Source organism: Pseudomonas sp. USTB-Z (genome assembly GCF_019691255.1).
GTDB lineage: Bacteria > Pseudomonadota > Gammaproteobacteria > Pseudomonadales > Pseudomonadaceae > Aquipseudomonas > Aquipseudomonas alloputida.
The window spans coordinates 1-57,671 of record NZ_JAECZP010000018.1 but is presented as its reverse complement, the minus strand read 5'-3'; the positions used below and the strand labels follow the sequence as shown (position 1 = coordinate 57,671).

The 57,671-nt window shown below is 61.4% G+C and carries 51 protein-coding genes and 2 tRNA genes (1 of these 53 running past the window's edge); 35 read left to right on the top strand and 18 right to left on the bottom strand.

Features of this window, described 5'->3' with window-relative positions:
• The 3 genes in view from carB to I8746_RS19745 are tightly spaced (at most 2 nt apart) and all read left to right on the top strand, a layout consistent with a single transcriptional unit that may run on beyond the window.
• On the top strand, nt 1-1,812 hold the 3' portion of the coding sequence (gene carB, locus I8746_RS19755; protein WP_003249937.1) for a carbamoyl-phosphate synthase large subunit. Its footprint begins 1,410 nt before the window's first position; 1,812 of the gene's 3,222 nt are visible here — the last part of the coding sequence; its start codon lies off the left edge, out of view; the stop codon is at nt 1,810-1,812.
• Nucleotides 1,813-1,814: 2 nt separating this feature from the next.
• On the top strand, nt 1,815-2,291 hold the full coding sequence (greA, locus tag I8746_RS19750) for a transcription elongation factor GreA (RefSeq protein ID WP_024717413.1): 477 nt from the start codon (nt 1,815-1,817) through the stop codon (nt 2,289-2,291).
• Nucleotides 2,269-2,718, top strand: coding sequence for an MFS transporter (locus I8746_RS19745; protein WP_161775297.1), 450 nt, complete (start codon nt 2,269-2,271; stop codon nt 2,716-2,718). Before greA ends, I8746_RS19745 begins: the two co-directional genes overlap by 23 nt.
• 12 nt (nt 2,719-2,730) lie before the next feature.
• Here the strand turns inward: I8746_RS19745 and yhbY are convergent, their stop codons facing one another.
• Nucleotides 2,731-3,039 (bottom strand): ribosome assembly RNA-binding protein YhbY, encoded by a 309-nt coding sequence (yhbY, locus tag I8746_RS19740; protein ID WP_003249945.1) that lies wholly within the window; start codon nt 3,037-3,039, stop codon nt 2,731-2,733.
• A gap of 102 nt (nt 3,040-3,141) precedes the next feature.
• Between yhbY and rlmE the strand changes: the two genes are divergently transcribed.
• From rlmE to I8746_RS19660, 16 genes are all read left to right on the top strand, one after another.
• Nucleotides 3,142-3,765: a 23S rRNA (uridine(2552)-2'-O)-methyltransferase RlmE gene (gene rlmE / locus I8746_RS19735; RefSeq protein WP_003249947.1), complete on the top strand. Its 624-nt coding sequence runs from the start codon at nt 3,142-3,144 to the stop codon at nt 3,763-3,765.
• A gap of 206 nt (nt 3,766-3,971) precedes the next feature.
• The gene (gene ftsH / locus I8746_RS19730; RefSeq protein WP_012053749.1) at nt 3,972-5,876 is read left to right on the top strand and encodes an ATP-dependent zinc metalloprotease FtsH; all 1,905 of its coding nucleotides are present in this window, start codon (nt 3,972-3,974) and stop codon (nt 5,874-5,876) included.
• 8 nt (nt 5,877-5,884) lie between these two features.
• Nucleotides 5,885-6,736, top strand: a complete 852-nt coding sequence (gene folP, locus I8746_RS19725; protein ID WP_003249952.1) for a dihydropteroate synthase — start codon at nt 5,885-5,887, stop codon at nt 6,734-6,736.
• Nucleotides 6,737-6,752: 16 nt separating this feature from the next.
• Complete coding sequence (gene glmM / locus I8746_RS19720; RefSeq protein ID WP_003249955.1) at nt 6,753-8,093, top strand: phosphoglucosamine mutase; 1,341 nt, start codon at nt 6,753-6,755, stop codon at nt 8,091-8,093.
• A gap of 65 nt (nt 8,094-8,158) precedes the next feature.
• Entirely contained in the window at nt 8,159-8,914 is a 756-nt protein-coding gene (gene tpiA / locus I8746_RS19715; RefSeq protein WP_003249956.1) for a triose-phosphate isomerase, read from the top strand.
• 4 nt (nt 8,915-8,918) lie between these two features.
• Nucleotides 8,919-9,317, top strand: a complete 399-nt coding sequence (gene secG / locus I8746_RS19710; RefSeq protein WP_003249958.1) for a preprotein translocase subunit SecG — start codon at nt 8,919-8,921, stop codon at nt 9,315-9,317.
• 21 nt (nt 9,318-9,338) lie between these two features.
• Nucleotides 9,339-9,424 (top strand) — tRNA-Leu (locus I8746_RS19705).
• Nucleotides 9,425-9,524: 100 nt separating this feature from the next.
• Nucleotides 9,525-9,601, top strand: a tRNA-Met gene (locus tag I8746_RS19700).
• Between the two features lie 129 nt (nt 9,602-9,730).
• A complete protein-coding gene (rimP, locus tag I8746_RS19695; RefSeq protein ID WP_003249960.1) occupies nt 9,731-10,189 on the top strand; it encodes a ribosome maturation factor RimP in 459 nt (152 codons plus the stop codon).
• A 59-nt stretch (nt 10,190-10,248) separates the two neighbouring features.
• Nucleotides 10,249-11,730, top strand: coding sequence for a transcription termination factor NusA (gene nusA / locus I8746_RS19690; protein WP_003249963.1), 1,482 nt, complete (start codon nt 10,249-10,251; stop codon nt 11,728-11,730).
• Between the two features lie 27 nt (nt 11,731-11,757).
• Entirely contained in the window at nt 11,758-14,298 is a 2,541-nt protein-coding gene (gene infB, locus I8746_RS19685; protein WP_004575779.1) for a translation initiation factor IF-2, read from the top strand.
• A 116-nt stretch (nt 14,299-14,414) separates the two neighbouring features.
• Nucleotides 14,415-14,813: a 30S ribosome-binding factor RbfA gene (gene rbfA, locus I8746_RS19680; RefSeq protein WP_003249967.1), complete on the top strand. Its 399-nt coding sequence runs from the start codon at nt 14,415-14,417 to the stop codon at nt 14,811-14,813.
• A 3-nt stretch (nt 14,814-14,816) separates the two neighbouring features.
• Nucleotides 14,817-15,734: a tRNA pseudouridine(55) synthase TruB gene (gene truB, locus I8746_RS19675; protein ID WP_003249968.1), complete on the top strand. Its 918-nt coding sequence runs from the start codon at nt 14,817-14,819 to the stop codon at nt 15,732-15,734.
• Nucleotides 15,735-15,881: 147 nt separating this feature from the next.
• On the top strand, nt 15,882-16,151 hold the full coding sequence (rpsO, locus tag I8746_RS19670; protein ID WP_003249971.1) for a 30S ribosomal protein S15: 270 nt from the start codon (nt 15,882-15,884) through the stop codon (nt 16,149-16,151).
• A 250-nt stretch (nt 16,152-16,401) separates the two neighbouring features.
• Complete coding sequence (pnp, locus tag I8746_RS19665; protein WP_004575780.1) at nt 16,402-18,507, top strand: polyribonucleotide nucleotidyltransferase; 2,106 nt, start codon at nt 16,402-16,404, stop codon at nt 18,505-18,507.
• A gap of 261 nt (nt 18,508-18,768) precedes the next feature.
• Nucleotides 18,769-19,119 (top strand): BON domain-containing protein, encoded by a 351-nt coding sequence (locus tag I8746_RS19660; protein ID WP_003249976.1) that lies wholly within the window; start codon nt 18,769-18,771, stop codon nt 19,117-19,119.
• A 76-nt stretch (nt 19,120-19,195) separates the two neighbouring features.
• On the opposite strand, the gene I8746_RS19655 is transcribed toward I8746_RS19660, so the two are convergent.
• Nucleotides 19,196-19,498, bottom strand: a complete 303-nt coding sequence (locus I8746_RS19655; RefSeq protein WP_088513241.1) for a putative quinol monooxygenase — start codon at nt 19,496-19,498, stop codon at nt 19,196-19,198.
• Nucleotides 19,499-19,558: 60 nt separating this feature from the next.
• Here I8746_RS19655 and I8746_RS19650 point away from each other — a divergent pair, with 60 nt between their 5' ends.
• Nucleotides 19,559-19,972 carry a VOC family protein gene (locus I8746_RS19650; RefSeq protein WP_003249980.1) on the top strand — a complete coding sequence of 138 codons (414 nt, stop codon included), beginning with the start codon at nt 19,559-19,561 and terminating at the stop codon, nt 19,970-19,972.
• A 102-nt stretch (nt 19,973-20,074) separates the two neighbouring features.
• On the opposite strand, the gene I8746_RS19645 is transcribed toward I8746_RS19650, so the two are convergent.
• The 13 genes from I8746_RS19645 to dksA all read right to left on the bottom strand — a co-directional run bounded on the left by I8746_RS19645 (nt 20,075) and on the right by dksA (nt 38,963).
• Complete coding sequence (locus I8746_RS19645; RefSeq protein ID WP_012053744.1) at nt 20,075-23,011, bottom strand: DUF748 domain-containing protein; 2,937 nt, start codon at nt 23,009-23,011, stop codon at nt 20,075-20,077.
• A 78-nt stretch (nt 23,012-23,089) separates the two neighbouring features.
• A complete protein-coding gene (locus I8746_RS19640) occupies nt 23,090-23,959 on the bottom strand; it encodes an oxygenase MpaB family protein (protein ID WP_012053743.1) in 870 nt (289 codons plus the stop codon).
• A 41-nt stretch (nt 23,960-24,000) separates the two neighbouring features.
• Nucleotides 24,001-25,935, bottom strand: coding sequence for an acetate--CoA ligase (gene acs / locus I8746_RS19635; RefSeq protein ID WP_012053742.1), 1,935 nt, complete (start codon nt 25,933-25,935; stop codon nt 24,001-24,003).
• Nucleotides 25,936-26,115: 180 nt separating this feature from the next.
• Nucleotides 26,116-27,780: a glucose-6-phosphate isomerase gene (gene pgi / locus I8746_RS19630; RefSeq protein ID WP_012053741.1), complete on the bottom strand. Its 1,665-nt coding sequence runs from the start codon at nt 27,778-27,780 to the stop codon at nt 26,116-26,118.
• A 208-nt stretch (nt 27,781-27,988) separates the two neighbouring features.
• Entirely contained in the window at nt 27,989-28,852 is an 864-nt protein-coding gene (gene panC / locus I8746_RS19625; protein ID WP_012053740.1) for a pantoate--beta-alanine ligase, read from the bottom strand.
• Nucleotides 28,849-29,649 (bottom strand): 3-methyl-2-oxobutanoate hydroxymethyltransferase, encoded by an 801-nt coding sequence (gene panB / locus I8746_RS19620; protein ID WP_003249992.1) that lies wholly within the window; start codon nt 29,647-29,649, stop codon nt 28,849-28,851. The genes panC and panB overlap by 4 nt, the downstream gene beginning before the upstream one ends.
• Nucleotides 29,650-29,911: 262 nt before the next feature.
• Nucleotides 29,912-30,391, bottom strand: coding sequence for a 2-amino-4-hydroxy-6-hydroxymethyldihydropteridine diphosphokinase (gene folK / locus I8746_RS19615; RefSeq protein WP_010955348.1), 480 nt, complete (start codon nt 30,389-30,391; stop codon nt 29,912-29,914).
• Entirely contained in the window at nt 30,388-31,770 is a 1,383-nt protein-coding gene (locus I8746_RS19610) for a polynucleotide adenylyltransferase PcnB (protein ID WP_070096298.1), read from the bottom strand. Before I8746_RS19610 ends, folK begins: the two co-directional genes overlap by 4 nt.
• A gap of 968 nt (nt 31,771-32,738) precedes the next feature.
• On the bottom strand, nt 32,739-34,181 hold the full coding sequence (locus I8746_RS19605; RefSeq protein WP_221100958.1) for a sigma-54 dependent transcriptional regulator: 1,443 nt from the start codon (nt 34,179-34,181) through the stop codon (nt 32,739-32,741).
• 4 nt (nt 34,182-34,185) lie between these two features.
• Nucleotides 34,186-37,161, bottom strand: a complete 2,976-nt coding sequence (locus I8746_RS19600; protein ID WP_012053738.1) for a sensor histidine kinase — start codon at nt 37,159-37,161, stop codon at nt 34,186-34,188.
• Nucleotides 37,145-37,321 (bottom strand): hypothetical protein, encoded by a 177-nt coding sequence (locus tag I8746_RS19595; protein ID WP_003250005.1) that lies wholly within the window; start codon nt 37,319-37,321, stop codon nt 37,145-37,147. The genes I8746_RS19600 and I8746_RS19595 overlap by 17 nt, the downstream gene beginning before the upstream one ends.
• Nucleotides 37,322-37,565: 244 nt before the next feature.
• Entirely contained in the window at nt 37,566-38,453 is an 888-nt protein-coding gene (gluQRS, locus tag I8746_RS19590; protein WP_003250007.1) for a tRNA glutamyl-Q(34) synthetase GluQRS, read from the bottom strand.
• Nucleotides 38,454-38,516: 63 nt separating this feature from the next.
• On the bottom strand, nt 38,517-38,963 hold the full coding sequence (gene dksA, locus I8746_RS19585; protein ID WP_003250009.1) for an RNA polymerase-binding protein DksA: 447 nt from the start codon (nt 38,961-38,963) through the stop codon (nt 38,517-38,519).
• Between the two features lie 210 nt (nt 38,964-39,173).
• Here dksA and I8746_RS19580 point away from each other — a divergent pair, with 210 nt between their 5' ends.
• Both I8746_RS19580 and sfsA read left to right on the top strand, forming a co-directional pair.
• Nucleotides 39,174-40,346, top strand: coding sequence for a pyridoxal phosphate-dependent aminotransferase (locus tag I8746_RS19580; protein ID WP_014592393.1), 1,173 nt, complete (start codon nt 39,174-39,176; stop codon nt 40,344-40,346).
• Entirely contained in the window at nt 40,346-41,059 is a 714-nt protein-coding gene (gene sfsA / locus I8746_RS19575; RefSeq protein WP_221100957.1) for a DNA/RNA nuclease SfsA, read from the top strand. The genes I8746_RS19580 and sfsA overlap by 1 nt, the downstream gene beginning before the upstream one ends.
• Here the strand turns inward: sfsA and I8746_RS19570 are convergent.
• Nucleotides 41,025-41,366, bottom strand: coding sequence for a Rieske (2Fe-2S) protein (locus I8746_RS19570; RefSeq protein ID WP_221100956.1), 342 nt, complete (start codon nt 41,364-41,366; stop codon nt 41,025-41,027). The two genes, sfsA and I8746_RS19570, sit on opposite strands and share 35 nt — an antisense overlap.
• A 148-nt stretch (nt 41,367-41,514) precedes the next feature.
• Between I8746_RS19570 and I8746_RS19565 the strand changes: the two genes are divergently transcribed.
• From I8746_RS19565 to I8746_RS19550, 4 genes are all read left to right on the top strand, one after another.
• Nucleotides 41,515-42,399: a hemin ABC transporter substrate-binding protein gene (locus I8746_RS19565; protein WP_192907668.1), complete on the top strand. Its 885-nt coding sequence runs from the start codon at nt 41,515-41,517 to the stop codon at nt 42,397-42,399.
• A 50-nt stretch (nt 42,400-42,449) separates the two neighbouring features.
• On the top strand, nt 42,450-43,433 hold the full coding sequence (locus I8746_RS19560; RefSeq protein WP_178085903.1) for an iron ABC transporter permease: 984 nt from the start codon (nt 42,450-42,452) through the stop codon (nt 43,431-43,433).
• Nucleotides 43,433-44,200 carry a heme ABC transporter ATP-binding protein gene (locus I8746_RS19555; RefSeq protein ID WP_003250021.1) on the top strand — a complete coding sequence of 256 codons (768 nt, stop codon included), beginning with the start codon at nt 43,433-43,435 and terminating at the stop codon, nt 44,198-44,200. Before I8746_RS19560 ends, I8746_RS19555 begins: the two co-directional genes overlap by 1 nt.
• Nucleotides 44,201-44,304: 104 nt before the next feature.
• A complete protein-coding gene (locus I8746_RS19550; RefSeq protein ID WP_221100955.1) occupies nt 44,305-45,189 on the top strand; it encodes a ChaN family lipoprotein in 885 nt (294 codons plus the stop codon).
• Between the two features lie 180 nt (nt 45,190-45,369).
• Here the strand turns inward: I8746_RS19550 and I8746_RS19545 are convergent, their stop codons facing one another.
• Both I8746_RS19545 and I8746_RS19540 read right to left on the bottom strand, forming a co-directional pair.
• Entirely contained in the window at nt 45,370-45,648 is a 279-nt protein-coding gene (locus tag I8746_RS19545; RefSeq protein WP_010955337.1) for a TfoX/Sxy family protein, read from the bottom strand.
• A gap of 157 nt (nt 45,649-45,805) precedes the next feature.
• Nucleotides 45,806-47,368, bottom strand: coding sequence for a bifunctional aminoglycoside phosphotransferase/ATP-binding protein (locus I8746_RS19540; RefSeq protein WP_221100954.1), 1,563 nt, complete (start codon nt 47,366-47,368; stop codon nt 45,806-45,808).
• A gap of 115 nt (nt 47,369-47,483) precedes the next feature.
• On the opposite strand from I8746_RS19540, the gene mrcB reads away from it, so the two are divergent.
• From mrcB to msrQ, 9 genes are all read left to right on the top strand, one after another.
• Entirely contained in the window at nt 47,484-49,805 is a 2,322-nt protein-coding gene (mrcB, locus tag I8746_RS19535; protein ID WP_221100953.1) for a penicillin-binding protein 1B, read from the top strand.
• Between the two features lie 15 nt (nt 49,806-49,820).
• Nucleotides 49,821-50,621 carry a M48 family metallopeptidase gene (locus I8746_RS19530; protein WP_012053728.1) on the top strand — a complete coding sequence of 267 codons (801 nt, stop codon included), beginning with the start codon at nt 49,821-49,823 and terminating at the stop codon, nt 50,619-50,621.
• Nucleotides 50,621-50,953 carry a YqcC family protein gene (locus I8746_RS19525; RefSeq protein ID WP_003250034.1) on the top strand — a complete coding sequence of 111 codons (333 nt, stop codon included), beginning with the start codon at nt 50,621-50,623 and terminating at the stop codon, nt 50,951-50,953. Before I8746_RS19530 ends, I8746_RS19525 begins: the two co-directional genes overlap by 1 nt.
• A 408-nt stretch (nt 50,954-51,361) precedes the next feature.
• The gene (locus I8746_RS19520; RefSeq protein ID WP_003250036.1) at nt 51,362-53,086 is read left to right on the top strand and encodes an acetolactate synthase 3 large subunit; all 1,725 of its coding nucleotides are present in this window, start codon (nt 51,362-51,364) and stop codon (nt 53,084-53,086) included.
• 1 nt (nt 53,087) lies between these two features.
• Complete coding sequence (ilvN, locus tag I8746_RS19515) at nt 53,088-53,579, top strand: acetolactate synthase small subunit (RefSeq protein ID WP_003250040.1); 492 nt, start codon at nt 53,088-53,090, stop codon at nt 53,577-53,579.
• A gap of 56 nt (nt 53,580-53,635) precedes the next feature.
• Entirely contained in the window at nt 53,636-54,652 is a 1,017-nt protein-coding gene (ilvC, locus tag I8746_RS19510) for a ketol-acid reductoisomerase (RefSeq protein WP_003250043.1), read from the top strand.
• A gap of 150 nt (nt 54,653-54,802) precedes the next feature.
• Nucleotides 54,803-55,654 (top strand): CDP-diacylglycerol--serine O-phosphatidyltransferase, encoded by an 852-nt coding sequence (pssA, locus tag I8746_RS19505; RefSeq protein WP_003250045.1) that lies wholly within the window; start codon nt 54,803-54,805, stop codon nt 55,652-55,654.
• Nucleotides 55,655-55,733: 79 nt separating this feature from the next.
• Nucleotides 55,734-56,747 (top strand): protein-methionine-sulfoxide reductase catalytic subunit MsrP, encoded by a 1,014-nt coding sequence (msrP, locus tag I8746_RS19500; protein WP_017147957.1) that lies wholly within the window; start codon nt 55,734-55,736, stop codon nt 56,745-56,747.
• Nucleotides 56,747-57,358 carry a protein-methionine-sulfoxide reductase heme-binding subunit MsrQ gene (gene msrQ, locus I8746_RS19495; RefSeq protein ID WP_012053726.1) on the top strand — a complete coding sequence of 204 codons (612 nt, stop codon included), beginning with the start codon at nt 56,747-56,749 and terminating at the stop codon, nt 57,356-57,358. Before msrP ends, msrQ begins: the two co-directional genes overlap by 1 nt.
• Nucleotides 57,359-57,671: the final 313 nt, after the last annotated feature.

Genomic DNA, 57,671 nt, shown 5'->3' with positions numbered 1-57,671 from the left:
AAGGAAGAAGAGAAGGTCAAGACCCTGGCCCTGTCGGCAATCGACAAGGACTACATGCTGCGCCTCAAGCGCAAGGGCTTCTCGGACCAGCGTCTGGCAGTACTGCTGGGCATCACCGACAAGAACCTGCGTCGCCACCGCCACAAGCTGGAAGTGTTCCCGGTGTACAAGCGCGTCGACACCTGCGCCGCCGAGTTCGCCACCGACACCGCCTACCTGTACTCCACCTACGAGGAAGAGTGCGAGGCCAACCCGTCGACCCGCGACAAGATCATGATCCTGGGTGGCGGCCCGAACCGTATCGGCCAAGGTATCGAGTTCGACTACTGCTGCGTACACGCCGCCCTGGCGCTGCGTGACGACGGTTACGAGACCATCATGGTCAACTGCAACCCGGAAACCGTCTCCACCGACTACGACACTTCCGACCGCCTGTACTTCGAGCCGCTGACCCTGGAAGACGTGCTGGAAGTCTGCCGCGTCGAGAAGCCGAAGGGCGTGATCGTTCACTACGGCGGCCAGACCCCGCTGAAGCTGGCCCGCGCTCTGGAAGAAGCTGGCGTTCCGATCATCGGTACCAGCCCTGACGCCATCGACCGCGCCGAAGACCGTGAGCGCTTCCAGCAGATGGTTCAGCGCCTGAACCTGCTGCAGCCGCCAAACGCCACCGTGCGCAGCGAAGAAGAGGCTATCCGTGCTGCCGGCAGCATCGGCTACCCGCTGGTCGTGCGTCCGTCCTACGTACTGGGTGGCCGTGCCATGGAGATCGTCTACGAGCTGGACGAGCTCAAGCGCTACCTGCGTGAAGCGGTACAAGTGTCGAACGACAGCCCGGTACTGCTCGACCACTTCCTCAACTGCGCCATCGAGATGGACGTGGATGCGGTGTGCGACGGCACCGACGTGGTCATCGGCGCGATCATGCAGCACATCGAGCAGGCCGGCGTACACTCCGGCGACTCGGCGTGCTCGCTGCCACCTTACTCGCTGAGCAAGGAAGTGCAGGACGAAGTCCGCGTTCAGGTCAAGAAAATGGCGCTGGAGCTGGGCGTGGTCGGCCTGATGAACGTGCAGTTGGCCCTGCAGGGCGACAAGATCTACGTGATCGAAGTCAACCCGCGTGCCTCGCGTACCGTACCGTTCGTGTCCAAGTGCATCGGCACGTCCCTGGCGATGATCGCGGCCCGCGTCATGGCGGGTAAAACCCTGAAAGAGCTGGGCTTCACCCAGGAAATCATCCCGAACTTCTACAGCGTGAAGGAAGCCGTCTTCCCGTTCGCCAAGTTCCCAGGGGTTGACCCGATCCTCGGCCCTGAGATGAAATCGACCGGTGAAGTCATGGGTGTCGGTGACAGCTTCGGTGAAGCCTTCGCCAAAGCCCAGATGGGTGCCAGTGAAGTGCTGCCGACTGGCGGTACCGCGTTTATCAGCGTACGCGACGACGACAAGCCACAAGTGGCCGGCGTTGCCCGCGACCTGATCGCCCTGGGCTTCGAAGTGGTTGCCACTGCCGGCACCGCCAAGGTTATCGAGGCGGCTGGCCTGAAAGTGCGCCGTGTGAACAAAGTGACCGAAGGTCGCCCTCACGTGGTCGACATGATCAAGAACGACGAAGTGTCGCTGATCATCAATACCACCGAAGGTCGCCAGTCGATCGCCGACTCCTACTCGATTCGTCGCAATGCGCTGCAGCACAAGATTTACTGCACCACTACCATTGCGGCTGGTGAAGCCATCTGCGAAGCGCTGAAATTCGGTCCGGAAAAGACCGTTCGTCGCTTGCAGGATCTGCATGCAGGACTGAAAGCATGAGCATTACCAAATACCCGATGACCGTCCAGGGCGCTCGCGCCCTGGAAGAAGAGCACCTGTTCCTGAGCAAGACCGAGCGCCCGCGCCTGAGTCAGGCCATTGGTGAAGCGCGTGAGCTGGGTGACCTCAAGGAAAACGCCGAATACCATGCTGCCCGTGAGGAGCAGGGTATGGTCGAAGCGCGTATCCGTGATATCGAAGGCCGTCTGCAGAATTCGGTGGTCATCGATGTGACCACCATCCCTCACACCGGCAAGGTGATTTTCGGTACCACTGTGGTACTGGCCAACACCGAAACCGATGAAGAGGTGACCTACCAGATCGTTGGCGAGGATGAAGCTGACGTGAAGCAGGGCAAGCTGTCGAGCGGCGCACCCATTGCCCGTGCCATCATCGGCAAGGAAGAAGGTGATACTGTCGTCGTCAAGACGCCTAGTGGCACGGTCGAGTACGAGATTGTCGAAGTCAAGCACATCTGACCGACGCCTGCGGGCGCCGTCCCTCGAGGGGATCCTCTGGCAACTGGCCCAGGTTTTCTGGGTCGGTGGCCTGTGGGTGTTCCATGTAGGGCTGGTGCCTGCGCTCAAGGTCAGTGGCCTGGCCCCGCTGCTGGTACAGGATATCGCCGGGCAGATCGACCGCTGGTTGATCGGCGTGGCGTTGCTTGGCTTGTTGACTCAGCTGGCAGTGCTGGCGAGGGTGGACGGCCTGGCGGCCTGGTGGCGGCAGTTCCGCGGCCAGATGCTGTTGCTCGGCTTGGGTGCCTGCGTGGGGTATTACACCTTGCGCTACGGTATTTCCGTGGGCGAGCGCTGGCAGATGTTCTGCTTCCTGGTGCTGGGTTTTTCCGGCATCGTGCTGGTGGCCCAGCCGGTACCGGTCAGGGCGCGTTCACCGCGCCACTGATCGGAGCTACCGTTACTTGTAACGGTGGATGTTGGACAGCTGCTTGTTCGGCTGTGGGTTCTTGCGGTAGATCAGGGCTTTCTTGCCGATGGTCTGCACCAGCTCGGCACGGCCGGCCTTGCACAGCTCGGCGATGGTTTCGGCGCGTTCCTCGCGGTCTTCCGAGCGAATCTCGACCTTGATCAGCTCATGGTCGACCAGTGCGCGCTCCAGTTCGGCGATCACGCCTTCATTCAAACCGTTGCCAGCAACGATCAGGACCGGCTTCAGGTCATGACCAATGGACTTGTATTGCTTCTTCTGCTCGTTATTGAGCGGCATAATCTGACCCTTTCCGTCTGATTCTGTAAAATTGACCGGCATTTTACCCGAGGGCCACCGGCTCCGCCCAGTCAATCACGACGCATATCATCGAGGTGCCCCGTGGTACAACGTTCCAAAAGCAGCGCAAACTGGCTGCGAGAGCATTTCAACGACCCTTTTGTGAAGCAGGCGCAGAAGGATGGGTATCGCTCGCGTGCGAGCTACAAACTGCTGGAGATCCAGGAGAAGGACCGCCTTATCCGACCGGGCATGAGCGTGATCGACCTCGGCGCGGCCCCTGGTGGCTGGTCCCAGGTGACCAGTCGTCTGATTGGTGGCCAGGGTCGCCTGATCGCTTCCGACATTCTGGAAATGGACTCGATCGCCGACGTGACCTTCATTCAAGGTGACTTCACCCACGACGAAGTGCTGCAGCGCATTCTCGAAGCGGTGGGCGATTCGCATGTAGACCTTGTGATTTCCGACATGGCCCCCAATATGAGTGGTACGCCCGCGGTGGACATTCCGCGTGCCATGTTCCTCTGCGAGCTGGCCCTCGATCTGGCGACCCGCGTACTCAAGCCCGGGGGCGACTTCCTGATCAAGATTTTCCAGGGCGAAGGTTTTGACGTGTACCTGAAGGATGTGCGCAGCAAGTTCGACAAGGTGCAAATGCGCAAGCCATCGTCGTCACGGGACCGTTCCCGCGAGCAATACCTGTTGGGCAGAGGCTTCAAAGGGTAATGAAAGGTGTGAAGCGGGGTGGTCGATAGTTAATTCCAATCGGCCACTGCGTCAGGATCGTCCGAACTTCGTGTAGTCTAGCTTTCACAAAGGGTTACAGACGGTGCCTGCGGCTGCGTAGGTAATGTAGTAAGTTAGGGCGATGAATATCATGCGAGGCACGGCTGCGTCGTGCGCCGGCCTCAGAGGGTAGCTAATTGAACGACATGGCAAAGAATCTGATCCTGTGGTTGATCATCGCAGCTGTCCTGGTGACAGTGATGAACAACTTCTCCAGCCCTAACGAGCCGCAGACCCTCAACTACTCCGACTTCATCCAGCAGGTCAAGGATGGCAAGGTCGAGCGTGTGACCGTCGATGGCTACATCATTACTGGCAAGCGCACCGATGGCGACAACTTCAAGACTGTGCGCCCGGCCATCACCGACAATGGCCTGATCGGCGATCTGGTCGACAACCACGTGGTCGTCGAAGGCAAGCAGCCTGAGCAACAGAGCATCTGGACGCAGTTGCTGGTGGCGAGCTTCCCGATCCTGGTGATCATTGCCGTGTTCATGTTCTTCATGCGCCAGATGCAAGGGGGCGCGGGCGGCAAGGGCGGTCCGATGAGCTTCGGCAAGAGCAAGGCACGCCTGCTGTCCGAAGACCAGGTCAAGACCACGCTGGCTGACGTTGCGGGCTGCGACGAGGCCAAGGAAGAGGTTGGCGAGCTGGTCGAGTTCCTGCGCGATCCGGGCAAGTTCCAGCGCCTGGGCGGCCGTATCCCGCGCGGTGTGCTGATGGTTGGCCCACCCGGTACCGGTAAGACCCTGCTGGCCAAGGCCATTGCGGGCGAGGCGAAAGTACCGTTCTTCACCATTTCCGGTTCGGACTTCGTGGAAATGTTCGTGGGTGTCGGTGCCAGCCGTGTGCGCGACATGTTCGAGCAGGCCAAGAAGCACGCCCCGTGCATCATCTTCATCGACGAAATCGACGCCGTTGGTCGCCATCGTGGCGCCGGCATGGGCGGCGGTCACGACGAGCGTGAACAAACCCTCAACCAGTTGCTGGTCGAGATGGACGGCTTCGAGATGAACGATGGCATCATCGTCATCGCCGCGACCAACCGTCCGGATGTGCTCGACCCTGCGCTGCTGCGCCCCGGCCGCTTCGACCGCCAGGTGGTGGTTGGCCTGCCGGACATTCGTGGTCGCGAGCAGATCCTCAAGGTGCACATGCGCAAGGTGCCGATTGGCGAGAACGTCAACCCGGCGGTCATCGCGCGGGGTACCCCAGGCTTCTCCGGCGCCGACCTGGCCAACCTGGTCAACGAGGCCTCGCTGTTTGCCGCGCGTTCCAACAAGCGCCTGGTCGAAATGAAAGAGTTCGAGCTGGCCAAGGACAAGATCATGATGGGCGCTGAGCGCAAGACCATGGTCATGTCCGAAAAGGAAAAGAGAAACACGGCCTATCACGAGGCTGGCCACGCCATTGTCGGTCGCCTGGTGCCTGAGCACGACCCGGTCTACAAGGTTTCGATCATCCCGCGTGGTCGTGCCTTGGGTGTGACCATGTTCCTGCCGGAAGAAGACCGCTACAGCCTGTCCAAGCGTGCGCTGATCAGCCAGATCTGCTCGCTGTATGGCGGCCGTATCGCCGAGGAGATGACCTTGGGCTTCGATGGCGTGACCACCGGCGCGTCCAACGACATCATGCGGGCCAGCCAGCTCGCTCGTAACATGGTGACCAAATGGGGCCTGTCCGAGAAGCTCGGCCCGCTGATGTATGCAGAGGAAGAGGGCGAAGTGTTCCTCGGCCGTAGTGCCGGTAGCCAGCATGCCAGCGTGTCCGGCGAGACGGCCAAACTGATCGACTCCGAGGTACGCAGCATCATCGATCAGTGCTACGCCACTGCCAAGCAGTTGCTGATCGACAACCGCGACAAGCTCGAGGCGATGACCGAAGCGCTGATGAAGTACGAGACCATCGATGCCGATCAGATTGACGACATCATGGCTGGGCGCACACCACGTGAGCCGCGTGATTGGGACGATGACAAGCACTCGGGCACGCCTGCGGCCCAGGATGAGCGTCCGGAATCGCCAATCGGCGGCCCAGCGGCTGAACACTAAGGGCATCTATGAGCTCAGTGCAGTACCCCACCCGGTTGCCTTGCGGCAGCCGGGTTCTTGATTTGTCGCATACCCATGTCATGGGTATTCTGAATATCACCCCCGATTCCTTCTCCGATGGCGGTCGCTTCAGTCAGCGCGACGAGGCCCTGCGCCATGCCGAAGCGATGGTGGCCGCTGGCGCAACGCTGATCGACATCGGTGGCGAGTCCACGCGCCCAGGTGCGCGTGCAGTGTCGGTGACCGAGGAGCTGGAGCGTGTGGCGCCAATGGTCGAGGCCATCAACAGTCGTCTCGACGTGGTCATTTCGGTCGATACCTCCACGCCTGCTGTCATGCGTGAAGCAGCCCGCCTGGGTGCCGGGCTGATCAACGACGTGCGGGCCCTGGAGCGCGATGGTGCCCTGGACGCTGCGGCGGACACCGGTCTGCCGGTGTGCCTCATGCACATGCGTGGCGAGCCGGGTAACATGCAGGACGATCCGCATTACCAGGACGTGACCGCCGACGTCACCCGTTATCTAGAACAGCGGATGGCCGCCTGCGCCGCAGCGGGCATCGATGCTGACAGAATCATCCTTGACCCGGGCTTCGGTTTCGCCAAGACACTGGCGCACAATCTGAGCCTGTTCAAGCACATGGAAGCGCTCTATCGCCTTGGGCGCCCACTGCTGGTGGGTGTTTCACGAAAGAGCATGATCGGCCTGACGCTGGAACGTCCGGTCGGCGAGCGCTTGTACGGCAGCCTTGCGCTGGCGGCGTTGGCCATGACCAAGGGAGCGAGCATCCTTCGGGTACATGACGTGGCCGAAACCGTTGATGTGGTACGCATGATCGCTGCGGTGCAAAACGCCGAATAAGAACATTGGAGTCCCTATGAGCAGAAAATACTTTGGTACCGACGGCATTCGTGGCCGCGTCGGCGAATACCCGATCACGCCTGACTTCATGCTGAAGCTTGGCTGGGCGGCCGGCATGGCCTTCCGCAAGCAAGGTCATTGCCGCGTGCTGGTGGGCAAGGACACGCGTATCTCCGGCTACATGTTCGAGTCCGCACTCGAAGCCGGCCTGTCCGCGGCAGGTGCCGATGTGATGCTGCTCGGGCCGATGCCGACACCGGCCATCGCTTACCTCACGCGTACCTTCCACGCCGAAGCCGGCATCGTCATCAGTGCCTCGCACAACCCTCACGATGACAACGGCATCAAGTTCTTCTCGGGCCAGGGCACCAAGCTGCCGGACGAGGTCGAGCTGATGATCGAAGAGCTACTTGACCAACCGATGACCGTTGTCGAGTCGGGCAAGCTGGGCAAGGTTTCGCGTATCAACGATGCCGCCGGCCGCTACATCGAATTCTGCAAGAGCAGCGTGCCGAGCAGCACCAGCTTCGAAGGCCTCAAGCTGGTGGTCGACTGCGCCCATGGTGCGACCTACAAGGTTGCGCCCAGCGTATTCCGTGAGCTGGGTGCCGACGTGACCGTGCTGCATGCGCAACCGGATGGCCTGAACATCAACGAAGGTTGCGGCTCGACACACATCGAATCGCTGCAGGCCGCTGTACTGGTCGGGCACGCCGATCTCGGCATTGCCTTTGACGGTGATGGCGATCGCGTGCTGATGGTCGACCACACGGGCGCCATCGTCGATGGTGACGAGCTGCTGTTCATCATCGCTCGCGACCTGCAGGAGCATGGCAAGCTGCAAGGCGGGGTGGTCGGTACGCTGATGAGTAACCTGGGCCTGGAGCTGGCGCTCAAGGACCTGGACATCCCGTTTGTGCGGGCCAAGGTCGGCGACCGTTACGTCATGGCCGAGCTGTTGGAGCGTGAATGGCTGGTCGGCGGTGAAAACTCCGGTCACGTCGTGTGCTGCAACCACACCACCACCGGCGATGCGATCATTGCCGCGCTGCAGGTGCTGATGGCGCTCAAGCGCCGGGGTGAAACCCTGGCCCAGGCCCGTCAGGCCCTGCGCAAGTGCCCGCAGGTGCTGATCAATGTGCGCTTTGGCGCCAGCAAGGTCGACCCGCTGGAGCACCCCGCCGTCAAGGAAGCCAGTGCAAAGGTTACCGATGCGCTGGCGGGGCGTGGTCGCGTGCTGTTGCGCAAGTCCGGTACCGAGCCGCTGGTGCGGGTCATGGTTGAGGGCGAAGACGAAAGCCAGGTGCGGGCCCATGCTGAAGCACTGGCCAAACTGGTCAGCGAAGTTTGTGTCTGAAGGCGCTTGCCAGCGCAGATCTGGTTGGGTAAGATCTGCGCCCACTTTGACCGACGAGGTAAAGCATGCGTCGCCCTATGGTAGCTGGTAACTGGAAAATGCACGGTACCCGCGCTAGCGTCGCTGAGCTGACCAAAGGCTTGAGTAATCTCGCCTTGCCGAGCGGAGTGGAAGTCGCCGTATTTCCACCAGCCTTGTTCATCAATCAGGTGATTGATGGCCTGGCAGGTAAAGAAATTACTGTCGGTGCACAGAATTCTGCTGTACAACCCGAACAGGGTGCGCTGACCGGGGAAGTTGCTCCCGAGCAGCTGGTTGAAGCAGGTTGCAAGTTGGTGTTGATTGGCCATTCGGAGCGTCGCCAGATTATTGGTGAAACCGACGAAGTGCTCAATCGCAAGTTTGCAGCAGCCCAGGCCAAAGGCTTGAAGCCAGTGCTTTGCATAGGGGAAACCCTTGAGGAGCGCGAGGCTGGCAAAACGCTCGAAGTTGTCGGGCGTCAACTAAGCAGTATCATCGAAGCATTCGGTGTTAAGGCTTTTGCCGATGCAGTAATTGCCTATGAGCCTGTATGGGCCATCGGTACAGGCCTTACGGCCACGCCACAGCAGGCCCAGGATGTGCACGCCGCCATCCGCGGCCAGTTGGCGGCAGAAGATGCTGAAGTGGCTGCGAAGGTGCAGTTGCTATACGGCGGCAGCGTGAAGGCGGCCAATGCGGCCGAACTGTTCGGCATGCCGGATATCGATGGGGGGCTCATTGGTGGGGCTTCCCTGAACGCAGACGAATTCGGTGCAATTTGTCGCGCCGCAGGAAACTGAACAAATGCTGGAAACAGTCATCGTTGTTTTTCATCTGTTGGCAGCGCTGTCGCTTGTAGTGCTGGTTCTGTTGCAACAGGGTAAAGGTGCTGAAGCAGGTGCATCTTTCGGCGCGGGGGCTTCAAATACCGTGTTCGGGAGCCAAGGCTCTGCAACGTTCCTAAGTAAATTAACTGCTATACTCGCTGCCACTTTCTTTTTGACAGCGCTTGGGTTAGGATACTTCGCGAAGCAACAAGCTCACCAGCTTAGCCAAGCAGGTCTTCCAGATCCAGCAGTGCTAGAAGTGAAAGAGCCGCAAAAACCGGCAGTTAATGATGATGTACCGGTGCTCCAGCAGCAGAAGAGCGAAACCACCAGTAATACGGGTGATGTACCTCCTCCGGCTCAAGAGCAGAAGTAACGGGTTTCAAGTAGTAGTATTGCCGAGGTGGTGGAATTGGTAGACACGCAACCTTGAGGTGGTTGTGCCCATAGGGTGTAGGGGTTCGAGTCCCCTTCTCGGTACCAATTAAAGCTTGAGAGCCCGCTTTAGCGGGCTTTCTTGTAGGTGAATGTTTGGATTTGACCCTCAACAGGGTTCGGTCTTATACTTTTGCCCCAGCTTTGTCGCGGGGTGGAGCAGCTTGGTAGCTCGTCGGGCTCATAACCCGAAGGTCGTTGGTTCAAATCCAGCCCCCGCAACCAGCTTCAGCGGAGCCCCTTTTCAGGGGCTTTTTGCTAACCGAACAGTTTCGGCGTCGTTGTCCTACGGCGCTTTCAGGGATGGGCGCTTCGCCCATTTTTTATTTGCACAGCATGCACGAGGGGGTTCAGGTGTCGAGCAAGCTAGAACAGTTGCAGGCCTTGTTGGCCCCGGTTGTCGAGGGTCTGGGCTATCAGTGCTGGGGGATCGAATACGTTTCCCAGGGTAAGCATTCGGTACTGCGCATCTACATCGACAAGGAAGGCGGTATTCTGGTGGACGACTGCGAAGCAGTCAGCCGTCAGGCCAGCGCAATCCTCGATGTGGAAGATCCAATCAGCAGTGAGTACACCCTCGAGGTGTCTTCTCCAGGCATGGATCGCCCACTGTTCACGCTGGAACAGTTTGCCTCGCATGCCGGCGAACAAGTGAAGATCAAGCTGCGCTCACCCTTCGAGGGTCGTCGTAACTTCCAGGGCCTTCTCCGCGGTGTGGAGGAGCAGGATGTGGTGGTCCAGGTGGACAACCAGGAGTTCCTGTTACCGATCGACTCGATCGACAAGGCCAATATTATTCCCAGTTTTGACTGAGACGTGCCGGGCCCGGCGGACTATCCGGGCCCAATGGCTTGCGCAAGGCGAGGCGTACGATGAGCAAAGAAGTACTGCTGGTTGTTGAATCGGTATCCAACGAAAAAGGTGTACCGCCCGGCGTCATTTTCGAAGCGCTGGAAGTGGCCCTGGCCACTGCAACCAAAAAACGTTTTGAAGACGAAGTCGACCTACGTGTGGAAATCAACCGCCACACCGGTAGCTACGAGACTTTCCGTCGCTGGACCGTGGTCGACGAAGCCGATCTTGATGATCCGGCGATCGAGACCTGGCTGGACAAGATCAAGGACACCCACCCTGAAGCCAAGGTCGGTGACGTGATCGAAGAGAAGATCGAGTCCATCGAGTTCGGTCGTATTGCCGCCCAGACCGCCAAGCAGGTCATCGTGCAGAAGGTCCGTGAGGCCGAGCGTGCCCAGGTGGTCGATGCCTACCGTGAGCGCGTTGGCGAGATCATCTCCGGTACCGTAAAAAAGGTTACCCGCGACAACGTCATCGTTGACCTGGGCAACAACGCCGAGGCCTTGCTGGCTCGCGAAGACATCATTCCGCGCGAAACCTTCCGTGTTGGCGTGCGCCTGCGTGCGCTGCTCAAGGAAATTCGCACCGAAAACCGTGGCCCACAGCTGATTCTGTCGCGCACCGCGCCGCAGATGCTGATCGAGCTTTTCCGCATTGAAGTGCCGGAAATTGCCGAGGGCCTCATCGAAGTCATGGCTGCTTCCCGTGATCCGGGTTCGCGAGCCAAGATTGCCGTCCGCTCCAAGGACAAGCGTATCGATCCGCAAGGTGCCTGTATCGGCATGCGTGGTTCGCGCGTCCAGGCCGTATCCGGGGAGCTGGGTGGTGAGCGTGTGGATATCGTCCTGTGGGACGATAACCCGGCGCAGTTCGTCATCAACGCCATGTCGCCGGCTGAAGTCGCGGCGATCATCGTTGATGAAGATGCCCATGCCATGGACATCGCCGTCGCCGAGGACAACCTGGCCCAGGCCATTGGCCGTGGCGGTCAGAACGTTCGCCTGGCCAGTCAGTTGACCGGCTGGACCCTGAACGTGATGACCGAGAAGGACATCCAGGCCAAGCAACAGGCCGAAACCGGTGACATCCTGCGCAATTTCATCGAGGAACTGGAAGTCGACGAGGAGCTGGCCCAAGTGCTGGTCGACGAAGGCTTCACCAGCCTTGAAGAAATTGCCTACGTACCGTTGGAAGAAATGCTCAACATCGATGGCTTTGACGAAGATATCGTCAATGAGCTCCGCGCTCGAGCCAAGGACCGTTTGTTGACCAAGGCCATCGCTACCGAAGAAAAACTGGCAGACGCCCACCCGGCCGAAGACCTGCTCTCCCTTGAGGGCATGGACAAAGACCTGGCGGCTGAACTGGCGGTGCGCGGCGTGGTTAACCGCGAAGACCTGGCCGAGCAGTCGATCGACGATCTGCTCGACATCGACGGCATCGACGAAGAGCGTGCCGGCAAGTTGATCATGGCCGCCCGAGCCCACTGGTTCGAGTAATTAGGCGCGGCCTGAGGAGAGAAGTGCATGACGCAAGTCACGGTGAAAGAACTGGCCCAAGAGGTCGAGGCACCGGTAGAGCGCCTGCTGCAGCAGATGCGTGAGGCAGGTCTGCCGCACACCGACGCCGGTCAGGTAGTGACCGACAATGAGAAGCAGACCCTGCTGACTCATTTGAAAAGCAGCCACAAGAGCAAGGCGGAAGAGCCGCGCAAGATTACCTTGCAGCGCAAAACCACCAGCACCCTGCGTGTCGCCGGTAGCAAGAGCATCAGCGTAGAAGTACGCAAGAAGAAAGTTTTCGTGCAGCGCAGCCCTGAAGAAATCCAGGCTGAGCAGAAGCGTGAGCTGGAAGAGCGCCGCGCGGCTGAAAATGCCGCTCGCGACAAGGTCGAGGCCGAAGTTCGCCAGCGCAACGAAGAGCAGGCTCGCCGTCAGGCGGCCGGCTCCACCGCCGCCGCCCCTGCGCCTGCTGCCAAGCCAGAGCCGGCTCCTGCCGCTGCTCCGGTCGCTGCTCCGGCCCCGGTAGTCGCAGACGCCCCGGCCTCTGAAGACGCCGCAGCCCGTGCTGCCGAGCGCAAGAAAGACGAGACCCGTCGCAACGAAAGCCGTACCCGTGATGACGACCGTCGTCGTGGCGAAGCGCCTCGTGTGTCGATCAAGGTCAAGGTCAAGGAGAAGGAAAAGGCGCCGACTCCGCGTGCCGCTCCGCGCACTACCGACGAAGAGAGCGATGGCGCTCGTCGTGGCCGTGGTGGCAAGAGCAAGCTGAAAAAGCGTAATCAGCACGGCTTCCAGAACCCGACCGGCCCCGTCATCCGTGACGTGACCATCGGCGAGACCATCACCGTCTCCGAGCTGGCCAACCAGATGTCCGTCAAGGGCGCTGAAGTGGTCAAGTTCATGTTCAAGATGGGGACCCCGGTCACCATCAACCAGGTGCTCGACCAGGAAACCGCTCAGCTGATCGCAGAAGAGCTGGGCCACAAGGTCACGCTGGTCAGCGACACCGCCCTGGAAGACTCCCTGGCCGAATCGCTGAAGTTCGAAGGCCAGACCGAGTCGCGTGCGCCGGTGGTTACCGTCATGGGTCACGTTGACCATGGTAAGACCTCGCTGCTCGACTACATCCGTCGTGCCAAGGTTGCCGCTGGCGAAGCCGGTGGTATCACCCAGCACATCGGTGCCTACCACGTGGAAACCGACCGCGGCATGGTCACCTTCCTCGATACCCCAGGTCACGCTGCGTTTACCCAGATGCGTGCCCGTGGTGCCAAGGCGACCGACATTGTCATCCTGGTGGTGGCGGCGGACGACGGTGTGATGCCGCAAACCCGCGAAGCCGTTCAGCATGCCAAGGCAGCCGGTGTTCCGCTGGTCGTTGCAGTAAACAAGATCGACAAACCAGGTGCTGACCTCGATCGCATCCGTAACGAGCTGTCCGTCGAAGGCGTTACCTCCGAGGACTGGGGTGGTGACACGCCGTTCGTCAAGGTTTCGGCCAAGATGGGTACCGGTGTCGACGAGCTGCTCGAAGCCGTTCTGCTGCAGGCCGAGATCCTCGAACTGACCGCTACCCCAACCGCGCCAGGTCGTGGTGTGGTTGTCGAATCGCGCCTGGACAAGGGCCGTGGCCCGGTGGCGACCATCCTGGTTCAGGACGGTACCCTGCGTCAGGGCGACATGGTCCTGTGCGGTTCCAACTATGGCCGCGTACGCGCCATGCTCGACGAGAACGGCAAGCCTGTGAAGGAAGCTGGCCCGTCGATCCCGGTCGAAATCCTCGGCCTGGACGGTACTCCGGAAGCCGGTGACGAGCTGTCCGTGGTTGCCGACGAGAAGAAAGCCCGTGAAGTTGCCCTGTTCCGTCAAGGCAAGTATCGCGAGGTTAAGCTGGCCCGTGCTCACGCCGGCAAGCTGGAAAACATCTTCGAGACCATGGGTCAGGAAGAGAAGAAAACCCTCAACATCGTTCTCAAGACCGATGTGCGTGGTTCTCTGGAAGCGCTGCAGGGTTCGCTGGGCGGCCTGGGCAACGACGAAGTGCAAGTGCGCGTGATTGGTGGTGGCGTCGGTGGTATCACCGAGAGCGACGCCAACCTGGCGCTGGCTTCGAATGCAGTACTGTTCGGCTTCAACGTGCGTGCCGATGCCGGTGCGCGCAAGATCGTCGAGCAGGAAGGTCTGGATATGCGTTATTACAACGTGATCTACGACATCATCGAAGACGTCAAGAAGGCCCTGACCGGCATGCTCGGCAGCGATGTTCGCGAGAACATCCTGGGTGTCGCCGAAGTGCGTGACGTGTTCCGTTCGCCGAAGTTCGGCGCCATCGCTGGCTGTATGGTCATCGAGGGTACCGTGTACCGCAACCGTCCGATTCGCGTACTGCGTGATGACGTTGTGATCTTCGAAGGCGAGCTGGAATCGCTGCGTCGCTTCAAGGACGATGCTTCCGAAGTCCGTTCGGGCATGGAGTGCGGTATTGGCGTCAAGAGCTACAACGACGTCAAGGTCGGCGACAAGATCGAAGTCTTCGAGAAAGTCCAGGTGGCTCGTACCCTCTAAGGGCGAGCGAGCCGCAAGCGCCTGCTACAGGGCGGCTTGCGGTACCTCTTCAGGTAGCGCCCGGTCAGGCATTCGTCTGTCCGGGCGTTTGCCGCTTTAAGTTACAGGTAGCAAGAATGGCCAAAGAATATAGCCGTACCCAACGTATTGGCGATCAGATGCAGCGCGAGCTGGCCGAGCTGATCCGTCGCGAAGTCAAGGACCCGCGTGTCGGTCTGGTGACTATCACCGCCGTGGACGTGAGCCGTGACCTGGGCCATGCCAAGGTGTTCATCACCGTCATGGGCGAGGAAACCCCGGATGCCGTGCAGCAATCACTCAAGGCATTGAATAGCGCCGCCAGCTTCCTGCGTCTGCACCTGGGGCGTTCGATGCAACTGCGCAGCGTGCCGCAGCTGCACTTCCATTTCGATGAAAGTGTCAGCCGTGGTGTGCACCTGTCGGCGCTGATCGAGCGTGCAGTGGCCGAAGACCGCCTGCACAAGGATGCCGACGAGTCGGACACCAAGGAGTAAGCGGTGGCCCAGGTCAAACGTATCCGCCGCAATGTCAGCGGCATCATCCTGCTCGACAAGCCGCTGGGCTTCACGTCCAATGCCGCCTTGCAGAAAGTGCGTTGGCTGCTGAACGCGGAAAAGGCCGGCCATACCGGTAGCCTCGACCCGCTGGCGACCGGCGTGTTGCCGCTGTGCTTCGGTGAAGCGACCAAGTTTTCGCAGTACTTGCTGGATTCCGACAAGGGCTACGAAACCGTCATGCAGATGGGGCAGACTACCAACACCGGCGATGCCGAGGGTGAGGTGCTGCAGACCCGCGACGTGACCGTTGGTCGCGCCGACATCGAAGCGCTGCTACCCCGTTTCCGCGGCCCGATCAGCCAGATACCGCCTATGTACTCGGCGCTCAAGCGTGACGGCCAGCCGCTGTACAAACTGGCACGTGCAGGAGAGGTAGTGGAGCGCGAGGCGCGTTCTGTTACTATTAACCGCTTGGAGTTGCTCGAGTGCGAAGGCACCCGTGCACGGTTGAGCGTAGGATGCAGCAAAGGCACCTATATCCGCACGCTGGTGGAGGATATCGGTGAAGCCCTTGGTTGCGGCGCCTATGTCGCCGAGCTGCGCAGGACCCAGGCAGGGCCCTTTGCGTTGGCACAGACGGTCACCCTCGAGGAACTCGAACAGGCCCATGCCGAAGGTGGCAACGAAGCGCTCGACCGCTTCCTGATGCCATCGGACAGCGGGCTGCAGGACTGGCCGTTGGTCAGCCTGTCGGAACACAGTGCGTTCTACTGGCTGCATGGCCAGGCGGTACGCGCGCCGGACGCGCCACAATTTGGCATGGTGCGGGTACAGGATCACAATGCACGCTTCATCGGTATCGGTGAGGTGAGCGAAGACGGGCGCATTGCGCCGCGTCGGCTGATTCGGTCGGAATGACCGAAACCGCGGGGTCAGGCAGTTGCCGAGCCCCACGGCATCAAGGGTGGCTGTCAGTAGGCACGGTCACACCTTTTTTATTAATACAGGGATTTGTCCCTGGCCTATTGGACCCCGCTTGCGGGATCCGTTATCAGGAGAAGCCAAATGGCCCTCAGCGTTGAAGAAAAAGCTCAGATCGTTGCCGAATACCAGCAAGCCGCCGGCGATACCGGTAGCCCGGAAGTGCAGGTTGCTCTGCTGACCGCCAACATCAACAAGCTGCAAGGCCACTTCAAGGCCAACGATAAAGACCACCACTCCCGTCGTGGTCTGATCCGTATGGTCAACCAGCGTCGTAAGCTGCTGGATTACCTGAAGGGCAAAGACACCACTCGTTACAGCGCCCTGATCGGTCGCCTGGGCCTGCGTCGCTAATAGCGGCCTGGTCAGTGGTGTGCGTGGGGTGTCGCAGGCTTCGGCAGGGCTGTTTTGCAGCGCTGCCGTTGGGCACTTCACGCGTATCTCCGAGGTTGGCAGCCTGGCAATGCTGAGCGGTTTTTCCGCTTGGTGCCAGGCTCCCAGCCTCGTGTTGTATCTGGACGGTCAATGGGGCCGATTCCCCGTTCTGCCCAAGAATTCGCAAGAAACCAGTTCCCCCAAGAGCCACTGAAAAAGGTAGGAAACCGTGAACCCGGTAATCAAGACTTTCCAGTTCGGTCAATCGACCGTCACTCTCGAAACGGGCCGTATTGCCCGTCAGGCAACCGGCGCCGTGCTGGTTACCGTCGACAACGACGTCACCGTGCTGGTGACTGTGGTAGGCGCCAAACAGGCTGATCCAGGCAAGGGTTTCTTCCCGCTGTCGGTTCACTACCAGGAAAAGACCTACGCCGCTGGCAAGATCCCAGGTGGCTTCTTCAAGCGTGAAGGCCGTCCTTCCGAGAAAGAGACGCTGACCTCGCGCCTGATCGACCGTCCGATCCGTCCGCTGTTCCCGGAAGGCTTCATGAACGAAGTGCAGGTCGTCTGCACCGTGGTTTCCACCAGCAAGAAGACCGACCCGGACATCGCTGCGATGATCGGTACCTCGGCTGCCCTGGCCATTTCCGGTATTCCGTTCGAAGGCCCAATCGGCGCTGCCCGCGTTGCCTTCCACGAAAGCACTGGCTACCTGCTGAACCCGACCTACGAGCAACTGGCTGCCTCGAGCCTGGACATGGTCGTTGCCGGTACCTCCGACGCCGTACTGATGGTTGAATCGGAAGCTCAAGAGCTGACCGAAGACCAGATGCTGGGTGCCGTACTGTTCGCCCACGACGAATTCCAGGCTGTTATCCAGGCTGTCAAAGAGCTGGCTGCCGAAGCTGGCAAGCCGACTTGGGACTGGAAACCTGCCGTTGCCAACACCGAGCTGTTCAATGCTATCCGCGCCGAGTTCGGCGAAGCGGTTTCGCAGGGCTACACCATCACCGTCAAAGCCGACCGCTATGCGCGTCTGGGTGAGCTGCGTGACCAGGCGGTTGCCAAGTTCTCCGGTGAAGAAGGCCAGCCTTCGGCTTCCGAAGTAAAAGACATCTTCGGCGAAATCGAATACCGCACCGTTCGCGAAAACATCGTCAACGGCAAGCCACGTATCGACGGCCGCGACACCAAGACTGTGCGCCCGCTGAACATCGAAGTGGGTGTGCTGCCGAAAACTCACGGTTCGGCACTGTTCACCCGTGGCGAAACCCAGGCCCTGGTCGTTGCGACCCTGGGTACTGCCCGTGATGCCCAGCTGCTGGACACCCTCGAAGGCGAGAAGAAAGACCCCTTCATGCTGCACTACAACTTCCCACCGTTCTCGGTAGGTGAGTGTGGCCGCATGGGCGGTGCTGGCCGTCGCGAAATCGGCCACGGCCGTCTGGCCCGCCGTTCGGTTCAGGCCATGCTGCCTGCTGCTGACGTGTTCCCGTACACCATCCGTGTGGTTTCGGAAATCACCGAATCCAACGGTTCCAGCTCCATGGCTTCGGTCTGCGGTGCTTCCCTGGCCCTGATGGACGCCGGTGTGCCGATGAAGGCGCCAGTTGCCGGTATCGCCATGGGCCTGGTCAAGGAAGGCGACAAGTTCGCAGTCCTGACTGACATCCTGGGTGACGAAGACCACCTGGGCGACATGGACTTCAAGGTAGCCGGTACCGCCAAAGGCGTCACCGCGCTGCAGATGGACATCAAGATCAACGGCATCACCGAAGAGATCATGGAAATCGCCCTGGGCCAAGCCCTGGAAGCGCGCCTGAACATCCTCGGCCAGATGAACCAGGTCATTGGCCAGTCGCGTACCGAACTGTCGGCCAACGCCCCGACCATGATCGCGATGAAGATCGACACCGACAAGATCCGTGACGTCATCGGTAAAGGCGGCGCCACCATTCGCGCCATCTGCGAAGAGACCAAGGCTTCGATCGACATCGAAGACGACGGCTCGATCAAGATCTTCGGCGAAACCAAGGAAGCGGCAGATGCTGCCAAGCAGCGCATCCTGGGCATCACCGCCGAGGCCGAGATCGGCAAGATCTACGTCGGCAAGGTCGAGCGCATTGTCGATTTCGGCGCCTTCGTCAACATCCTGCCTGGCAAGGACGGCCTGGTGCACATCTCCATGCTGAGCGATGCTCGCGTCGAGAAAGTCACCGACATCCTCAAAGAAGGCCAGGAAGTCGAAGTGCTGGTACTGGACGTGGACAACCGCGGCCGTATCAAGCTGTCGATCAAAGACGTTGCTGCGGCCAAGGCCTCGGGCGTCTAAGTGACCGTCACGCAATAGAGAAAGGGCCCTTCGGGGCCCTTTTTTCATGGGGGCGGGAACCTTTTGCGGACTTGCATCTTGCATGCAGGTTTACCGCGCAGATTGCAAAATGCACGACCGCAGCAGTGATGGCGTGTTGCTAACTGATTGATTTAAAAGGAAATAAACGAAGAAGCCAAGCTGGCACAGCCCATGCAACTACCTTCATACCTGACGCCAGGACATACGGCGCAGACCCTTCGAAAAACAGGAGTGACCCACATGAAGAAGTTCGCCATTGCTGCCGCTACTGCTACCGCTCTGACCCTGACCATGGCTAACGGTGCATTCGCCGCTGAGCCAACCCAGGCTCCAGTCATGTTGGCGGCCAACACCGTCGACAACGCCAAGCAAGAAGGCTCCGACACTTGGATCACTACCAAGGTCAAAGCTGATCTGCTGACTGAAAAAGGCATCCCAGGCAGCGACATCAAAGTCGAGACCAGCCAAGGTGTTGTTTCGCTGTCTTCTGATGTGAAGGTTACCGAATCGCAGAAAGCAGAAGCGGTGCGCATCACCAAGAACATCAAAGGCGTCAAGAGCGTAATGTCTGACGGCCTGAAAGCCGAGTAAAGGAATGTCCCGTCGGCCAAATGGATTTGGCCACTTTCAGCAAAGCCCTGGCCCGTGCCAGGGCTTTTTCTTGCGCTCAATACACTGGGTTGCGCGCGATCACATCGCTTTCGAAGCATTCCTGTTCAAGGATCAGAGGCTCCACCAATGGGCGGCTGTCGCGAAAATGCGCGGTCTGGGTATGCGCTTCATACGCAGCATCATCGCGGTAGATTTCGTACAAGTAGATCACCTCCGTATCGACCCGGTCCTGCGACACATCGAACACCAGACAGCCAGGCTCACTCGCCACGGAAGCTGCAGCATTGACCTTGATTGCACTCAGGAAAGCTTCGGCGCATCCAGGCTTCACTCGGGTCTTGATGAACAGGCTATACACAAATCTCTCCTTTTGTTTTAAATTCAATAATGAATTGTATACAAGAATGGAGCTTCGCCAATGTCCGAATTGCCTGCACGCCCTGGCCGCCTGAATGGCTTGCGCCACATCGCCCTGCTGGTGCCTAACCTGGAAGAGTGTGAACGCTTCTACGTCGATGTGCTGGGCATGGAAGTGCTGAATCGCGCCAATGAGGACCTGGTGTACCTCACTTGCGGTAACGACAACCTGTCATTGGGGCGTGGGGCAGGGGCGGCCAACGGGTTGCAGACCCTGGATCACTACGGGTTCGTTGTCGACAGTGTGGAGGAGCTGGAGGCCTGGTATGCCTACTTCAAGGCCCGTGGCGTGACCTTGCTCGACCGGCCGTTCAACCATGGTGACGGCGCACGCAGCTTCCACCTGCTGGACCCGGCCGGGAACAAGGTTCAACCGTTGTATCACCCGGCGGTGTCGGGGCAGCGCTTGGTTTAAAGCCCGTGCTGGCCTCTTCGCGGGCACGCCCGCTCCCACAGGTAGTGCGCAGGCCTGTGGGGGCAGGCGTGCCTGCGAACAGGCCAGGCCTGCCAGAGGGGATTACTCGGCATCCAGGTGCATCGGTGTCACCACCCGGCCATCGCTTTGAGGCTGCCCCAGGCTGGTATCGATGAAGTACACCCGGTCGTCTTCCAGCTTGCCCTTGTCGACCAGGTAGTCCTTGATGCTGCTGGCCCGCTCCTGCCCCAAGGTACGCAGCAAGGCGGTACTCTCGGCCCACGACTTGATCACGGCCTCGCGCAGCTTGGCGGCGCGCTCGTCACGGCCCAACTGCTCCCATTCGGCAGGCGGCTGCTGCTTCAGGCGGGTGCGGTAGATGCCTTCGAGCATCGCCGGTTTGTCACTGTCGTCAACCACCAGCATCGAGGCATTGGCCGGCACCTTGTCACCCCGTCGCTGCAGGATCTTGTACCAGGTGGCCTGGTACTCACGCTCCAGGCGTTGTTGCGCGATGAGCGGGCCATCACTGGCCTGGGCGCTGGTGCCTTCGATTTCCAGGCGCAGTTCCGGGCGCTCTTTCAGCGCGGATGCCAGCTTGTCCAAGGACGACTGGGCCTCGCCGCTGAGTTCGCTGGAGCCGGGGGCGAAGGCCACGTTGCCAAGGTCTTCCGAGCTACCGCCGCTGATCAGCCCGCCAATGAATTTGAATGGCGCCTGCGCCGCGCGCAGCACCAGGTTGCGCAGGGTTTGCCAAACAATCGGCATCACGCTGAATTGCGGGTTGTTGAGGTCGCCAGACACCGGCAGCTCGATCGAGATCTTGCCCTCGGTATCCTTCAGCAATGCCACCGCCAGGCGGATTGGAAGGTCGACCGCATCCGGGCTGTCGACTTTCTCGCCCAGCTGCAGTTGCTCCACTACTACCTTGTTCTCGGCCTTGAGCTGGCCGTTGGTGATCAAGTAGTGCAGGTCCAGGTTCAGCCGTCCCTTGCGGATGCGGAAACCGGCGAACTTGCCGGAGTAGGGCGTCAGCGTGGTCAGTTCGACGCGCTTGAAGCTGGTGGCAATGTCCAGGCTGGCCAGTGGATTGAACGGGTTGAGTGCGCCCTTGATGGTAACCGGTGCGTAGCGGTCTACCTTGCCCTTGACGTCGACCTTGGCCGGCTGTGGCTTGCGGTTGTCGATGGTGCCGATCTGCCCGTTGAGTTGCTGGATGGCTGTGGCGAAGTTGGGGGTTAGCGACAGGTCGGCAAAGTTGGCCGAACCGTCATTGATGTCGATCTGCCCGATATGGATGCCAAGCGGCTTGTTGCTGCTGGCCGTGGTCGGCTTGGGCTGGCGGCTCGCCGGGGCGTCGGCCGGTTGCGGGATCAGCAGATCATTCACGTTAGTAGTGCGGTCTTCGTTGATGATGAAGCGTGCATAGGGCTGCAGCAGGGTCACCTTGTCGATCGACAGAGCATCGCCGTGCACGTAGGACAAGCCGTCGACGTTCACCTGCTGCCATTTGACGAAGTCGCGGCTCTTGATGGTGTCGAGGGTATGCAACTGGCTGACCTGCGCCTTGCCGGTCACATTGAAGGCCAGCGGCGCGGTGTTCTTCAGGTCGACCTTGAGGTCGCTCGAGAGCATGCCGCTGCGCAGCTCCAGCAGGATGAACGGGCTGATGTAGGCCTGGGCTACACGCAGGTCGATGTCGCGGGTGCTCACATCCAGCTTTGCCCATATCGGTGCCAGGTTGACCTGGCCTGCAGCCTGCAGCTTGCCTTGCTTACCCACACCTGTATCGAGTTTGAGGGTGAAGGGCGACTGGTTGAGGCTGTCGAAACCTTGCAGGTCGGCATTGAGAGGGCCAAGGTCCAAGGCTACCGGTGCCTTTTGGCTGCGATCTTCCAGGTGTACCAGGTAGTTGCGCAACTGCACGTCCTTGAGCAGCACTTGCCAGGGTTTGCTTGGCTCTTTGACCGCTTTCTCTTCAGGCGTAGGTGCTGCGGCCGCCGGCTCGGCCTTTTCCTTCGGCGTGGCCTTGGCGGGTTGGCTGGCGAACAGCTTCTGCCAGTCGAGCTGGCCATCTTTTTCCAGCGCCGCCCAGGTTTCGAGCTTTTCGCTGCGAACCTTGCCCACCGTGACCTGCTGCTTGACCAGGTCAATGGAGGTTTCGCTAACCTCCAGGCTGGCCAGGCGTGCCAACGGTCGGCCATCCGGCGCCTTGATCGCGAATGGCGCGATGCGCACGGAGACGTTATCCAGCAGCAGCTCGGTCTGTTTGGCGAGGTTGAGCTTGTAGTGCGTATCGAGGCTTACCACGCCGTCTTCCAGCACCAGTGGCACGGCATCGCGCACGTAGGGCCAGAACAGCTTCATCTTGCCGTCAGTGACCTTCAGTGTGCCTTCGGAGGCGATCGGCGACAGGCTCAGCGTGCCCTTCCAGTCGATGCGTCCGCCATTGGGGCCGCTGGCCACCAAGGTCATGTCGGCGTTGTCGTTGGGCAGGGTGCTGAGGTTTTTCAGCTCCAGATTCATGTTGTCGTAGAGGAACTCGATCGGCTCGCTGGGCCGCAGGTCCTCGAAGTGCAGGTAGCCGTCGACGAGCTTGATGCTGCCAATACGCAGCGGGAACGGGTCGCTGGGCGGCTCTTCGGGTTTGGCTTCGCTGGCCGGTAGTTTGAACAACCCGGTCAGGTTGAGGGTACCGTCCTTGGCGAACAGCACTTCGTTGCGCGGTTTGTCGAGCTCCACCGCTTCCAGATGCAGGGCTTTTGTCCACAGGCTGTCGAGCGAGGCGTTAGCGTAAAGACGCTCGAAACCGACCTGCTCCTTGCCCGGCTCGCCGATCTGCAGGCCCCACAGCGTCAGCTCGAGGCTGAATGGGTTGAGTTCGATCCGTTCGAGGTGGGCCGGCACGGTGGCGTATTGGGCCAACTGCTGGTTGGCGATGCGCAGTGCGACACCGGGAAGAATGAGAAAGCCGAGCAGGCTATACAGGGCTACCAAGGCCACGATTGCGCCAGCGGCGCGAGTCAATCCTTTGTACATGTGTCGCTTCGTCTGTCTAAGCAGGAGTGCTTGGAGTATGGCACGTTAAATCAGTTCCGCAGGGGGCACCCTTTTCGCTCAATCAATGCCCATGCGCCGTTTGGCCCGGTGTGCCGAGCCGTCGCGCATTGCCCAGCGAAGTACCGGCGCGGTGCGGCGCAGGCCCAGGCGGATCAGGCGCTGCTGCAGGGGCCCGTGCTGCAGGCCGAGCAGTGCCTGGGCCCAGCCGGGCAGCAAGTCGATACCCGCGTGCAGCATCAGTTTGCCAACTGGCTGTGCCAGGCGGCTGGGGGCAGGGGCGTCGAGCAGGATTCGCATGACCTCATGGCTGCGCGCATCACAGTGCAGCTGCGGGCGTATGCGTTGCAGATAGTCTTCAACTTGCTGGCACGAGCGCGGCACGTCACGGGCACCGAGGCGCTCGGCGATCAGGGCGATTTCGTTGTAATAGGCATCCTGCTCGGCGCGTGGCAGGTGTGGGTTGCGGTAACGCAGGTGGGCGGCGAGGAAACGGCTGACCTCCGCTACATGCACCCAGGTCAACAGATCCGGGTCGCTGGCCGCATAAGGGCGGCCATCCGGTGCAGTGCCGGTGACCTGCAGGTGAATGGTGCGCACTTTGTCGATCAGCCACTCGGCATCGCCAGTGGCGCCGAAGGTGGTGCCGGAAATGAACTGGCTGGTGCGGCGCAAGCGGCCGAGCAGGTCTTCACGAAAATTGGAGTGGTCCCACACACCGGCCAAGGCCAGGGGATGCAACAACTGCAGCATCAGCGCGCTGATGCCACCGACCAGCATGCTCGGGAAGTCGCCATGTACCCGCCAGCTAATACTGTGCGGGCCGAACAGGCCGGGGTCGCCCTTGGGCGATTCCAGGTCGAGCTGGCCGAGGGCCAGCCCAGTGAGGCTCATGACCTGGGTTTCGATACGGCGACGAAGGGCTTCCATGGCGACCTGCTGTACAGGGCGGCCAGATTTGCGGCCGCCGGTTACTGGTTGAGGCGTTTGTCGATCAGGCCCTGTACCACGCTTGGGTCGGCCAGGGTCGAGGTATCGCCCAGGTTTTCCAGCTCATTGCAGGCGATTTTGCGCAGTATACGCCGCATGATCTTGCCTGAGCGCGTCTTGGGTAGCGCTGGCGCCCACTGAATCAGCTCAGGCTTGGCGAAGCTGCCGATTTCCTTGCTGACCAGGGCCAGCAGCTCGGCCTTCAGCGTGTCATCTGGTGTCACGCCATTCATGGTCGTGACGAAGGCGTAGACGCCTTGGCCCTTGAGGTCGTGGGGATAACCGACCACCGCGGCTTCGGCCACGCTGTCATGCAGCACAAGTGCGCTTTCCACTTCAGCGGTGCCGATGCGGTGCCCGGATACGTTGATCACATCGTCGATGCGCCCGGTGATCCAGTAGTCGCCATCGGCATCGCGGCGGGCACCGTCGCCTGTGAAGTAGTAGCCGGGCAAGGGCTTGAAGTAGGTGTCGACCATCCGCTGGTGGTCGCCGTAGACACTGCGGATCTGCCCCGGCCAGCTGGCTTTGATCGCCAGCACGCCGGCGCCGGGGCCTTCGATCAGTTTGCCTTTTTCGTCCAGGAGCACCGGTTGCACGCCGAACATTGGCTGGGTAGCGCAGCCGGGTTTGAGTGACTGCGTGCCGGGCAGCGGGGTGAGCATGATGCCGCCGGTTTCGGTCTGCCACCAGGTATCCACAATCGGGCAGCGCTTCTGCCCGACCTCCTCGAAATACCATTCCCAGGCTTCCGGGTTGATCGGCTCGCCGACGCTGCCCAGCAGGCGCAGGCTTTTGCGTGAGGTGCCCTGCAGTGGCGCAGAGCCCTCGCGCATCAGTGCGCGCAGGGCGGTCGGGGCGGTGTAGAAGATGTTCACCTGGTGTTTGTCCACCACCTGCCAGAAGCGCGAGGTATCCGGGTAGTTGGGCACGCCTTCGAACATCAGCGAGATTGCGCCATTGGCCAGCGGGCCGTAGACGATGTAGCTGTGGCCAGTCACCCAGCCGACATCGGCGGTGCACCAGAACACCTCGCCGTCACGATAATCGAACACCACCTTGAAGGTCATCGTTGCCTGCAGCAGGTAGCCGCCGGTGGTATGCAGCACCCCTTTGGGTTTGCCGGTGCTGCCGGAGGTGTAGAGGATGAACAGCGGGTCTTCGGCCTCCATCGGTTCTGGGGGGCAGTCGTCGCCGGCATCCTTCGTCGCTTCGTGATACCAGAGGTCGCGGCCCTCGGTCCACGCAACATCGCCGCCAGTGCGACGCACCACCAATACGCTACTGACCGCAGGGCAGCTGGCCAGGGCCTTGTCGACGTTCTGTTTCAGCGGGATGCGTTTGCCGCCACGCACGCCTTCATCGGCGGTGATCACGGTGCGGCAGTCGGCATCGAGAATACGGTCTCGCAAGGCATCGGGGGAGAAACCGCCGAACACTACCGAGTGGATGGCGCCGATGCGGGTGCAGGCGAGCATGGCGAAGGCGGCCTCGGGAATCATTGGCATGTAGATGCACACCCGGTCGCCTTTCTTCACACCGCGCGCTTTCATTGCGTTGGCCAGGCGGCAGACCTCACGGTGCAGTTCGCGATAGGTGATGGCCTTGGAATCCTTGGGGTCGTCGCCTTCCCACAGCAGGGCCGTTTGCTCGCCGCGCTGGGCCAGATGACGGTCGATGCAGTTGTAGCTGACGTTGAGTTGCGCACCGTCGAACCAGCGGGCCTTGCCGGTATGCAGGTCGCATTGCTGCACGCTTGACCAAGGCTTGATCCAGTCCAGACGTTTGGCCTGTTCGGCCCAGAAGGTGTCTGGGTCTTCGACCGACTGGCGGTAGAGGCGGCGGTAGTCTTCGGGGGTGAGGGCGGCGGACTGGCTGACGGCCAGGGCTTGGGGGTATTTGCGGATATCGAACATGGCGGGTGGTCCTGCTCTTGTAAGGGGCGATGGACTGCAACGGCTATTCGATAGGACAGTGTAGCTGGGAGCGGTGTTCAACCTGGGCCGGCCTCTTCGCGGGTAAACCCGCTCCTACGAGATAACGCGTTGCCTGGTAGGAGCGGGTTTACCCGCGAAGAGGCCGGCACAAGCTTCGGATCAACCGCGGTGACGGCCGCGGAAGTAGTTGATCAGGCCTTGGGTGGAACCGTCTTCGGCGCTGTCTTCCAGGCTGCCGACCAAGCGCTGGTAAACGCCCTTGCCCAGTTCCTTGCCCAGCTCAACGCCCCACTGGTCGAAGGCGTTGATACCCCAGATAACGCTCTGTACGAACACCTTGTGCTCGTACATCGCCACCAACGCGCCCAGGCGGCGCGGGCTGATGCGCTCGACCACCAACGTGTTGCTCGGGCGGTTACCCGGGATTACCTTGTGCGGGGCCAGCTTTTCGATGTCCGCTTCGTTGAGGCCTTTAGCGCGCAATTCGGCTTCGGCCTCCTCGCGGGTTTTGCCCAGCATCAGCGCCTGGCTCTGCGACAGGCAGTTGGCGTACAGCCACTGGTGGTGGTCGGCCACCGGGTTGAAGCTCACCACTGGCACGATGAAGTCGGCCGGAATCAACTGGGTGCCTTGGTGCAGCAACTGGTGGTAGGCATGCTGGCCGTTGCAGCCCACGCCGCCCCAGATTACCGGCCCGGTGTCGGTCTTCACCGGGGTACCGTCTTGCAATACGCTCTTGCCGTTGGATTCCATGTCCAGCTGCTGCAAGTGCTTGGTGATGTTGCGCAGGTAGTGGTCGTACGGCAGGATCGCGTGACTGTTCGCGTCCCAGAAGTTGCCATACCACACGCCCAGCAAGGCCAGTAGCACCGGCATGTTCTTGTCGAACGGTGCGGTCTGGAAGTGCTGGTCCATGGTGTAGGCGCCGGACAGCAGTTCCTTGAAGTTGGCAGTGCCGATGGCCAGGGCGATCGGCAGGCCGATGGCCGACCACAGCGAGTAGCGCCCGCCCACCCAGTCCCACATCGGGAAGATGTTTTCTTCGCGGATACCGAACGCTACAGCAGCGGCCTTGTTGCTGGAAACTGCAATGAAATGGCGGTACAGCTCGGCTTCCGAGCCGCCTTGGGCCAGGTACCAGGTACGCGCGGCCATGGCGTTTTTCAGCGTCTCGAGGGTGTTGAACGACTTCGACGAGACGATGAACAGGGTGGTTTCGGCGCGCAGGTTGGCCGACAGCTCGTGGAACTCGCTGCCGTCGATATTGGCCAGGTAGTGGCAGCGCACGCCGCGCTGGGCATAGGGTAGCAGCGCTTCGGACACCAGCTCGGGGCCCAGGAACGAACCGCCAATGCCAATGTTGACCACGTCGGTGATCGGCTTTTCGCTGTAGCCGCGCCACAGGCCATCGTGAATGCGGCCGACCAGTTCGGTAATCTGGTTGAGCACCTTGTGCACTTCCGGCATGACGTTCACGCCGTTGACGCTGAGTTTGTCACCTACGGGCCGGCGCAAGGCGGTGTGAAGCACCGGGCGGCCTTCGGAGGCGTTGATGATCTCACCGCTGAACATCGACTTGATGGCGTCTTGCAGGCCCACTTCATTGGCCAGGCTGACCAGCAGGTCGCGGCTTTGCTCGGTGATCAGGTTTTTTGAGTAGTCGAGGAACAGGCCGCAAGCGCTAAGGGAAAACTGGTCGAAGCGCTTGGCATCGGCGGCGAAGGCTTCGCGCATGCTAAAGCTTTGCATGGCGTCGCGGTGTTTCTGAAGCGCCTGCCAGGCGGGCAGGGCCGTCACATCGTGGGGTGTACGGTAATACGCCATTGCGCGGGGTTCCCTTGGTGCGTGGTGAGGGCTTGGACACGGCAGTCGTTGCCGGGTTCAGGCTGGCACCATTATAGGCAAAGGCCACGTGCTGGGAATGGGTATGGCAGGGGGATTTTGGTGGGGCATTGCAAGCAAGCCCGCCCCTACAGGTAAACGTGCAGGAGCGGGCTTGCCCGCGAATGGGCTGTAAGGCAGCCCAGGACCGTTATGCGGTCTTCTCTTCCACATGCAGGTAGAGGTTGTCGATCAACCGTGTGTTACCCAGGTAAGCCGCCGCAATCACCACCAGGTCTCGATCATCGATCATTGCCGGGCGCAAGCTTACGGCATGGCGTACTTCCAGGTAATCCGGGCGGAAACCCGCTGCGCTCAGTTGCGCCAGGCCTTCAGCGACCAGCGCGGCAAAATCCCGCTGGCCACGGCCGATGCCCGCTGCAATGTGCTGCAGTGTGCGGTACAGCGCTGGCGCAGCAGTACGCTGCTCTGGCGTGAGGTAGCCATTGCGCGACGACAGCGCCAAGCCGTCTTCGGCACGCACGGTGGGTTCGCCGATGATCTGGATCGGCATGTTCAGGTCGCGCACCATGGCGCGGATCACCGCCAACTGCTGATAGTCCTTCTCGCCGAACACGGCAAGGTCTGGTTGGACCATGTTGAAGAGCTTGTTGACCACGGTGGCCACGCCCTCGAAATGCCCAGGCCGGCTGGCGCCGCACAGGCCTTCGGAAAGCTGGGGCACGCTGACGCGTGTTTGCACGCTCATGCCGTCGGGGTACATCTCTTCCACGGTGGGCGCGAACAGCAGGTTGCAGCCGGCCTGCACCAGGCGCTCCTGGTCGGCTGCCAGGGTGCGTGGGTATTTGTCGAGGTCTTCGTTGGCGCCGAACTGCAGCGGGTTGACGAAGACACTGGCGACCACGAAGTCGGCACGCTGGGCAGCCTTGGTCACCAAGGCTGCATGGCCGCTGTGCAGGTTGCCCATGGTCGGCACGAAACCGATGCGTTTGCCCTCACCGCGCGCGCGGGCCACTGCCGCGCGCAGTTCGCGGACGGTCTTGACTGTATTCATGCACTGAACCCGTGTTCGCTGCCTGGGAAACTGACTTGCTTGACCGCCTCGACGTAAGCGACGAGGGCGCTATGGATATCCGGTTGGCCCTGCATGAAGTTCTTCACGAACTTCGGTACCCGGCCGCTCAGCGACAGGCCGAGCATGTCGTGCAGTACCAGTACCTGGCCATCGGTGGCGCTGCCGGCGCCAATGCCGATTACCGGGATGCCAACGGCATTGGTGATTTCCGCCGCCAGCTCGCTGGGTACGCACTCGAGCAGCAGCATGGCCGCACCGGCCTGTTCCAGGGCAATGGCGTCGGCGCGCATCTGCCGGGCCTGGGCCTCCTGGCGGCCCTGCACTTTGTAGCCGCCCAGCACGTTGACGGTCTGCGGGGTCAGGCCCATGTGCGCGCACACCGGCACACCACGCTCGGCCAGCAAGCGGATGGTTTCGGCCAGCCAGGCTGCGCCTTCGATTTTTACCATGTGGGCGCCGGCCTGCATCAGTGTGGCGCTGTTGGCAAAGGCCTGCTCCGGCGTGGCGTGGGCCATGAACGGCAGGTCGGTGAGGATCAGCGCGCCGTCGTTGCCGCGTTTGACGCTGGCGGTGTGGTAGGCCATCTCCGCCGTGGTGACCGGCAAGGTGCTGTCGTGGCCCTGCAGGACCATCCCCAGCGAGTCGCCCACCAGCAACACTTCAACGCCGGCCTGGCTGGCGGCCTTGGCGAAGGTCGCGTCGTAGCAGGTCAGCATGGTGATTTTTTCACCCTTGGCCTTGAGGCCGTTAAGGGTGGTAAGGGTTACTTCAGGCATGTAGGAAATTCCTCGTTCAGGCGCTGTAAAAAACGACTGCATTCAACGCGTGTAGTCATCTTCCGGAGCGGCACATCATCGCGCGTGATGTTCGGGCACAGGTCCGTCCGGGCCTAAATACGGGTATGCGGCACTTTGGTGCCACACGGGACGCCTATAGTCGTGAGCGAGGTGGGGGAAGTCAATCACCCTGTTACCGCATTGTTACGATCAGGGTGTTACTGGCGTTACCGAGGTGGTAATGCAGGCTGGAACGCCCGGTCTACAGGCGTTCCAGGCCGACGAATGGGCATTCGTCGAGCAGTTGCGCGAGGGCACGACCATCGGCCAGGCGGAAATCGCCCGGTACCAGCTCGGCCAACGGATACAGCACGAAGGGGCGGGCATGCATGTGGTAATGCGGCACTTTCAGGCGTGGCTGGTCGAGCACCTGGTCACCGAACAGTAAGATGTCCAGGTCCAGCGTACGTGGGCCCCAGCGTTCCTTGCGCACGCGGCCCTGGTCGTTTTCGATGGCCTGCAACGCATCGAGCAATGCCAGTGGCGCCAGGGCGGTGTCCAGGGCGGCGACAGCGTTGGTGTAGCGCGGTTGGCCGGGCAGCAGCGAATCACTGGTGTACAGGGCCGAGGCGGCTACCAGGCGCGTGGCTTCGACCTGGTCCAGCGCCTGCAACGCGCTACGCAACTGCTCGGCAGGTGCGTCCAGGTTGCTGCCCAGACCTACGTAGGCGCGAATGGTCACTCGAACGCCTCGTCGCCACTGCGCTTGCGTTTGCTGCCGCTGCGCTTGCGCTTGCGCGGGCCGGCACTTTCGTCACGGCTACCAAGCTCGCGGATCATCTCGCGGCGCTCGCTGTCGTTTGCCTCCTGGTAATCGGTCCACCACTGGCCCAGGTCGTCGGTTTCTTCCCCGGCGCTTTCACGCAGCAGCAGGAAGTCGTAACCGGCGCGGAAACGCGGGTTGTCCAGCAGCATGTCGGCGCGCTTGCCGCTGCGGCGCGGCAGGCGCTCCTGCATGTCCCAGATTTCGCGGATCGGCAGGGTGAAACGCTTGGGGATGGCAATGCGCGCGCACTGCTCGGCGATCAGGTCGTGGGCTGCACCGTTCATGGCCGGGATCGGCGGCACGCCCTGGTTCTGCAGGTGCAGCACACGGGCCGGCAGAGCTGGCCAGAGCAGAGCAGCAAACAGGAAGGCTGGCGTCACCGGCTTGCCCTGCTTCACGCGCAGGTCGGTGTTGTTCAGTGCCTGGCTGATGAGCGTGTGGGTGTAGGTTGGCCGCTCATCCAGCGCGTGGGCACTGGCCGGGAACAGCGGTTCGAATAACTCCAGGTCAACCAGCATTTCGAAGGCGATGGCACCTTGGCCGCTGAGGAACAGCTTGAGGCATTCCTCGAACAGGCGCGCGGGTGGAATTTCGCGCAGCATCGGGGCCAGGCCGCGAATCGGCAGGTAGGTGTGCTTTTCGATGCCAAAGTCGAGCTTGGCAGCAAAGCGCACCGCGCGCAGCATGCGCACCGGGTCTTCCTGGTAGCGGTGGGTCGGGTCCCCGATCAGCCGCAGCAGGCGATTGCGCACGTCGTGCACACCGTTGGCGTAATCGAGAATGCGCTCGCTGACCGGATCGTAGTACAGGGCGTTGATGGTGAAGTCGCGGCGTTGCGCGTCCTCTTCCAGGGTGCCGTACACGTTGTCTCGCAGAATGCGGCCACTGGCGTTATGCGACGAACGGTGGGCATCGCCCTGGTCGTCCTCGGAGTGGTGGGCGCGGAAGGTGGCGACTTCAATGATCTCACGGCCGAAATGCACATGGACCAATTTGAAGCGACGACCAATGATGCGGGCGTTGCGGAACTCGGCACGGACCTGTTCGGGGGTGGCGCTGGTGGCGACGTCGAAGTCCTTCGGCGTGATGCCCAGCATCAGGTCGCGGACACAGCCACCGACCAGGTAAGCCTGGTAGCCGGCGCTTTGCAGGCGCTCCACGATGTTCACCGCATGACGGCTGAACTGGTGGCGCTGCAGCGAGTGCTGGCTCTTGTTGATCACCTCGGGCGTGGTGCGCCTGTGGTGCGGGCCCGGTACGGGCGGGCGGAAAGACTGGAACAGCTTCTTCAGCATGGGATGCACTGTGTGAAGGAATGTTCGGCCAAGAATAGGAGAATGGCCGCATGATGGGCGGGGATTCTAGCATTTACTCGGGGAATGGTGTAGGCGGGTAGCAGGATGCCTGCCAGAAGGGTAGAAACGACAAGGGGAGCCTAAGCTCCCCAAGAAGTCGTTACGTGCTCTTATTGTTTTTTTGCTGGGCTTCTTGTTTTTGTTGAGTGCCCTGTCCACAAATCTCGAAGCTTGTGAACGACCCCCAAACCGGGGGTAAAGAGCAAACGGATTGCTTTGGCCGCTGATGACACGTTGATCTGTCGATCCAACCAGTTCAGGCGCTGCTTTTAGTGCAGTTTTTGTTGTTCTCTGCCTGGTTGTGGGGCAAGCCCCAAACACGCATCCTCTCCAAAAGAATCAGTTAGCTGCGCCTCCGCCATCTTGTTTTTATTGTGCGTGAGCCGTTTCGTCTTGTTCTTATTTTAGATTTCAGTGCTTGTTATTGTTTTTGTACTAAGCATATAGCAGGTGCCGTGCCAACTTTTATAAACTCAGTAAAATCAAGGGGTTGAGAGGGTTCGACGATTTTCGATAGGTCGAAAATGTCGGGATTTCGTTACCGTACACCTCGGGAACTGTTACGGCGGAAAGGTTGGGTAACAGATTTTTACGGGAGGTGAGGTGTTACCTGGGGTGTTCGCCGTGACACGTTCAGCGCCTGTGAGGCCGAGCGCCGCCCGCGCGGCGCTTCGCGGCTAAAGCCGCGCCTACATGTGTTCGGGCTAATTTTTTCTGTGGGATTTGAGCGCGAACGCCTTGGCGCATGGCTCGAGATTGCGTCGTACAACAAGGCGGTTGCGCGTGCGTGGCACAGGAGGGACTGGCCCGAAACAAATGTAGGCGCGGCTTTAGCCGCGAAGCGCCGCGCGGGCGGCGCTCGATCTCACCGACGCCGCATAGGCTACGGCGTACGGTGCGCAGGTCGGTTATTCGCTGGTAGCGTTGCTCTTGCGCCGTGGTATGCCCAGGCGTTGGCGGCGTTCCCACAGGCACTTGCGGCTGACGCCGAGCTTGCGTGCCAGTTCGGTCTCGGTCATGTGGTCCTGGTGCTCAAGCACGAAGTGCTGGAAGTAGTCTTCCAGCGACAGGTCTTCGGTCGGCTCGTGGCTGGCATTGCCTGCGTTGGCCACCACCAGGGCATTGTCGAGGATGTCATCCTCTTCCAGGTCGCTCAGCTCGATGTCGATGCCCAGCAGCTCGGCGGAAATTTCTGCGCTCTCGCTGAGGATCACCGCGCGCTCCACGGCGTTTTCCAGTTCACGCACGTTACCGGGCCAGCTGTAGTGACGAATGGCTTGCTCGGCCTCGGACGAGAAGTGCAGGTCGTCGCGGCCGATGCGAGCGCTCTGGCGGGCGAGGAAGACGCTGGCGATCTCGTTGACGTCGCTGCCACGCTCGCGCAGGGCCGGCAGCTTCAGGGCGATGACGTGCAGTCGGTAATACAAGTCTTCACGGAACTGGCCGGCCTTGGCCAGGTTTTTCAGGTCGCGGTGGGTCGCGGCGATCAGGCGCACATCGACCTTTTGCGACTGCACCGAACCTACCCGGCGTATCTCGCCTTCCTGCAGCACACGCAGCAGGCGAGCCTGGGCTTCCAGCGGCAGTTCGCCAATTTCATCGAGGAACAGCGTACCGCCATCGGCGGCCTCCACCAAGCCGGCGCGCCCGGCGCTGGCGCCGGTGAACGCGCCTTTTTCGTGGCCGAACAGTTCAGATTCGATCAGCGTTTCGGGGATGGCCGCGCAGTTCACCGAGATCATCGGTGCCTTGGCCCGGCGAGACAGGTTGTGCAGGGCGCGGGCCACCAACTCTTTACCGGTGCCGGACTCGCCCTGGATCAGCACATTGGAGTCGGTAGGCGCGACTTTGCGGATCTTGCTGTACATGTCCTGCATGGGCTGGCACGAGCCGATGATACCGATCTCGCCATTGGCCGTTGCCGCGCTGCCTTTGTCGGACGCTGTAGCCTTGCCATTGCTTGCGCGTGGCTCGGCAGGCGGTGCAGCAGCGGGGGCGTTCTGCCGGTCACGCAGAATACGCGCTACTGCCTGCAGCATCTCGTCATGGTCGAAGGGCTTGGCAATGTAGTCCACCGCGCCCATTTTCATCGAGTCCACCGCTGAGCGCAGGCTGGCGTAACTGGTCATGATCAGCACCGGGGTGCCCTGGCCGAGCTTGATCAGCTCGGTGCCGGGCGCGCCTGGCAGGCGCAGGTCGCTGACGATGAGGTCGAAAGTGGCAATGCTGAAGCGTTCCTGGGCTTCCTGCACCGAGCCGGCCTCGCTGACCTGGTACTGGTTCCGCTCAAGCAGGCGACGCAGGGCCGAGCGGATGATGGTTTCGTCTTCGACGATCAGAATGTGCGGCATTGATTCAATTCTCTCGACGGTCTCGAATTTCAGGGGACGTCGCTACGACATGCCGGGGCAGGGTCACGCGGATCCGGGTGCCACGTTGCCGTTCGATATCGGCCGGGCTGTCGATGGTGATTTGCCCATAATGCTCTTCCACGATGGAATAGACCAGAGCGAGCCCCAGTCCGGTTCCTTCGCCCGGGTCCTTGGTGGTGAAGAAGGGTTCGAACAGGCGGTCCATGATGTTCTTCGGAATCCCGCTGCCTTCGTCTTCGACGATCAGGTCGACGGTGTGCTCGTTAACCTCGCTGCGCACGCGCACGGCGCTACCGGGCGGCGAGGCATCGCGGGCGTTGGAGAGCAGGTTGATCAGCACCTGGGCCAGGCGCTGCGGGTCACCTTCGGCCCAATGGTCCGGGTCGCAAAGGTTGAAGAACTGTACTTCGAAATTGCGCCGGTTCAACGCCAGCAGACCGATGGCGTCTTGTGCCACTTCGGCCAGGCACACCGGTTCCTCGCTGTTCTGGTGGCTGCCGCCAGCATGGGCGAAGCTCATCAGCGACTGGACGATGCGCGATACGCGCTTGGTCTGGTCAAGGATCTGGCTGGACAACTCGATGATTTCACCATCGCCTTCGCGTTCCTCGCGCAGGTTTTGCGCCAGGCAGGCGATGCCGGTGATCGGGTTGCCGATCTCGTGGGCCACGCCGGCGGCCAGTCGGCCGATGCTGGCCAGGCGCTCGGAGTGCACCAGCTTGTCTTCCAGTGCCTGGGTTTCGGTAAGGTCCTCCACCAGCAATACCAGCCCGCTGTTACCGGGTGCCAGTGGCTCGTCGATGGCTGCCTTGTGCAGGTTCAGCCAGCGTGGCTGGCCGTCCAGCGCCAGGCGCTGTTTGTGCAGGTGCTCGTCGGGCACGTTGATGAAGCCTTGCAGCAGGCCGCGCCAAGGCTCGTCGATGGTGACCAGGCGCGAGCCGACCACATGCTTGGCGGCGATGCCGGTGAGCTCTTCCATGGCCTTGTTCCACATCAGGATTTCCTGGTCCTTGGCCAGTGAGCAGACGCCCATGGGCAATTCCTGCAGGGTCTGGCGATGGTAGCGGCGCAAGGCATCGAGTTCGGCGGCCAGCCCGGTCAGGCGCGAGTGGTAGTCTTCCAGGCGGCTTTCGATGAAGTGGATGTCTTCGGTCACGTAGTTTTCGTTGCCGGACTTGTACGGCAGGAAAGTCTCGACCATGTCCTGGGCCACGCTCGGCCCCATCAGGCCGGACAAGTTGGCTTCGATGCGGTCGCGCAGGCGGCGCAGGGCATAGGGGCGGCGTTCGTCGAACGGCAGGTAGAGGTCGCGCAGTGCTTGCTCGACTTCCTTTTGCGCGGCCTTGGCGCCCAGCGGCTTGGCCAGCTGGGTGGCGAATTCCTGCGGCGAGGCGGCGTGCAGCTCGCGGCGCTGCGGACGGCGCACGTTATCCACGGCACAGGCTTCGGCCGCGCTGACCTCTTCGGTGCTGGCGTTGGTGAACAGTGAGATCAGGGTGAACAGCAGCACGTTGGCCGCCAACGAGGCGATGGCTGCCATGTGCCAGCTGGTGTCGTCCAGCACATAGATCATGTCCAGCAGCGGGATGTAGAAACCCTGCAAGTTGCCGAGAAGCGGCAGCAGCATGGTCACCATCCACACCAGAGTGCCGGCCAGCAGCCCGGCGATGAAACCGCGGCGGTTGGCGGTTGGCCAGTAGAGTACCGACAGCACCCCAGGCAGGAACTGCAAGGTGGCGACGAAGGCGACGATGCCCAGGTTGGCCAGGCTCTGGTGGTAGTTCTGGCTCAGGTAGAACATGAAGCCGGCAGTGATGATGGCGACGATCAATGCACGGCGGGTCCACTTCAGCCAACGGTAGATGTTGCCTTCGGCCGGGGGCTGGTAAAGCGGCAGCACCAAGTGGTTCAGGGCCATGCCCGACAGCGCCAGGGTGGTGACGATGATCAGGCCGCTGGCTGCCGACAGGCCGCCAATGTAGGCCAGCAGTGCCAATGCCTGGTTGTTGGCGGCGATGCCCAGGCCCAGTGTGAAGTACTCGGGGTTGGTGCTGGCGCCCAGGCGCAGGCCGGCCCACAGCACCAGCGGCACGGCAAGACTCATCAGCAGCAGGAACAGCGGCAGGCCCCAGCTGGCGCTGACCAGCGAGCGCGGGTTGAGGTTTTCGGTAAAGGCCATGTGGTACATATGCGGCATGACGATGGCCGAGGCGAAGAACACCAGCAGCAGGGTGCGCCATGGGCCTTCCTGCAGGGGGGTGTGCAGGGCGGCAAGGGCGGTCTGGTTCTGCAACAGCCAGACTTCCAGCTCGTGCGGGCCGCCGAATACGCCATACAAGGCATACAGGCCGATACCGCCCAAGGCCAGCAGCTTGATCACCGACTCGAAGGCGATGGCGAAAACCAACCCCTCATGCTTTTCGCGCGTGGCGATGTGCCGCGAGCCGAAGAAGATGGTGAACAGAATGATCAGCGTGCAAAAGGCAAAGGCCACCCGGGCCTTGACCGGTTCACCGGTAAGGATGCTGATCGAGTCGGCCACCGCCTGGATCTGCAGGGCCAGCAACGGGAGCACGCCAATCAGCATGATGATGGTGGTCAAGGCCCCGGCCCAGGTACTGCGGAAGCGGAAGGCCAGCAGGTCGGCCAGGGATGACAGCTGGTAGGTGCGGGTGATCTTGAGGATCGGATAGAGCAGCACCGGCGCCAGCAGGAATGCGCCAGACACCCCCAGGTAACAGGCAAGGAAGCCGTAGCCGTACTGGTAGGCCAGGCCAACCGAGCCATAGAAGGCCCAGGCACTGGCGTAGACGCCCAGCGACAGGGTGTAGGTGAGTGGGTGGCGAATGATCGAACGCGGGATCAGCCCGCGCTCGCTGATCCAGGCCACGCCGAACAGCACCATGAGGTACCCGGCGCTGATCAGGATCATCTGGGTCAGGCTAAAGCTCATCGGCATCTCTTTGGCTCTGCAGGATGAAGGTGACGACGATCAGGATCAGCCAGAGCAGGTAGGGGCGGTACCAGGCTCCGGTCGGTTCGATCCACCAGTCCATGATGGCCGGGGAGAACAGGTAGATCCCCACGACCAGAAGCAGGACCAAACGATAGATGTACATGCTGGCCTCGATGGTTGGGCGCTGCGGGCTTGAACTTATTATTGGCGCAAATGGCAGGGGGGATGCTAGCGGGATTCCACAGTGTTCGCCAAGGGTTTGAATTTATTGGGCTTTTGTTTTTAGGGGGGCTTTACCTGTGCCGGCCCTTTCGCGGGCATGCCCGCTCCCACAGGTAGACCACAGGCCTTGAAGGCGGCGTGGTTCCTGTGGGAGCGGGCGCGCCCGCGAAGAGGCCGGTAAAGTTTCAGCGCAGATCAGCCTCTGGCACCGTGGTCCGCTGCGCGATGGCTTCCGGCCGCCATTGCGTGCGCGCGACTGCCAGCACCTCTGCCGGCGTCGCCAACAGCAGTTCCGGGTCTGTCTCCTGCCCCAGCGCCCGCAATGCCCGCAGCAGCAGGGGGGTAGCATGCTCCGCCTGCAGTGGCGGTGAACGGTACGACTTGCCCAGCTTGTGCCCATCCGGCTGCACGATCAGCGGAATATGCAGGTAACGCGGCTGTGAGAAGCCCAGCAACTCCTGCAGGTACAGCTGGCGCGGGGTGTTGTCGAGCAGGTCGGCACCCCGCACGATGTCGGTAACACCCTGCCAGGCATCGTCCAGCACCACGGCCAGCTGGTAGGCGTACAACCCGTCACGACGCTGGATGACGAAGTCGCCCACCTCACGCCCCAGGTGTTGCTGGTACTCACCCTGCACTCGGTCGGTAAAGCGGTAGATCAGCTCTGGCACCCGCAAGCGGATGGCCGCCCCTTCACGGGCATGCCCGGCATTACGGCAAAAGCCCGGGTAGATGCCGTTGTAGCGTTCCAGTTGCTTGCGCGAGCAGGTGCATGCATACGCCAGGCCCATGTTGAACAGGCGGTCTACCACGGCAGCATAGGCATCGTGGCGCTGGCTCTGGAATACCACCTCGCCATCCCAGTGCAGGCCATAACGTTCCAGCGTCTGGAGGATGGCATCGCGGGCGCCGGGCATTTCCCGGGGTGGGTCGGTGTCTTCCATGCGCAGCAGCCAGCGGCCGTTGACGGCGCGGGCATCGAGCCAGGAGGCGAGGGCGGCGACCAGCGAGCCGAAGTGCAGGAAGCCGCTGGGGGTGGGGGCGAAGCGCCCGATGTAGCTGGAGTCGGTCATGGTCAGGCTGGGCATATAAATGAAACGGGGCGCATGATGCGCCCCGTTCAGGTGGAAGAAAGATCAGCCTTTGCCGACCGTTTTTTCCTTTTTCTCGGCAATTTCCTTGCAGTCGAAGCACAGGTCGGCGGTAGGGCGGGCTTCCAGGCGGCGCAAGCCGATCTCGATGCCGCACGACTCGCACCAGCCGTACTCTTCGTCCTGAATCTTCTGCAGGGTTTTATCGATTTTCTTGATCAGCTTGCGCTCGCGGTCGCGGTTGCGCAGTTCGAGGGCAAACTCCTCTTCCTGGGATGCGCGGTCTGCGGGATCTGCGAAGTTGGCTGCTTCTTCTTTCATATGGTCAACGGTCTTGTCGACGCCGACCATCAGCTCTTGCTTCCAGCCAGTGAGGATCTTGGTGAAGTGCTTGCGCATGGGCTCACCCATGTACTCCTCACCCTTGGTCTCCTGATAGGGTGCAACCCCATAAAGATTCTGGTTGGCTTTTTGCTTTTCTAGGGTGGACATGAATAGACCGCCTCTCACTCATCTGATCCAATGCGCAGGATGCTCCATCTCCGGCGACCGCCGGCCCTGCGACTGCGAGCCGCCGAACTTACCAGATAGATCGGGGGTGCGCTACCCCGCCCGATCCTGCTAATTGACACCGGCCTGAGCGGTACGTTCGGTGGTGTGCAGAGGTAGAATCTCCAGTTTAGACCCAATTGAGAGAAGGTCATGGCCCAACCCTACAGTGCGCGCAGCCGCGCCATCGAACCTTTCCACGTCATGGCGCTGCTGGCCCGGGCCAACGAGCTGCAGGCGGCCGGGCACGACGTGATCCACCTGGAAATCGGTGAGCCGGACTTCACCACGGCCGCACCCATCGTCGCGGCCGGCCAGGCCGCGCTGGCCGCCGGGCACACGCGCTACACCGCCGCACGCGGTCTGCCGGCACTGCGTGAGGCAATTGCCGGTTTTTATGGGCAGCGCTATGGCCTGAACATCGACCCGGAACGCATCCTTATTACCCCAGGTGGCTCCGGCGCGCTGCTGCTGGCCAGCAGCCTGCTGGTGGACCCGGGCAAGCACTGGCTGCTGGCCGATCCGGGTTACCCGTGCAATCGCCACTTCCTGCGTCTGGTCGAGGGCGGGGCCCAATTGGTACCGGTGGGCCCGGATGTGAACTATCAGCTGACTGCCGACCTGGTTGAGCGCTACTGGGACAAGGACACCGTCGGTGCACTGGTCGCTTCGCCGGCCAACCCGACCGGTACCGTGCTGGGGCGCGAGGCGTTGGCCTGCCTGGCCAAAACCACCCATGAGCGGCATGGCCACTTGGTGGTGGACGAGATCTACCACGGCCTCACCTATGGCATGGACGCGCCGAGCGTGCTGGAAGTCGACGACTCGGCATTCGTCCTGAATAGTTTTTCCAAGTATTTCGGCATGACCGGTTGGCGCCTTGGCTGGTTGGTGGCCCCGCCCGGTGCGGTAGCCGACCTGGAGAAACTGGCGCAGAACCTGTACATCAGTGCGCCGAGCATGGCCCAGCATGCCGCGCTGGCCTGTTTCCAGCCCGAGGCGCTGGCCATTTTCGAAGAGCGCCGCGCCGAATTCGCCCGCCGTCGCGACTACCTGCTGCCCGCCCTGCGTGAACTGGGCTTCCGCATCGCCGTCGAGCCGCAAGGCGCGTTCTACCTGTATGCCGATATCAGCGCTTTTGGCGGGGACGCGTTCGCATTCTGCCGACACTTCCTGGAAACCGAGCACGTGGCGTTCACGCCGGGCCTGGACTTCGGTCGCCACCTGGCCGGGCACCATGTGCGCTTCGCTTATACCCAGAGCCTGCCGCGCCTGGAAGAAGCGGTGCAGCGTATTGCCCGTGGCCTGCAGAGCTGGCAAGGCTGATGCGTTTCTCTCCTTCACTCGAGCAGGGCCGCCTGTTGCGTCGCTACAAGCGCTTTCTGGCTGATATCGAACTGGCCAGCGGCGAGCAGATGACTATCCACTGCCCGAATACCGGCTCCATGCTCAACTGCATGCGTGAAGGTGGGCAGGTGTGGTTCAGCCGCTCCAACGACCCCAAGCGCAAGCTGCCAGGGACCTGGGAAATCAGCGAAACCCCCCAGGGGCGGTTGGCCTGCGTGAATACCGGCCGGGCCAATGCGGTGGTCGAAGAGGCCCTGCGCGCCGGCACAATCACTGAACTGGCCGGTTTCACTGCACTCAAGCGCGAAGTGGCCTATGGCGAGGAAGGCAGCCGTATCGACTTTCGCCTGGAGTTCGAGGGTGCCCCGGCCTATGTCGAGGTTAAGAGTGTGACGCTGGGCTACCCCGACACTGCAGTTGCGGCCTTCCCTGATGCGGTGACTCAACGTGGTGCGAAACACTTGCGTGAGCTGGCAAAGCTGGCCCGGCAGGGCGTGCGGGCCGTGCAGCTGTATTGCGTGAACCTGACCGGTATCGACGCTGTGCGCCCGGCTGAAGAAATTGATACAGCCTACGCCCAGGCGCTGCGCGCTGCCGTAGCGGACGGGGTGGAGGTGCTGGCCTACGGCACTCGGCTGGACGCCGAGGGTATCGTCATCAATCGCCGCTTGCCGGTGCTGCTGACCCCTTGAACCAGATGCCCTGGCTGTCTTCGTGGCAGCCCAGGGGCTGCAGCTGCTCACCCTCACAGGGGCCTGCCACGCATTCGCCGTTTTCTATCAGGAACAGCGCACCGTGATGGGCGCAGTGGATGAGGCTGGCGCTGTCATCCAGAAACGCGTCCTCTGCCCAGTTCAGCGGGATATCCCGGTGCGGGCAGCGGTTGCGGTACAGGTACACCTGGCCTTGGCGACGCACGCCGAACAGTTCGAGGCCGTCTACGCTGAAGGCGCGGCTTTGGCCCTCGGCCAGGCCGAGGGATGTACAAAGGAAGTGCATGGCAAGGATGACCCGTGAAACGCGTGATGGCTTGACGCTCCAATGCGAATAATTATCAAATTGATCGCATTCGCTGCGCCCGGCTGCCTATGGTGCGCAGTTCCGCCGCTCGCCACAAGGCGTGTAGCCCGCCTTCAGAAGGAACCCGATGATGCGCCGTCCAGCTGCTTTTCTCGCTCTGTGTGCAAGCCTTGTGCTCTCTACCCAAGCCTTGGCAGCCGAGCTGCCGCAACGCTGGGTCAGCGCGGGTGGCGCCTTGAGCGAGTGGATAACCGCATTGGGAGGTGAAGCGCGCCTGGTCGGTGTGGACACTACCAGTCAGCACCCGGCCTCGTTGAAAGCCTTGCCCAGTGTGGGTTATCAGCGACAACTGTCGGCCGAGGGCATTCTCAGCCTGCGCCCGGATGTGCTGGTGGGCACCGAGGAAATGGGGCCGCCACCGGTACTGGCGCAAATCCGCAAGGCCGGCGTGCGGGTCGAGTTGTTCTCCAGCAAGGCCGAGCTGCCGGCTGTAGATGAAAACCTCAGGCACCTGGGGCAGTTGCTCGGTGCAGAGCAGCAAGCGTCCGCGCTTGCTGCGGACTACCGCCAGCGGCTCGATGCGTTGCATGCCAACGTCAAGCTGGCCCAGGCCGGGCAGCAGGCTCCTGGGGTGTTGCTGCTGGTCGGCCATGCCGGGGCCAAGCCGCTGATCGCCGGGCAAGGCACTGCCGGTGACTGGCTGCTGGACCAGGCGGGTGGGCGTAACCTGGCCGCGCACCCAGGCTACAAGAACTTCTCCAACGAAGCCTTGGCGGCGCTTGACCCGGATGTGATCGTGTTTTCCGACCGGGCGCTGGCCGATGAGCAGGCCTTGCAGGCGCTGTTGAAAGAAAACCCCGCGCTGGCTGCTTCGCGGGCCGTGCGTGAGAAACGCCTGGTCTCACTGGACCCGACGCTGCTGGTCGGCGGGCTCGGGCCTCGGCTACCGGCGACCTTGCAGTCGCTGGCAGCCACCTTCTACCCGGCTGCTCAGGCCAGCTTCGCACAATGAAACAGCGGGTCTCTCCACGTACGTTGTTCATTAGCCTGAGCCTGCTGTGCCTGTTGGCAATCTGGCTGTCACTGGCGCTGGGGCCAGTCAGCCTGCCGATGTTCGATACGCTGCGCGCTGGCCTGCGCCTGTTGGGACTGCCCGTTTCCGAAGATGGCCTGCAGCAGGCCGAGATGATCCTTGGTCAGATCCGCCTGCCGCGCACCCTGTTGGGGTTGGCGGTGGGCGCGGTGCTGGCGCTGTCCGGGGTGGGCATGCAGGGGCTGTTCCGCAACCCGCTGGCCGACCCCGGGCTGGTAGGGGTTGCCGCCGGCGCTGCGATGGGGGCAGCGGTTGCCATTGTTGGCGGCGCCTGGTTTGGCGGCATGCCGGATGCTTTCGCGCCTTATCTGCTGTCGTTCTGCGCGTTTGTCGGCGGGCTTGGGGTAACTGCGCTGGTCTACCGCCTGGGGCGCCGCGATGGCCAGACCAACGTCGCCACGATGCTATTGGCTGGCGTGGCCATGACCGCGCTGGGGGGCGCGGCCGTGGGGCTGTTCTCTTACCTGGCCGATGACGCCACCTTGCGCACGCTGACGTTCTGGAACCTTGGCAGCCTCAATGGCGCCAGCTATGAGCGGCTGTGGCCATTGTTGCTGGTGGCGACAGGGGTGGCGGTGTGGCTGCCGCGCCGGGCCAAGGCGCTGAATGCCCTGTTGCTGGGTGAGTCGGAGGCGCGTCACCTGGGCGTTGACGTGGAGCGGCTCAAGCGTGAGCTGGTGTTCTGCACGGCGCTGGGCGTGGGGGCGGCAGTGGCGGCAGCCGGGTTGATCGGCTTCATCGGCCTGGTGGTGCCGCACCTGGTACGTCTGCTGGCCGGGCCTGATCACCGTGTGGTGCTGCCTGCCTCGCTGCTGGCCGGCGGTGTACTGATGTTGTTCGCCGACCTGGCGGCGCGGCTGCTACTGGCGCCTGCCGAGCTGCCGATTGGTATCGTAACGGCCTTCATTGGTGCGCCGTTCTTCCTGTTCCTGCTGATGCGAGGGCGCGGCTGATGTTGCATGTAGAGGGCCTGTACCTGCGCAGGGGCAGCAATGAGGTGCTGCACGACATTCACCTGCAGTTGCCTCCGGGGCAGGTCGTGGGTGTGCTCGGTCCCAACGGTGCCGGCAAGAGCAGCTTGCTGAGTGTGCTGTGCGGTGAACTGGCGCCCGACCGCGGGCGGGTAACGCTGCAGGGCCGCCCGCTGGCCGATTGGGCCGGACAGGAACGGGCAAGGCGCCTGGCAGTGTTGCCGCAGGTGTCCAGCCTGGGTTTCTCGTTTCGGGTGGAGGAAGTGGTAGGCATGGGGCGCATGCCTCATGGCACCGGTCAGCGGCGCGACGCGGAAATTGTCGAAGCGGCGTTGCGGGCGGCAGATGCCTGGCACCTGGTAGAGCGCAGCTACCTGGCGCTTTCCGGTGGCGAGCGCCAACGGGTACACCTGGCCCGCGTGCTGGCGCAACTATGGCCGGGGGAGGAGGGCAGCACGTTGTTGCTCGACGAGCCGACCTCGATGCTCGACCCGCTGCATCAGCACACCACCCTGGAAGCCGTACGCCGCTTCGCCGACTGCGGTGCTGCAGTGTTGGTGATCCTGCATGACCTGAACCTGGCAGCACGTTACTGTGACCGTATCCTGTTGCTGGAACAGGGGCGCTGCCACGCGTTTGCCACGCCCGAAGAGGCACTGACCCCAGCGGCACTGAAGGCGGTGTACGGTATTGACGTGTTGGTGCAGGCGCACCCCGAGCGCGGGCACCCGCTGATCATCACCCGTTGATGTTCTCAACGCGTGCAGGGCCTTTGTGAAAGTGGCCTTGTCTTGCGACCGGCCCGCCCCCGGTGCAGGCCATTTAAAGTGTGGATGACATGGAGTAACTGCCGATGCGACACCCGATGCTGTCCGGTTTCTCGCTGTGCCTGGTACTGGCGATAGGCGGCTGTCAGGCCAGCCTGCCGCCGTTGCCCGCCTGGCAGAGCAGTGAAGGTCGCACGCACGCCGAGCTGGGAAAGATTGTCGACCTGTCCAATGAGCAGGTCATAAGCCCTGAAACGCTGGTGCAGCGCCTGGCTGATGCACCCCGAGTGCTTGTCGGCGAGAAGCATGACAACCCTGACCATCACGCGCTGCAACTGTGGCTGCTGCGCGCTCTTCAAGGCCAGCGCACTCAGGGCAGCCTGTTGCTGGAGATGCTGCAGCCCAGCCAGCAATCGCGGGTGGACAAGCTGGTGGGGCAGCCTTTGCCGGAAGACTTGCCCAAGGCACTGGCCTGGCAGGAGGGCTGGGATTGGCAGTTGTACGGGCCGATTGTCACCGAAGCCTTGCAGCATGGGGTGACGTTGCTGGCCGCCAACCTTTCGCCCGCCGAGATGCGTCAGGCCTATCGACAGCCGGCGCCGGTGCAGGGCGAAAAGTCCAATGCACCCGCGGTAAAGGCTGCTTTGCTGGAACAGGTGCGCGCCGGGCATTGCGGGATGCTGCCGGAAAACCAGTTACCGGCGATGCTGGCCGTTCAGCAGCAGCGCGACCGGCGCATGGCCGAGCGCTTGCAGGCGGCACCGCAACCGGCACTGCTGTTTGCCGGGGCTTACCATGTGCGCAAGGACCTGGGCATACCCTTGCATCTGGCTGACCTCGGGGCGACGGGGGAGAGCAAGGTATTGCTGCTGGCTGAGGTGGGCGAGCGAATCGAGCCTGGCGAGGCTGATTATGTGTGGTACACGGCGGCGATGCCGGAGCAGGATTATTGTGCGCAGCTGCGGCATTGATACTGAAAAAGCACAGGCAAAAAAAGACCCGGCAAATTGCCGGGTCAATAACCGTGATTAGCCTGATGAGGAGATAATCTGAGAGTCCGAACCAGGGGCTCTTAGCTTATCCAACCAGTCTCGCGACCAGTTGTGATAATCATAACAATTCTCATTTAGCCGTCAATCCCTTTACCCCGATTATTTTGGTTTTTTTTGCGTAGGGTTTTTCGCGTCCAATTGTTGATTGAGTGCTTCCTTGCGTTCGAGCGGCAAATCGTTCCAGTGCATGTCCAGCAGGGCGCCTTCAATGGCATACAACAGCACCTTCGATGCACGGAACCCTCGTGTCTTCACGGCCTGGTACGCACCCACCGCGCCCAGGCGGCGCAAATCCGATGCACTGTGGATGCCGGCTGCATGCAGCCACTGCGCAGAAGTCTTGCCAAGGTTCTTCAGATGCTGCAATTCATCGTTCATCGAGCCTCCTTGCGATGGCTGAACGGGAATGGGGGATAAATCGCGAGCAGGTCTGAGAGGAGTGTAGCGGGCGTTGGGAAATATGCGGCTTTTTGCCATCGGGTGATGAGCGGCCTGTGCCTGCCCCTTCGCGGGCAGGCACGGGAAGATGACGAACTTACAGGCCAGGCAACCGCTGGCGAATCTGCTCGATCACTTGATCCATGCTGCCGGCAGCCTGGGTATCGACGCGGGTGCTGTGCACCAGCTCCTGCGCATCCAGCGCCTCACGGCTGGCCTGCTGGGCCTTGATCACCTCCAGCGTGGCATCCGAGGGGTCGCTGTTTTCAGCCTGGCGCTGCTCCAGCCAACTGGCGATGACCGCCTCTGGCGCGTGGCAGTCGAGGATGAGGAACGGCACGCCGGTCTGGCTGGCAACCTCTGCCGCAGCCTGGCGTTGCTCACGCTTGAGGTAGGTGGCGTCCAGCACCACCGGGAAACCGGCGCGCAGCACGGTCGCTGCCACCTCGTGCAGGCGCTGATAGGTCGCTGCGCTGGCCTCCTGGTCGTATATGCCCGTACTCAGCTGGCCGGCATCAGCCTGCTGCTGTTCGCCGAACAGGCGCTTGCGCTCTACGTCCGAACGCACGCGCACTGCACCCAAGGCCTCGACCAGGCGCATGGCCACGTGACTTTTGCCCACCGCCGAAACACCATGGGTGATGGCCAGCAGGCGCGACGGGATGGCGCTGTAGCTTTCGGCCAGGTTGGCGTAGTTGCGGTAGGTGCGCAGGGTGGTGGCACGCTGCACGCCATCAGCGTCGGCCGGCATGCTGAACAGTGCGACCTTGGCCCGCACCAGCGCGCGGTAGGCTTTGTAGAAGTTGAGCAGTTCCAGGCCTTCGTAATCCCCCGTCAGTTCCAGGTACTGGCTGATGAAGCGCCGGGCCAGGCATTTCAGGCCGCGGTCTTCCAGGTCCATGGCCAGGAAGGCGGTGTCGGCGTAGACGTCGGTCAGTCGGAAAGGCTCGTTGAATTCGATGCAATCGAAGATCACCACCTTGCCATCGATCAAGGTGGCGTTGCCCAGGTGAATGTCACCGTGGCACTCACGGATGAAGCCATTGGCCTTGCGCTTTTCCAGCAGCCCTTGCAGGCGCTCGAAGCTGCTGCGGGCCCAGGCCTGCAGGGCGTCAAGTTGCTGCAGATCGGCTTTGTCGCTGAGGAATGGGCGAATTTGCTCGAAGTTCTGCTCCACCGGGGCCATCACGCTCTCTGGCGTGCCCAGCGGGTGCTCCATCGGCACACGCGGAGCCTGAAGGTGAAAATCGGCAATCTGCCGGGCCATCTGGTCGATGTGCGTGGCGTTCAGTTCGCCATTGGCCTGCAGGGTGTTGAGCATCTGCCCTTGGGGGAACTGGCGCATCTTCAGCGCGTACTCGATGGCTACGCCTTCGCCACCGATCTGCGGTGCGTCGACGCTACCGGTGATGGGCAACACTTCCAGGTACAGGCCTTCGGTCAGGCGTTGGTTCAGGCGCAATTCTTCGTTACAGAAATGCTGGCGCTGGTCCAGTCCGGTGAAGTCCAGGAAGCCGAAATTCATCGGTTTCTTGATCTTGTAGGCGTATTCGCCAGTGAGCAGGACCCAGGAGATATGCGTCTCGATGAGCTGAAACCCCTCCACGGGGTGAGGGTACAGGGCAGGGTTCTGCAACGCAGTAATAAGAGCTTGGCTCACGGCAAATCCTTCCGGGGCAAGGGAATTCGAATGCGCCATTATGGTCAATGGTGCCGTCCCTGCCTACCGCCGGGCCGTCTGCCCAGCCTTTATAAAGTGCGTATAATCCGCCGCCATGACCCGAACCCGAAATTCCCGCCCCCCTCAGAAACGCCCGACCGGCCGCTCCCGCGCCTGGCTGGGCTGGGCTTTGAAGCTCAGCCTGGTTGGCCTGGTGATCGTCGCTGGCTTCGCGGTTTACCTCGATGCCGTCGTCCAGGAAAAGTTCTCCGGCAAGCGCTGGACCATCCCGGCCAAAGTGTATGCCCGACCGCTGGAGCTGTTCACCGGCCAGAAGTTGAGCAAGAACGACTTCCTCACCGAGCTCGATGCGCTCGGCTACCGTCGCGAAAGCGCGGCCAACGGGCCGGGCGCTGCGTCCGTCAGCGGCAATACCGTCGACCTCAATACCCGTGGCTTCCAGTTCTACGAGGGCATGGAGCCGGCGCAGTTCGTCCGTGTACGCTTCTCTGGCGATTACGTTGCGGGCCTTTCCGGTGCCAACGGCAAGGCGCTTGACGTGGTGCGGCTGGAGCCGCTGATGATCGGCGGCATCTATCCGAAAAATCTCGAAGACCGCATCCTGATCAAGATCGATCAGGTACCCAAATATCTGCTCGAAACCTTGGTGGCCACGGAAGACCGCGAGTTCTACAGTCACTTCGGCGTGTCGCCAAAGTCCATCGTCCGGGCCATGTGGGTCAACACGTCGTCCGGCTCGATGCGCCAGGGTGGCAGTACCCTGACCCAGCAGTTGGTGAAGAACTTCTACCTCAGCAGCGAGCGCAGCCTCAGCCGCAAGCTGACCGAGGCGATGATGGCGGTCCTGCTCGAACTGCACTACGACAAGCGCGAAATCCTTGAGGCTTACCTCAACGAGGTGTTCGTCGGCCAGGACGGTCAACGCGCGGTGCACGGCTTTGGTCTGGCGAGTCAGTTCTTCTTCAGCCAGCCGCTGTCCGAGCTGAAACTGCATCAGATCGCCCTGCTGGTGGGCATGGTCAAAGGCCCGTCCTACTACAACCCGCGGCGTCACCCCGAGCGTGCCTTGGCTCGCCGCAACCTGGTGCTCGACCTGGTGGCCGAGCAGGGCGTGGCCAGCCAGGCAGAAGTCGATGCGGCGAAGAAAATGCCGCTGGGCGTGACCAAGCGTGGCAGCCTGGCCGACAGCTCGTTCCCTGCCTTCCTCGACCTGGTCAAGCGACAGTTGCGCCAGGATTACCGCGACGAAGACTTGACCGAAGAAGGCCTGCGCATCTTTACCAGCTTCGACCCTATCCTGCAGATGAAGGCCGAAACCTCGATGAGCGAGACCTTCAAGCGCCTGGCGGGCCGCAAGGGGGCAGACGATGTGGAAGCGGCGATGGTCGTAACCAACCCTGAGACCGGTGAAGTACAGGCGCTGATCGGTAGCCGTCAGGCAGGTTTTGCCGGCTTCAACCGGGCCATCGATGCTGTACGGCCGATCGGCTCCCTGGTCAAACCGTCGGTATACCTGACTGCGCTGGAGCAGCCGAGCAAGTACACCCTGACCAGTTGGGTGCAGGACGAGCCATTTTCGGTCAAAGGGGCTGACGGCCAGGTCTGGCGCCCGCAAAACTATGACCGCCGCCCGCATGGCACGATCTACCTGTACCAGGGGCTGGCCAACTCTTACAACCTGTCGACCGCCAAGCTCGGCCTGGAAGTGGGTGTGCCGAACGTGATCAAGACCATTGGTCGCTTGGGCGTGAATGTCGACTGGCCAGCGTTCCCGGCCATGTTGCTGGGGGCGGGTGGCATGTCGCCGATGCAGGTCGCAACCATGTACCAGACCATCGCCAACGGCGGCTTCAACACGCCGATGCGCGGTATCCGCAGCGTGCTCACCGCCGAGGGCGAGCCGCTCAAGCGCTACCCGTTCCAGATCCAGCAAACCTTCGACCCGGGTGCCATTTACCTGGTGCAGAACGCCATGCAGCGTGTAATGCGCGAAGGTACAGGGCGTTCGGTGTACAACACCTTGCCACGCTCGCTGACCCTGGCGGGCAAGACCGGTACCAGTAACGACTCGCGTGACAGCTGGTTCTCCGGCTTCAGTCAGGATCTGCTGGCCGTGGTGTGGATGGGCCGTGACGATAACGGCAAGACACCGTTTACCGGCGCCACCGGCGCCTTGCAGGTGTGGACCAGCTTCATGAAGAAGGCCGACCCGCTGCCGCTGGATATGCCGCAACCTGACAACGTGGTGCAGGCCTGGATCGACCCCTACAGTGGCCATGGGTCTGATGCCAGCTGTCCGGGAGCGGTGCAGATGCCGTATATTCGCGGGAGTGAGCCGCCGGCCGGCGCAACCTGTGGCGGCGAGCAGGACCCAGTCGAATCGGTCATGGACTGGGTCAAGGGCTGGATGAATTAAGCACAGGCTGCATTGATGAGGTGTGACGTGAACAAGTGGCTGTTTCCTGCCGTGACGGCGTTGGCTGTGCTCCAGGGGTGCTCCAGCGTCCCGCGTGGCAATATTCCGGTGGTCGACTCGAGCACCCGCGTGTCCAACAGCGAACGCGTGACGGCCAACCGCTCGGCGGGTGGCTATAACACCGGCACCGCCCAGGCGCAGACGCTGCCGGAGGATTCCGGTGTCACCGTGATGATCCCGCAGGGCGCAGGCGCATCGGGCATCCAGACATTCCCGGCGGGCAATGGCGCTGCGCCGATCAGTACCTCGCCGATCACCCCGGGGCCGATCAGTACAGGACCTGTCAGTTCGGCGCCGATGACCACCAATCCAAACCCGATTGCCGATGAACCCTTCGACATTGCCGCGATGAACAGCACCCCGCAAAGTGCCAGTGCGCCAACCGGTATTCCGCGCAGCACCGCCACCGGTGGCCTGTCGGCCGACGAGCAGCTGGACGGTCCTGTGCTGGCACTGCTGACCACTGCGAAGACGCAGCAGGGCAGTGGCGACTTCAACGGTGCCGCCTCGAGCCTGGAGCGTGCCCAGCGCATTGCTCCGCGTGAGCCGCAGGTGCTGTATCGCCTGGCCCAGGTGCGCCTCTCGCAAGGTGATGCGGCGCAGGCCGAGCAGTTGGCGCGCCGCGCCCTGACCTACGCCAACGGCCGCCCAAGCCTGCAGGCAGAGCTTTGGAACACGATCGCCCAGGCCCGTGAAAAGCAGGGTGACAGCGCCGGCGCTGCGCTGGCCCGGCAAAAGGCGCGGGTCAATTCGTGATGATCGAGCAACGCGTGCTGGATATTGCCGACCACCTGCTCTTGATCGAGCGTGAGCTGCAGGTGCAAGGCTGGTGGGATGACGAGCCGCCAAGCGACGAGGCACTGGCCAGTACGGTGCCGTTCGCCGTGGATACCCTCAGTTTTGAGCAGTGGCTGCAATGGATCTTCCTGCCACGCATGAAGATCATCATCGAGCTGGGCCACCCGCTGCCCAACGCATCGAGCATCCTTGTCATGGCCGAAACCGTGTTTACCGACCGGCCGGAGCAAAGTCGTGAGCTACGCCGCCTGTTGGCAGCTTTTGACCAATTGATCGCTCCTTCCGCCTGATTTCTTCAGTTTTTCCGTCAAGGGCCGCAGATTGTGGCCCTTTTTTTTGGAAATCTTCTTAATTCTGCTGCTGAAGCGATTTTTAGTGGTGGCAGGAATTCATCTTGGGGAAAAATTGGCAATAATTTTTCTTGACTTGTTGGCGCCGAATCACAAGAATCCAACTTCCGCTGTAGAGGGACTGCCAGAAGCAGACCCGCTAAGCAGATCATGAGGTGCACACCCGCGCCGACCTGTTACACCCCGCAACGCGTTACCTCGCGCTGGGTGGGAAACCCCCGCAACACTCTGGGGATTTCCCAATACTTGCTCAGTCAGTGCTGACGTTCGCTCATGCTCTGCTTGGCAGTAAACCTATTAAGACCCGTCCAGTGAGGGCGGTATTCTGGCGTTTTAGAGGTGAACAACGTGGAGCTTTTATCTGGCGCTGAGATGGTCGTCCGCTTTTTGCGTGACGAAGGCGTTAAGCACATCTACGGGTACCCTGGTGGTGCTCTCCTGCATGTTTACGACGCTTTGTTCAAAGAACCGGAAGTGGAACACATCCTGGTTCGTCACGAGCAGGCGGCCACCCATATGGCGGACGGCTACGCTCGCGCCACCGGCAAGGCCGGTGTGGTGCTGGTAACCTCCGGTCCTGGCGCGACCAATGCCATTACCGGTATTGCCACCGCCTACATGGACTCGATTCCGATGGTCATCCTGTCCGGCCAGGTGCCTAGCACCATGGTGGGCACCGATGCCTTCCAGGAAACTGACATGATCGGTATCTCGCGGCCGATCGTGAAGCACAGCTTCATGATCAAGAATCCGACCGAGATCCCTGAAGTTCTGAAAAAAGCTTTCTACCTGGCGCAATCCGGTCGTCCAGGTCCAGTCGTGGTCGACATTCCAAAAGATATGACCAACCCGGCTGAGAAGTTCGAATACGTCTACCCGAAAAAGGTCAAGCTGCGCTCCTACAGCCCGGCGGTCCGCGGTCACTCCGGCCAGATCCGCAAGGCTGCCGAGATGCTTCTGGCGGCCAAGCGCCCGGTCGTCTACTCCGGTGGCGGTGTGATCCTCGGCGGTGGCTCCGAAGCCCTGACTGAAATTGCCAAGTCGCTGAACCTGCCGGTCACCAATACCCTGATGGGGTTGGGTGGCTTCCCGGGTACCGACCGCCAGTTCCTCGGCATGCTTGGCATGCATGGCAGCTACACCGCCAACATGGCCATGCACAATGCCGACGTCATTTTTGCCGTCGGTGCGCGTTTCGACGACCGCGTTGTAAACGGTCCGGCCAAGTTCTGCCCGAACGCCAAGATCATCCACATCGACATCGACCCGGCGTCTATCTCGAAGATGATCAAGGCCGACGTGCCAATCGTCGGTCCGGTCGACAGCGTGCTCAGCGAAATGCTCGGCATCCTCAAGGAAATTGGCGAGCAGCCTGACAAGGCTTCGCTGGATGCCTGGTGGAAGCAGATTGACGAATGGCGTGGCAATGGCGAGTTGTTCCCTTACGACAAGGGCGATGGCAACGTCATCAAACCGCAAAAAGTCATCGAGACACTGTGCGAAGTGACCAATGGCGATGCCTTCGTCACTTCCGACGTGGGCCAGCATCAGATGTTTGCCGCGCAGTACTACCGCTTCAACAAGCCAAACCGCTGGATCAACTCCGGTGGCCTGGGCACCATGGGCTTCGGCTTCCCGGCGGCGATGGGCGTCAAGCTCAACTTCCCGGATCAGGACGTGGCCTGTGTGACCGGCGAAGGCAGCATCCAGATGAACATCCAGGAGCTGTCTACCTGCATGCAATACGGCCTGCCGGTGAAGATCGTCAACCTCAACAACGGTGTGTTGGGCATGGTCCGTCAATGGCAGGACATGGCCTACAACGGTCGTCACTCGCACTCGTACGTCGAGTCGCTGCCTGACTTCATCAAGCTGGCTGAGGCCTATGGCCATGTGGGTATCCGCATCACCAGCCTGAAGGACCTCAAGCCGAAGCTGGAAGAAGCGTTTGCGATGAAGGACCGTCTGGTGTTCATCGACATCGCGGTTGACCGCAGTGAGCACGTCTATCCGATGCAGATCAAGGATGGCTCGATGCGTGACATGTGGCTGAGCAAGACGGAGCGTACCTGATATGCGGCACATCATTTCCCTGCTGCTGGAAAACGAACCAGGTGCGTTGTCCCGCGTGGTCGGCCTGTTCTCCCAGCGCAACTACAACATTGAAAGCCTGACTGTAGCGCCAACCGAAGACCCGACCCTGTCGCGTCTGACGCTGACCACCGTTGGCCATGACGAAGTGATCGAACAGATCACCAAGAACCTGAACAAGCTGGTCGAAGTGGTCAAGCTTGTCGACCTGTCGGAAAGCGCTCACATCGAGCGTGAACTGATGCTGGTCAAGGTCAAGGCCACCGGTGCCCAGCGTGCCGAGATCAAGCGCACCACGGATATCTTCCGTGGCCAGATCGTCGACGTGACCGCCAGCGTGTACACCGTGCAGCTGAGCGGTACCAGCGACAAACTGGACAGCTTCATCCAGGCGATCGGCACTGCATCGATTCTGGAAACCGTGCGCAGCGGCGTTACCGGCATTGCCCGTGGCGACAAAGTGCTCAGCATCTAAATCCAAAAAATTAGCGATGGCTCCGCAGGGGCCGAGATATAACCAGGGGTATTTTCATGAAAGTTTTCTACGATAAAGACTGCGACCTTTCCATCATCCAGGGTAAGAAAGTCGCCATCATCGGTTACGGCTCCCAGGGCCACGCTCAGGCGTGCAACCTGAAAGACTCCGGTGTAGACGTTACCGTCGGTCTGCGTAAAGGTTCGGCTACCGTTGCCAAGGCTGAAGCCCACGGCCTGAAAGTTGCCGATGTTGCTACCGCTGTCGCTGCGGCTGACCTGGTCATGATCCTGACCCCGGACGAGTTCCAGGGTGCTCTGTACAAGAACGAAATCGAGCCGAACATCAAGAAGGGCGCTACCCTGGCCTTCTCTCACGGTTTCTCGATCCACTACAACCAGGTTGTTCCGCGTGCCGACCTCGACGTGATCATGATCGCGCCGAAAGCCCCGGGCCACACCGTTCGCTCCGAGTTCGTCAAAGGCGGCGGCATCCCTGACCTGATCGCTATCTACCAGGACGCTTCCGGCAACGCCAAGAACGTCGCACTGTCCTACGCTTCGGGCGTGGGTGGTGGCCGTACCGGTATCATCGAAACCACCTTCAAGGACGAAACTGAAACCGACCTGTTCGGTGAGCAGGCTGTTCTGTGTGGCGGTACCGTCGAGCTGGTCAAAGCCGGTTTCGAAACCCTGGTCGAAGCTGGCTACGCGCCGGAAATGGCCTACTTCGAGTGCCTGCACGAACTGAAACTGATCGTAGACCTCATGTACGAAGGCGGCATCGCCAACATGAACTACTCGATCTCCAACAACGCCGAATACGGTGAGTACGTCACTGGCCCGGAAGTCATCAACGAAGAATCCCGCAAGGCCATGCGCAATGCCCTGAAGCGCATCCAGGACGGCGAGTACGCGAAGATGTTCATCTCCGAAGGTGCTACCAACTACCCATCGATGACCGCCAAGCGCCGCAACAACGCCGCTCACGGCATCGAAATCATCGGCGAGCAGCTGCGCTCGATGATGCCGTGGATCTCGGCTAACAAAATCGTCGACAAGACCAAGAACTAAGTCTTATCGAAAGATGAAAAACGCGGCTTCGGCCGCGTTTTTTCGTTCTGGCATCCAGCTTCTGGTATAAAGCAGACCAGTGGCTCGCTGTCAGAACCTGTTTCGCGGGCCCGTGTCGAACATTTTCCATCCTGTTGCAAGGTACCCTCCATGAGCGAACGTCCCGAAGAGCCGAACAAGCCCTCCGACGCCGAAAGCCTGCTACCTGTCGATGAGCACGTTGAAGAAGGGCATGACGCCGAAGGCCGCAAGGTGCGCCACCGCGGCATCTACCTGCTGCCCAACCTGTTTACCACCGCCAACCTGTTTGCCGGTTTCTATTCCATCATCAGCTCGATGAGCGCACAGAGCGCCCTGAGTGCCGGCGACCCGCGCGAGGCGAGCAAGTACTTCGCTTTTGCCGCTATCGCCATCTTCGTGGCCATGGTGCTCGATGGCCTGGACGGCCGCGTTGCGCGCATGACCAATACCCAGAGTGCCTTCGGTGCCGAGTATGACTCGCTGTCGGATATGGTCGCCTTTGGTGTGGCCCCGGCTTTGCTGGCCTTCGGTTGGGCGCTGGGTGACATGGGCAAGGTCGGCTGGATGGTTGCCTTCATCTATGTGGCCGGTGCCGCGTTGCGCCTGGCGCGCTTCAATACCCAGGTCGGTACCGCCGACAAGCGCTACTTCATCGGCCTGGCCAGCCCGGCTGCCGCAGGTGTGGTGGCGGGCACCGTATGGGCGTTCAGCGACTACGGCATCCAGGGCTCCAAGCTGTCGTTCCTGGTCGCGCTGCTGGTGGCTGCTGCTGGCATGCTGATGGTCAGCAACATCAAGTACAACAGTTTCAAGGAACTGGACCTCAAGGGGCGCGTCCCGTTCGTGGCAATCCTGGCGGTGGTGTTGGTGTTTGCCGTCGTGTTCAGCGACCCGCCGCGTATCCTGCTGTTGATCTTCCTCGCCTATGCAGCATCGGGGCCGATCCAGTTCCTGCTGAAGGCACGCCGTCGCAAAGCGTGAGAATCACTTAACGCTGGAATAACCTCACGGCTCCATAGTCTTACTGGTACATCCGTTACTCAGTGCTATGGAGCCGTTCATGCTTATCAAGCTTCCCAGGTCTTCCGAGTGCAAGGCGTCGGAGATCACCCCCGAAGGCATTTACCTTTCCCGTCGTACCCTGCTGGGTGGCTCATTGGCTGGCTTGGCGCTAGGCGCATTGCCGGGCGGGGTGGGCGCGGCGCAAGGGTCGCGTTATGCCGATGTGCAGGCTGGAGCCGCGCCGGCCTGGTTCACTGACAAGCTCGCGGCCACGCGCTGGCAAGCGGTGACGGTGAAGGACGAGGCGATTACGCCGTTCAAGGATGCCACTCACTACAACAACTTCTACGAGTTCGGGCCCGACAAGGGCGACCCGGCGGCCAATGGCGACAGCCTGAAGACCGAACCGTGGTCCATTGTGGTGGATGGTGAAGTGGGCAAGCCCGGACGCTATGCACTGGAGGACTTCGTCAAACCCTATCAGCTTGAGGAGCGGATCTATCGGCTGCGCTGCGTAGAGGCGTGGTCGATGGTCATTCCGTGGCTGGGGTTCCCTTTGGCTCAGGTGCTCAAGCAGGTCGAGCCGACTTCCAGTGCGCGTTATGTGCGTTTCGAAACGCTGAAGGATCCGCAGCATATGCCGGGGCAACGTTCTGGCTTCGCCTTGATCGACTGGCCTTATAGAGAAGGGTTGCGCCTGGATGAGGCGATGCACCCGCTGGCAATTCTCGCAGTGGGTATGTACGGCCGGGAACTGCCCAACCAAAACGGTGCGCCGTTGCGTTTGGTGGTGCCTTGGAAGTATGGCTTCAAGAGCATCAAGTCGATTGTGCGCATCAGCCTGGTCGCGGAGCAGCCCGGCACTACCTGGGAAGGGCTGGCGCCGGATGAATATGGTTTCTATGCCAATGTGAACCCGACAGTCGACCACCCGCGCTGGAGCCAGGCGCGCGAACGTCGTTTGCCCAGCGGGTTGTTCAGCCCCAACGTGCGGGAGACACAGATGTTCAATGGCTATGCCGATGAAGTGGCGTCGCTGTATACCGGGCTCGATCTGCGGAAGAACTACTGATGCGTTACCCCTGGTTTCGCTTGGCCATCTTTGTCGTAGGCTGCCTGTTCCCGGTGTGGTGGCTATATGAAGCGGCGATGAACCTGCTGGGGCCTGATCCCGGGAAGATCATGATGGATCGTCTTGGGCTTGGGGCGCTTACCTTCCTGTTGGTGACCTTGAGCATGACGCCACTGCAGAAGCTGACGGGCTGGTCTGGCTGGATCGTGGTTCGCCGGCAGCTGGGGTTATGGGTGTTCGCCTATATAGTGCTGCATATTCTGGCCTACCTGTTTTTTATTCTAGGGCTGGATTGGGGGCAGTTGGCGGTGGAGTTGCGCAAGCGCCCCTACATTATTGTGGGGGCGCTGGGGTTCCTGGGGTTGCTGGCGCTGGCGGTCACCTCGAACCGGTACAGCCAACGGCGGCTGGGCGCGCGGTGGAGGAAGCTGCACAGGTTGGTGTACGCGGTGCTTGGGTTGGGCTTGCTGCATTTCCTGTGGATCGTGCGTTCCGACCTTCGGGAATGGGCGATCTATGCGTTTATTGGGGCTGTGTTGATGGTATTGCGGATACCTGCTGTTGCGCGGGCTCTTCCCAGGGTTGCCAGGAAGCAGGGTAGGGCGGTTTGAGAGAGGGATGGGGGCTGCCAAGGGCCTGTCTTGAGATAGCAATGGCTGTGGGAGGGTGCCCGCCTTTGTTTCTCTGGCGCCTGCGAGATCGGGCGCCGCGCGCGTCCGGCTTGAGACATTCACCGCCTATGAGACCGAGCGCCGCGCGGGCGGCGCTCGGTCTCACAGGCGCTGAAACTGTCGTGGCAAACACTTGGCAGCTCCGATACGGTCTTTTCCCCTTATATTTCACTTTCTTGAAATTAAAGGTTGACGCCCTCTCGAATCCCCTTATAATGCGCCCCACTTCCAGCGACATCGGAACGAAAAACTC

Bases quoted from the DNA above. Each gene is read 5' to 3' on its own strand.
- yhbY (WP_003249945.1), bottom strand. From the start codon at position 3,039: ATGCCGCTCAATAACGAGCAGAAGAAGCAATACAAGTCCATTGGTCAT.
- I8746_RS19555 (WP_003250021.1), top strand. From the start codon at position 43,433: ATGTTGCATGTAGAGGGCCTGTACCTGCGCAGGGGCAGCAATGAGGTG.
- rbfA (WP_003249967.1), top strand. From the start codon at position 14,415: ATGGCCAAAGAATATAGCCGTACCCAACGTATTGGCGATCAGATGCAG.
- mrcB (WP_221100953.1), top strand. From the start codon at position 47,484: ATGACCCGAACCCGAAATTCCCGCCCCCCTCAGAAACGCCCGACCGGC.
- sfsA (WP_221100957.1), top strand. From the start codon at position 40,346: ATGCGTTTCTCTCCTTCACTCGAGCAGGGCCGCCTGTTGCGTCGCTAC.
- I8746_RS19550 (WP_221100955.1), top strand. From the start codon at position 44,305: ATGCGACACCCGATGCTGTCCGGTTTCTCGCTGTGCCTGGTACTGGCG.
- infB (WP_004575779.1), top strand. From the start codon at position 11,758: ATGACGCAAGTCACGGTGAAAGAACTGGCCCAAGAGGTCGAGGCACCG.
- I8746_RS19660 (WP_003249976.1), top strand. From the start codon at position 18,769: ATGAAGAAGTTCGCCATTGCTGCCGCTACTGCTACCGCTCTGACCCTG.
- I8746_RS19645 (WP_012053744.1), bottom strand. From the start codon at position 23,011: ATGTACAAAGGATTGACTCGCGCCGCTGGCGCAATCGTGGCCTTGGTA.
- I8746_RS19525 (WP_003250034.1), top strand. From the start codon at position 50,621: ATGATCGAGCAACGCGTGCTGGATATTGCCGACCACCTGCTCTTGATC.
- ftsH (WP_012053749.1), top strand. From the start codon at position 3,972: ATGGCAAAGAATCTGATCCTGTGGTTGATCATCGCAGCTGTCCTGGTG.
- I8746_RS19570 (WP_221100956.1), bottom strand. From the start codon at position 41,366: ATGCACTTCCTTTGTACATCCCTCGGCCTGGCCGAGGGCCAAAGCCGC.
- I8746_RS19595 (WP_003250005.1), bottom strand. From the start codon at position 37,321: ATGTACATCTATCGTTTGGTCCTGCTTCTGGTCGTGGGGATCTACCTG.
- rpsO (WP_003249971.1), top strand. From the start codon at position 15,882: ATGGCCCTCAGCGTTGAAGAAAAAGCTCAGATCGTTGCCGAATACCAG.
- glmM (WP_003249955.1), top strand. From the start codon at position 6,753: ATGAGCAGAAAATACTTTGGTACCGACGGCATTCGTGGCCGCGTCGGC.
- I8746_RS19610 (WP_070096298.1), bottom strand. From the start codon at position 31,770: ATGCTGAAGAAGCTGTTCCAGTCTTTCCGCCCGCCCGTACCGGGCCCG.
- msrQ (WP_012053726.1), top strand. From the start codon at position 56,747: ATGCGTTACCCCTGGTTTCGCTTGGCCATCTTTGTCGTAGGCTGCCTG.
- I8746_RS19650 (WP_003249980.1), top strand. From the start codon at position 19,559: ATGTCCGAATTGCCTGCACGCCCTGGCCGCCTGAATGGCTTGCGCCAC.
- pgi (WP_012053741.1), bottom strand. From the start codon at position 27,780: ATGGCGTATTACCGTACACCCCACGATGTGACGGCCCTGCCCGCCTGG.
- I8746_RS19640 (WP_012053743.1), bottom strand. From the start codon at position 23,959: ATGGAAGCCCTTCGTCGCCGTATCGAAACCCAGGTCATGAGCCTCACT.
- ilvC (WP_003250043.1), top strand. From the start codon at position 53,636: ATGAAAGTTTTCTACGATAAAGACTGCGACCTTTCCATCATCCAGGGT.
- I8746_RS19530 (WP_012053728.1), top strand. From the start codon at position 49,821: ATGAGGTGTGACGTGAACAAGTGGCTGTTTCCTGCCGTGACGGCGTTG.
- pssA (WP_003250045.1), top strand. From the start codon at position 54,803: ATGAGCGAACGTCCCGAAGAGCCGAACAAGCCCTCCGACGCCGAAAGC.
- nusA (WP_003249963.1), top strand. From the start codon at position 10,249: ATGAGCAAAGAAGTACTGCTGGTTGTTGAATCGGTATCCAACGAAAAA.
- ilvN (WP_003250040.1), top strand. From the start codon at position 53,088: ATGCGGCACATCATTTCCCTGCTGCTGGAAAACGAACCAGGTGCGTTG.
- I8746_RS19580 (WP_014592393.1), top strand. From the start codon at position 39,174: ATGGCCCAACCCTACAGTGCGCGCAGCCGCGCCATCGAACCTTTCCAC.
- I8746_RS19565 (WP_192907668.1), top strand. From the start codon at position 41,515: ATGATGCGCCGTCCAGCTGCTTTTCTCGCTCTGTGTGCAAGCCTTGTG.
- dksA (WP_003250009.1), bottom strand. From the start codon at position 38,963: ATGTCCACCCTAGAAAAGCAAAAAGCCAACCAGAATCTTTATGGGGTT.
- I8746_RS19545 (WP_010955337.1), bottom strand. From the start codon at position 45,648: ATGAACGATGAATTGCAGCATCTGAAGAACCTTGGCAAGACTTCTGCG.
- I8746_RS19600 (WP_012053738.1), bottom strand. From the start codon at position 37,161: ATGCCGATGAGCTTTAGCCTGACCCAGATGATCCTGATCAGCGCCGGG.
- acs (WP_012053742.1), bottom strand. From the start codon at position 25,935: ATGTTCGATATCCGCAAATACCCCCAAGCCCTGGCCGTCAGCCAGTCC.
- panC (WP_012053740.1), bottom strand. From the start codon at position 28,852: ATGAATACAGTCAAGACCGTCCGCGAACTGCGCGCGGCAGTGGCCCGC.
- secG (WP_003249958.1), top strand. From the start codon at position 8,919: ATGCTGGAAACAGTCATCGTTGTTTTTCATCTGTTGGCAGCGCTGTCG.
- I8746_RS19605 (WP_221100958.1), bottom strand. From the start codon at position 34,181: ATGCCGCACATTCTGATCGTCGAAGACGAAACCATCATCCGCTCGGCC.
- panB (WP_003249992.1), bottom strand. From the start codon at position 29,649: ATGCCTGAAGTAACCCTTACCACCCTTAACGGCCTCAAGGCCAAGGGT.
- msrP (WP_017147957.1), top strand. From the start codon at position 55,734: ATGCTTATCAAGCTTCCCAGGTCTTCCGAGTGCAAGGCGTCGGAGATC.
- folP (WP_003249952.1), top strand. From the start codon at position 5,885: ATGAGCTCAGTGCAGTACCCCACCCGGTTGCCTTGCGGCAGCCGGGTT.
- tpiA (WP_003249956.1), top strand. From the start codon at position 8,159: ATGCGTCGCCCTATGGTAGCTGGTAACTGGAAAATGCACGGTACCCGC.
- gluQRS (WP_003250007.1), bottom strand. From the start codon at position 38,453: ATGACCGACTCCAGCTACATCGGGCGCTTCGCCCCCACCCCCAGCGGC.